Origin of the sequence: Qipengyuania sp. (assembly GCF_964227205.1) — a bacterium.
Classification (GTDB): domain Bacteria; phylum Pseudomonadota; class Alphaproteobacteria; order Sphingomonadales; family Sphingomonadaceae; genus Qipengyuania.
Genome location: NZ_CAXQVB010000002.1, coordinates 447,401 through 504,949, shown reverse-complemented (window position 1 = coordinate 504,949; position 57,549 = coordinate 447,401). Strand labels below are relative to the sequence as shown.

Here is a 57,549-nt window from a genome sequence, read left to right as displayed (position 1 = left end):
CCCGCCCGGCAAGCATCATGGCGGGTTGTGGGAATTTCCCGGCGGCAAGGTCGAAGCGGGCGAAAAGCCGCGCAATGCGTTGGTTCGCGAGATTCGCGAAGAGCTGGGCATCGCGCTATCGGGCGATACGCTTGTGCCGGCCGGCTTCGCGGAAGAGGCGCAGGCCGAGGGGCGCGCGCCGATTGTCATAATGCTTTACAGATCGGTGTGGGACGGCAGCGCCCTTGCGGCGCTCGAGGGCGGTGCGATCGGCTGGTTCACCCAAGGGGAGATCGCGCGGCTCGACAAGCCGCCGCTCGATGTCGCGCTGGCGAGAGGCTTGTTCGAAAAAGTGTGATTTAGGGATTGCCAAGCCCATGGCACCTGCCTATTGGGCGCCCTCCAAGCGCGCCCGTAGCTCAGCTGGATAGAGCACCAGACTACGAATCTGGGGGCCGGAGGTTCGAATCCTTCCGGGCGCGCCATTTTCTCTCTTATTTTCACTCACTTAACTTTGTCCGACGGGGCGGGCGGTGCAGCGCAGTTTGCGGCAAAAAAGCAAACTTCTGTAAACTCAGTTCGTGTGGCGAGCGCAAGTGTCTGAAAATTCAGTCGAAACGCTCCAGTTCCAAAAATGTCCCTCTGGTGCTCTGTGGAGGAGGGGTGAACGGGATTTTCGGTGCTTCGGATCTTATCTCGTTTTGCGAGTGACTGCAGGTTTCAGAATGGTCACGCGCTCGAGCCCTAACTTCCTTCTGGCCTTGCATTCGTTTCGCGTCTCCAGATCAGGATCTGTGGGATTTGTGACCGAGTTGACGAATTGGTCCGGACTTAGACATCACGCAATAACCGCCACGCCTGCCATATAGGGCGACAAACCTTCGGGGTGATATCGCATCACTCGCGTAAGGTTTGCCTCGACGATTGGATCATTCCGATTGGCTTCGAACCAAACTTCGGCAGCAGCGGAGAGGTTTCTGCAAAATTCGACCACGCCATAGACATAGGCGTCATTCATCATGCAGTTGGTGAATGACATTGGACCGGGGAGGGTGAAAATGACTCTCGCTACGTTATGTTTCAAGTCGCCAAATCTGCCTTGGTGAAGGACACCGCCGCGAATGGAATACATATCTTCCGGCGTAAGGAAGGCAAATTCCGAACCACTCAGATTGGCCTCGCACCAAGCTTTGTATCTTTTTGCGTTAGTTCGGCCGTCTTCGGACGCAAGCGAGGCGCAAATGTCTGGCAAGGCAGATGCCATGCCGATCGCTACCAGGTGAAGTCCGCTAGTAGCAGCGCCGTTTATTTGGTTCAGGAGTTGATGAAAAGGGTCAGGCATGAGTGGAGAACCTGGTGCTGGTTTCAGTTTGTGAGCTGAGTCTTTGCCCGTTTCCGCACACTAATCAAGCTGGGCCATGCATTCGATATAGTCAGAGGCTCCAGAGTAGAAGTCGTTAACTTCACGCGAGTATCGCTTCAATTGCTCGAAGTGACGATTAACGTCATTTCGATAGCTATCGACTTCGAATTGACTGCAACTTTTTGACCAGGCGCAATATGGCTTCATCGGTTTTACTAAAAAGGTAGTCGGAGCCATCGGCTGGGAGCAATAGCTAGAGGCGTGCGCTTCGGGCGCCGCGACTTGGGATCCCAGCATTGCGGTGCCGGCTAATAGTGTTGTAATTCCCCAAATCCGCATCAGTATGCCTTTCGTTCAAAGCGTTGGTGAATAGATTTTTGATATCTGGGACGGTCTACCAAAATAGATATCTCTGGGAACCCTTCTAATTTGCGTACTTTACCCCTTGCGCGTTGCTTCTTCCATCTGCCAGAGATCGTATGGAGTTAACTGGTCGGGAGCGGCTTGGTTTGTAGTGTAAATTCTTATTCGCGCTGGTTCGATCTCAATGGTGCCGATGGGTACACCGGCCTTTTGGACAGCCGCAATTAGGCGTTTAAGATCGGGAGTCGGCGGATAAAGGTTTGCTCTAGTCACGAGATTCTTCCTGGAAACGCGGTTTACAAAGATAGGGTGGAAATAGGGGTTCTTAGGGCTGCCATGGGGCGAGGGTTTACAAAAAAAGCCAATAAAAACAGCGTCAAACTCGGACTACGAATCTGGGGGTCAGAGGTTCGAATCCTTTCGGGCGCGCCATAAAAGGCCATCCTTCGCAAGAGGGGTGGCCTTTTGTGGTTTCGGGGCCGGTTGCCGCCTTGGGCGAAACCGCTGCGAACCTAGTCCGCCTCGTCCTCGAGCCAGTGCATGTCGTCGTCGCTGAAGCCGAAATGGTGCCCTGCTTCATGCACCACCACATGCCGCACGAGGTCGTCCATCCGCACCCCGGTCTCGCGCCATTCGGCGATCAGCGGTTCGCGGAACAGCCAGATACGCGGCGGCATCCTTCCGCTTTCCCAGATCGACCGATCGGGCAGCGGTTCGCCTTCGTAGAGGCCGGACAGGTGCCAGCGATCGTCGATCCCGACCGATTCGAGCTGTTCGGGCGTGGCGAAATCCTCGACCCGCAGGACGATATCGCCAAGCTGCTCGCGGAACGGCTCGGGCAATCCGGCGAGCGCCGCCTCGGCGAGCGCTTGCATCTGCGCTTGGGTGGGAGGTTGTCGGGCGTGCATGGTCCGGCTGACATGGGGCCAGGGGCAGACAGGCACAAGCCCGGAACCGCGCCGCCTGTGGCCGGTTCATTGGTCGAAGGAGACCAATTGCATCATGACCGACGCCACAGCCATCTTCGACCGCCTCAAGCAGGATCACGACAGGCACCGCGAACTATTGGACAAGCTGATGCAGACGAGTGGTGACAGCGACGAGCGCGAAAGCCTGTTCGAGGAGCTGACCAAGGAGCTGAAGGCGCATGCCGCGGCCGAGGAACAGGCGCTCTATTCGACCATGCTGCGCAAGCCCCCGACGACCGGTGAGACGCGCCATTCGGTGGCCGAACACCATGAGATCGAGGAAGCGCTCAACGACCTCGCTGCGACCGACATGTCGAGCGGCGGCTGGCTGACCAAATTCAAGAGTTTCGATCACCAGTACCGCCATCATATCGACGAGGAGGAAGAGGAGCACTTCCCCGACTTCGAGAAATATCTCGACGACGATGACATGCGGCACATGGAAAGGGTTTTCGAGCGCCGCAAGCAGGATGAGAAGGAAGAGGCCGAGATCACGCCCGAAAAGAAGGAAGACGCTAAGGAGTAATTCGTCCGGGGAGGGGCAAGTGAGTAACAAGCAGGATTGCGACCCGAGCCGCGTATCGCGGCTCGCACCCTCGGTCGAACCGGGGGTGTGGCGCTATGCCAAGGCATCGCGGGCCAGCGTCGTCATCGACGCGGCCGACTATTTCGCTTTCATGCAGGAGGCGATGCTCGAATCGCGTAGCCGCATCCTGCTCATCGGTTGGGACTTCGACACGCGCATTCATCTCGACCGCGGGCGTCGCTGGTGGCAGCGTCCCTGGAAGCGCGGCTACCCCTCGCGGCTCGGCAGCTTCATCGCCTGGCTTGCCCGCCACCGGAAAAAGCTCGACATCCGCATTCTCAAATGGAGTGTGGGGGCGTTGTCGACGATCGGTCGGGCTTCGATGTGGTGGGACCTCCTGCGGTGGCTGCGTCATCGCCGGATCACCTTCAAATTCGATACGGCGCATCCGGTTGGCTGCACGCATCACCAGAAGATTGCCGTGCTCGACAACCGGGTCGCCGTATGCGGCGGGATCGACATGACCGATGAGCGTTGGGATACGCGCGAGCACAAGGCCCACGATCCGCGCCGCAAAACGCCTTGGGGGCGCCCCTATGGTCCGTGGCACGACGCCGCGATGATAATGGAGGGGGAGATTGCCCCGGCGCTCGCCGAACTGGGCGAAGATCGCTGGATATGTGCCGGAGGCGCGGCCCTGCCCGAATGCGGCGAGCGAGCGGGCTCGCCTTGGCCCGATGCCCTGAAAGCCCAGTTCGAAGACGTCGAGATCGGTATCGCCCGCACGCGAGCGGCCTATCGCGACTGGGATGCGGTGGACGAGATCAAGCAACTTTACCTGCGCCAGATCGCGGCCGCCAAGCGCTTCATCTATGCCGAGAGCCAGTATTTCGCCTCACGCGCGGTTGCCGAGGCGATCATCGCGCGGCTGCAGGAAGACGAGCCCCCCGAAATCGTGATCGTCCACCCGCGTCATGCAGAAGGCTGGCTCGAGCAGCAGGCGATGGATCACGCGCGGGCGGAGCTGGTGCGGGCGATCGAGGTGGCCGACGACAAGGGGCGCTTCTCGCTCTGGTCGCCGCTGGTCGACGACACGCCGATCTATGTGCATGCGAAGATCATGATCGTCGACGACGAGGTGCTCCGCATCGGCTCTGCCAATCTCAACAACCGGTCGATGGGGCTCGACAGCGAATGCGACGTGTTCATCGACGCGGCGCGGCCTGGTAATGGCCACGCGGCGGCGGGTATTGCCGCGCTGCGCCACTCGCTCCTGGCCGAACATTGCGGGCTCGAGGAGCGCGAAGTGGCCGAGCAGCTGTCGCGTCATGGCTCGATGGCGGATCTGATCGTCGGGTCGCAGGGCACAGGGCCGCGCAATCTGCAGCGTTACCATCCGCCCGAACTCAACGGTGTCGAAGAAAAACTCGCGGATAGTGCAGTGCTCGATCCGGAGGATCCCGACGATATGTTCGAGCCGTTTGCAAAGGGCGGCCTTTTCCGCAAGGGGAGCAAGCTCGCACGCTTTCGCGAGCAGTTCAGGAGGATCAGGAAGACGTGAGCAGCCTAGTTGGACCCGACGAGGACGATCCGCGCGGCAAGCCGCCGGTGCCCGAGCATGTCCAGGAGGCGATTCGCACGCTCATCGAATGGGCGGGCGACGATCCCTCGCGCGAAGGGCTGCTCGACACGCCCGCACGCGTCGCACGTGCGTGGAAGGAATACTGCGTCGGTTATGAAGAGGAACCAGCCTACCACCTGAGCCGCGTGTTCGAGGAAGTCGGCGGCTACAACGAAATCGTGCTGCTCAAGGACATTCCTTTCCAGTCGCATTGCGAACATCACATGGCGCCGATCATCGGCAAGGCGGCGATCGCCTATCTGCCCAACGACCGGGTGGTCGGGATATCCAAGCTGGCGCGGGTGCTGCACGGCTTCGCCCGTCGCCTTCAGGTGCAGGAGCGACTGACTGCCGAGGTTGCGGACTGCATCTGGGAAAACCTCCAGCCGCAGGGCGTCGCCGTGGTGATCGAGGCCGCGCATAGCTGCATGACCGCGCGTGGCGTGCGAACGCCCGGTGTGAGCATGGTCACGAGCCGCATGATGGGCACCTTCCTCGACGATCAGCGCAGCCGAGAGGAAGTGCTCAAGCTCATGGGGTATGGCTAAAAGATCTCATTTCCCCTGGTGCGACCCGAAGGGAGTACGGGCCTTTCAGGCAGCGAGCGAGGAGGAGCTCCGGTCGGGCGCCTGGGACCGGGTATAGGAGGATTGCGGCTCGTCCAGCTTGCGATTGATCAGCACGCGATACAACTCCACCGTCCTCACGCTGAGGCCGAGGCTGACGCCGATTTCCCGGCTGGTGAAGCCGGCGATCAGGAGGTGCAGGATCTGGCTTTCCCGTTTCGAAAACCGTTCTTCGAGACCCTCCAGGGGAGCTGATCCCGCGTGCGGCCGCGCGAACGCAACCGCATCGCCGACAATGGTTCGAAATCGTGCCGGCATTGACCTGACCCTTGAAGTTGAAGCCTTGAAATACTTGTCGAACCTGGTCGTGTCGAAGTTCTTTTTCTCCACAATGGTGTAAGCGCTGCAGCCAAATATTCGGCCATACCCCCATCCGGGGCAAGCTGGCCGGTTCTACGGTCCGGACTATTCGCCGATTTGGCGAACCAGCGCCTCGGTATAGAGCTTCGGGGGGTCGGAGTTCTGCAGATAGGTGCACATCGCATCCATCGCATTGTCGGTCAGGAGCAGCTGGACGTTCCGCGACTCGGCCCGTTGCCGGGTGCGGATAAGATAGCCTTCCTTTTCCATCACCGAGATTGCCCGGAGCGCCGTGGTCGGGGGAACGTGGGCGGCATAGCTCGCCTTGGTGATCGACACCGGGGTTTCGGTTGCCGTGCGTTCGAACAGATGGAGGAGCAAGTCCCAGATCGGTTCGCCGAGGAACTTCTGCGGCAGAACCTTCTCGCGCTTGCGCCTGAGGGAAAACATCGCCTGGGCAACCGGAGCAAGTTCCGCGGGCGATACCGGGCGTGGAGGAACCGGTTTGGAGACCGGTGAAGCGAGGCCGAGATCCTGTTCGAGAGTATCGGCCAGCTCGTTCAGCTGTGAAGCCTGTCGGCGCAGCGTTTCGACGTAATCTCGTGATTTTTCTATCATTTGCCTCCGTCCATGTATCTCCTCCGTGGGCGGCACGGCGAACGCGCATGCCCCGCGCAGATACCTTGCCGGAGGTGGCGGTCGGGTGTCCCCGGTCCGCGGCGAAGGGAAAACCCCGATCTATACAAAGAATTTTCGCCCTTCTTTGTATTCCTCGCACGGCATCGGATTTTATCGAGACATCGCCCAGACAAGGTGTCAAGGCCGGGCGGCGATATTCTTGAAGGCCGGGGAAGTAGCCAGCGCGGTGGGCGGCGGACTGCGCAAATGCGGCTCGGCGCACGAAAAACGCCCCGCGCGGCATAGAAGCCGGACGGGGCGTTCCTGGTAGTTTGCTAAGCCGAAGCCTAGAGCTGGCCGAGCATATGCTCCGCACTCGACACCGAGAAATCGCCCGGGGCTTCGACGTTGAGCTGGGTGACCACGCCGTCTTCGACGACCATCGAATATCGCTGGCCGCGCTTGCCCATGCCGAAACCGGAACCGTCCATCGTCAGTCCGACCGCCTCGGCGAAGTCGCCATTGCCATCGGCCAGCATGGTGATGTCGTCGGACCCGGCGGAGCTCTTCCAGGCACCCATCACGAATGCATCGTTGACCGCGGTCGCGACGATTTCGTCGACGCCCTTGGCCTTCAGTTCGCCGGCCTTTTCGACATAGCCGGGCAAATGGCGCGCCGAGCAGGTCGGCGTGAAGGCGCCGGGCACCGAAAAGAGTGCCACCTTCTTGCCTTTGAAATAGTCGGCCGAGCTGACCTGTTCGGGGCCGTTCTCGGTCGCCTTGACCAGTGTCACATCGGGCAGCTTGTCACCCACCGAAATCGTCATGCTGGAAACTCCGTCTTTCCCGTCCGTGGTGTGAGGTAGGCGGCCGGGACAGGCTTCGCAACCTCCTGGCAATGGTTAAATTCGCTTTACCGCGCCGCTTCAACTTCCCGTAAATTCTTGGCGCGATGCTGGATTCCAGCGGGCCTCGGGATCGGCCCGCCAGGGAGACCAGGGACATGCACTTCGCCAAGATTTTCGCCGCCGCGGCCAGCGCCGCGGCACTCCTCTTCACGCCCGTGTCGGCCAGTGCCTCGGGTGCGAGCGACGCGGAGAACATCCGCCGGCTCGATATCATGCTGATGGTGACATCGCTGCGCTGCCGCATGGGGGCGGACAATTTCCAGCCGCAATATCGCCAGTTTTCGGCCAATCATCTCGCGACGCTGAACGGGGCCGCCCGGCAGCTCGAGGCGGGTCTCGTGAACCGGCACGGGGTCCTGGGAGCCAAGCGCGCGCTCGACCGGATCAGTGTAGGCATGGCCAATGAATACGGCCAGGGCCATCCTTGGCTGGGGTGCGGGGAACTCAAGCAGATTACCACGGATCTCGCCGCCTCGCACGATCCCGCCGACCTGCGCATCGCGGCAGTCGAACTGCTCGCGTCCGGGCCCAGGCGCGGCGGGCGCTTCGCCGCCTATTGAGGCGCCTGCCGGAGCGGCGAAAGCGGGGGCCGTTGCCCTCACATCGATGACGGGCTAGGGGCGGCGCCAACACGGCGGCCGCCCCTTTTCCCTGCGCGGCTTCCATCCCGCAAGCCGAGGACTTTATTTCGTGACCGAATTTACCGATTACGTCGTCAAGGACATTGCGCTGGCCGAATACGGTCGCGCCGAGATCGCCATCGCCGAAACCGAAATGCCGGGCCTGATGGCACTGCGCGAGGAGTACGCCACCAAGCCGCTCAAGGGCGCGCGCATCACCGGCTCGCTGCACATGACCATCCAGACCGCGGTGCTTATCGAGACGCTCGTGGCGCTGGGGGCCGACGTGCGCTGGGCGACCTGCAACATCTATTCGACCCAGGACCACGCCGCCGCCGCCATCGCCGCGCAGGACATCCCGGTCTTCGCGATCAAGGGCGAAAGCCTCGCCGATTACTGGGACTATGTCGGCAAGATCTTCGACTGGTCGACCGATGAGAACCCCGACCAGACCGCCAATATCATCCTCGACGATGGGGGCGACGCGACCATGTTCGCGCTGTGGGGCGCGCGCATCGAAGCAGGCGAGGAACTGCCCGAACCGCAGAATGCCGAGGAAATCGAATTCCAGCGCGCGCTGAAGGCCTTCGTAGCCGCCAAGCCGGGCTACCTTACCAAGTCGGTCAAGAACATCGTCGGCGTCTCGGAAGAAACCACCACCGGCGTCCACCGCCTCTATCACCTTGCCAAGCAGGGCAAGCTGCCGTTCCCGGCGATCAACGTGAACGACAGCGTCACCAAGTCGAAGTTCGACAACCTTTATGGCTGCCGCGAATCGCTGGTCGATGCGATCCGCCGCGCCACCGATGTCATGCTCTCGGGCAAGGTCGCCTGCGTCGCCGGCTTCGGCGATGTCGGCAAGGGCAGCGCCCAGTCGCTCCGCAATGGCGGTGCGCGCGTGCTGGTTACCGAAATCGACCCGATCTGCGCGTTGCAGGCGGCGATGGACGGTTTCGAGGTGGTGACCATGGAAGAGGCCGCCAAGGTGGCCGACATCTTCGTCACCGCGACCGGCAACGAACACGTCATCACTGCCGAACACATGGACGCGATGAAGGACAAGGCGATCGTCTGCAACATCGGCCACTTCGACAGCGAGATCCAGATCTCGGCGATCGACAATTACGAGTGGAACGAGCTGAAGCCCGGCACCGACGTGGTGAAGTTCCCCGATGGCAAGGAACTCATCATCCTTGGCAAGGGTCGCCTGGTGAACCTGGCCTGTGCCACCGGCCACCCGAGCTTTGTGATGAGCTTTTCCTTCACCAACCAGACGCTGGCGCAGATCGAGCTGTGGACCAAGGGCGACGAATACGACAACGACGTCTACGTCCTGCCCAAGCATCTCGACGAAAAGGTCGCGGCGCTGCATCTCGACAAGCTCGGCGTGAAGCTGACAAAGCTCAGCCAGAAGCAGGCCGATTACATCGGCGTGCCCGTAGAAGGGCCGTTCAAGCCCGAGCATTACCGCTACTGATTGCCGCATTCGGCGGAAATTCAATCGCATGAACGCGCGCGCGGGCATTGCACTCGCGCGCGCGTCCGCATAGCTGGCGGGTAATGGAAAACTCACCCGCACTGATGGCCGTGCTCGGTCTCCTGCTGGCCTTGTGGACTGCGGGGGCGGTATGGGTGATGCTGCGCGCCAGCACGCGCGAACAGAAATCGCTCTCTGCGCGCAAGACCGCGCAGCGCCTCTCGCGACTGATCGAGGAGGGGCCGGCGATCCCCCTGCTGGTCCGCGCCGACGGGCGGATCGAGGCGCCCGACCGCCTGGCCCGCTGGATCGGGCTCGACCGCGTCCCCGAATATCTCAGCGAGCTGGCCGGGGCGGGGGGGCGCGGCCTGTCGGAGCAGCAGATCGACAATCTGACCCGCGCCGTGCGCCGAACGCAGAAGACCGCCAAGCCCTTCCGCATGGCGATTACCCTGTCGCCGGGAACTGGCAAGTCGCTGGCGCTCCACGGGACGCTGGCCGATCCTGCGGTATCGCCCGGCGGTGCGGCGTTGATCTGGGTGTTCGATTTCAGCGAAAGCGAAGCGGAACTGACGCTGCTGCGCGAAGAGGCCGCCCGCGCGCGCGAGGATTTCGGCGCGCTGGTCGGGCTGATCGAGGCGGCACCCATGCCGATGTGGTTCCGCGGCGGCGACATGCAGTTGCGGCTCGTCAACCAGGCCTATGTCGCGGCGGTGGGAGCGGAAAGCGCCGACCAGGTGGTCGCCGACCAGGTCGAACTGGTCGAGACGGTCAATGGGCGCACCGCGGCGCAGGTCGCCCAGCAGGCGGCCGATCGCCGTCAGCCGATCGAGCGCATCGTCAGCGCTACCATCGACCGCGCGCGGCGCACCATCCGCGTCACCGACCTGCCGCTGATGGGCGAGGGCATCGCCGGCTACGCGGTGGATATCGAGGAGATGGAGGAACAGGCGCGCGAATTCCGCGCCTTCCGCGAGGCGCAGCGCTCGATGCTCGACCAGCTGTCGATCGGCGTGGCGCAGTTCGACGCCGGGCATCGCATGACCTTTGCCAACCAGCCGTTCCACCGCGTGTTCGCGCTCCCGCCCGGCGTGGTCAATGATCGCACCACTTTCGAGCAGATGCTGCTCATCGCGCGTGAAAACGGCCGGATTCCCGAAGTGCGTGATTTCCCCGCCTGGCGGAGCGAACTGGCCGAATGGTTCCTGCGCGATGAACCGCACGAAGAGCCATGGCCGCTTTCGGACGGTACGCATCTACGCATCATCGCGCAGCCGCTGCCCGATGGCGGCCTGGTGATGATCGCCGAAGATCGCACCGAGCAGCTCGCCCTATCGGCGACCCGCGACACGCTGCTGCGGACCCGCACCGCCACTTTCGACAATCTGTTCGAGGCGCTGGCGGTATTCGCGCCCGACGGCCATCTCGAGCTGTGGAACCGCGGTTTTCCCGGCGCTTGGGGGATCGATCCCGAAGTGCTCGATGGCCATCCGCAGGCCGAGGACCTGCTGGCCGCCATTGCCGCCAATCTCGCCGACCCGGCGGGCATCGCACGGATCAACCAGGTCATCCGCGCGGCCACGCTCGATCGCAAGAAGAGCGATGGCCGCATCGAGCTTGCCGATGGCCGGACGCTCGATTTCGCCGGGGTGCCCCTGCCCGACGGTAACGGCATGCTGACCGTCCTCGACGTCACCGCCTCGCGCCAGGCCGAAGAGGCGCTGCGCGAACGCAACCGGGCGCTCGAGGAAGCCGATGCGGTAATGACGCGCTTCCTCGCCAACATGAGCTATGAATTCCGCACCCCGCTGACCTCGATCGGCGGGTTCGCGGAGTTGCTCACCAGCGGCATCGCGGGCGAACTGACGCCGCAGGCGAAGGAATATGCGCAGGCGATCTCGCTTTCGGTCGGCAAGTTGACCGAGCAGGTCGAAAACGTCCTCGATCTCTCACAATCGGAGGCCGGTCTGATGCCGCTGCGCAAGACGAGACTGGAGCTGCTGCCCTTCGTCACGCAGATCGTCCGCCAGCAGGAGCGGCGGATCCTCGACAGCGGCCTGACGCTCGACCTCAAGGGCAATCCCGACAAATCGGTCAAGGCCGATCCGCACCAGCTGCGCCGGGCGATTTCGCAACTGCTCGACAATGCCATCAACGGCACTCCGCGCGGGGGGCGGATCGTGGTCGAAATCGGGCGCAAGCGCGAAGAGACCCGGATCGTCATCTCCGACAACGGTCGCGGGATGAGCCAGCATGAACTCGCCCGCGCGCTCGAAGGCATCCGTATGTCGCCCGACGGCAAGGGAATCGAACGCCGCCAGGGGCTCGGCATCCCGCTCGCCCGCCAATTGATCGAGGCGCATGGCGGTACGCTAGAAATCCATAGCCGCAAGAATGCCGGCACTGTTGCCACGATCATCTTGCCGTGAAGGTTCCGCTGCCCGATCTTGCCGCAATGGAGGCATTCGGCCGGCGGATCGCCGAGCGGCTCCTTCCCGGCGATGTGGTCGCGCTGTCGGGCACGCTCGGGACGGGCAAGACCACGCTTGCCCGCGCTATTCTCGCTGCTCTGGGGCACGAAGGCGAGGTGCCGTCGCCGACCTACACCATCGTCGAGACCTACGATGCACTTCGGCTGCCCGTGGTGCATGCCGATTTTTATCGCCTCGAGGACCCGGGCGAAGTCGAGGAATTGGGGCTCGACGATTACCGCGAGGGCGCGGTCCTGCTTGCCGAATGGCCCGATCATGCGGGTGGCTTTGCGCATGAAGCGGCCTGCCTGGCGATCGATCTCGAAAAAGTGGGAGACGGGCGCGAAGCCGTTGTAACCCCCGGCGCATCTTGGCAAAGCCGCTGGCCATGAGCGACGCGCTAATCGACGATATCCATCACTTCCTGGGCGAGACCGATTGGGAGGGCGCGGAGATCGCCCCGCTGGTAGGCGATGCCAGTTTCCGCCGCTATTTTCGTATCAGGCTGGGCGGCAAGAGCGCGATGCTGATGCATGCGCCGCCCCCGCACGAGGACCCCGGACCGTTCCTTCAGGTGGCGCACTGGCTTGAAACAAACGGGCTGCGCGCACCGCATATCCTGATCGAGGATGCCGCTGCGGGCTGGGTGCTGACCGAGGATTTCGGCGACCAGCGCATGCGCGAGTGGATCGACGAGCACCCCGATGGCGAGCGCGCGATCTATGCCAAGGCGATCGACACGCTGGTGCAGCTCCATCGCCTGCCGCCCGGCCCCTTCGAGCCCTACGACTTGGCGACATATCTGCGCGAGGCGCAGCTGCTGACCGAATGGTATTGCCCGGCGATGGCGCTGACAGTCGACGAGCAAGGCTATCGCGTGGCCTGGACCGCGGCGCTCGAACCGCTGCTGGCACGCCAGAAACCCGGCGTCACCGTGCTGCGCGACTACCATGCCGAGAACATCATGCTGCTCGAACCAGGCAAGCTGGCGGGCGAACAGGGGCTGATCGATTTTCAGGACGCGCTGGTTGGCCATCCGGCCTACGACATCGTCAGCCTGCTGCAGGATGCGCGGCGCGACGTCTCGCCCGACCTCGAACGCGAAATGCTCGGTCGCTACCGCGCCGCCGCCGACCCCGGCGAGCACTTCGAGGCCGATTACGCCCGGCTCGGCGCACAGCGCAACGCCAAGATCGTCGGCATCTTCACGCGCCTGTGGAAGCGCGACGGCAAGGACCGCTACCTGGCAATGATCCCGCGCGTTTGGGAGGCAATGGAACGCGATCTGGCGCATCCGGCGCTGCAGCCGGTGGCCGACTGGTTCGCCGCGAATATACCGCAGCAGATTCGCGACACATCCGGTGGGGAAATCCAGTGACCGACCTCATTTCCGATACCGCCATGGTGATGGCTGCGGGGCTGGGCAAGCGCATGCGCCCGCTGACCGCGGCAACGCCCAAGCCGCTGGTGCGGGTCGGGGGCAGGCCGCTTATCGACCGTACGCTCGACCGGCTCGAGGAAGCCGGGGTCGCCAGGGCAGTGGTCAATGTCCACTATCTCGCCGACGCGATCGAGGCGCATATCGCCGCGCGGGCGGTGCCGAAGGTCGCCTTCTCGGACGAACGCGACCATTTGCTCGAAACGGGTGGCGGCATGGCCAAGGCGCAGGCCGCGGGGCAGCTTCCCGATCCCTTCTTCGCCTGCAATGCCGACAGCATCTGGCTCGACGGCCCGCGCAATGCCTTTGCCGATCTCTCGGCGCGGTGGGACCCCGAGCGGATGGATGCGCTATTGCTGGTGGTCACGCATGCACGGGCGTTCAATTTCGACGGGACCGGCGATTTCTACATGGATCCGGCGGGGCGGCTCAGCCGCAAGAAGCCGGGGCGGATAGCCCCCTTCATCTACACCGGTATCCAACTCGTCTCGCACCGACTGCTGCGCGATGCGCCCGACGGTCCTTTCTCGACCAATGTCCTGTGGGATCGCGCGATCGAAGAAGGGCGCCTCTACGGCGTGGCCTTCACCGGGCAGTGGTACGAGGTCGGTACGCCGGAACACATCCGGCCGACCGAGCAGGCCCTGACGGGTGGCTGAGCGGGCTGGGCCCAGGCTCTATTCGATTGCCGCGCATCGCGGTTTCGCGGATGCGCTCGTGGCCGGGCTCGTTCCGCGCTATGCCGATCCCGAATTCGGGCTCGCCCGACTGACACTGCTGGTTCCCAGCAGCCGCGCCCGGCGGACGATTTCCGAAGCCTTCATCCGCCATGCGGGCGAGACGGGCTCTCCCGGCCTGCTGATGCCGCGGATGGCTGTGGTCGGGGACCTCGACCTCGACGAAACGCTGGGCCCGCTGCTCGACCCGCTCGGTGCGGCCGACATCCCGCCTGCAGTCGATCCCCAACGCCGCCTGTTCACGCTTGCCGGGCTGATTGCCGACACTATGGGCGACGAAGCGCCCGGCGGGGCGACGCTGCTCCGCCTCGCACGCGAAACCGGGGCCACGATGGACCGCCTGCTGGTCGAGGGCGTGGGGCCCGAGGAGCTTGTGGGCGATGCGGTGCTCGATCTCTTCGGATCGCTGTCGGATCACTGGCAGCGAAGCCTCCACCTCTTCGCAACTGTCCAGTCCAAGTGGCTGGCGCAATTGCAGGAATGCAATGCACTCGACGCGGCGGCGCGGCGCAATCGCCTGTTCGATTGGGCGGCACGGCAATGGAAGGAAAATCCTCCCGCCACGCCGATCGTTGCCGCGGGCGTAACCAGCGCGGCGCCTGCCTTGGCAAAGCTGCTGCGCGTGATAGCCGATCTCGAAAACGGGGCGGTGATCCTGCCCGATTTCGACCTGACCATGCCGCCCGCCGTGTGGGACGAACTCGGCCGCGCGGGGGCGGCGCCCGGACCAGGCGAAACGCCTTTCGCGCGCGAGGATGCGGTCACTCACCCGCAATATCACCTCAAGCTGCTGCTCAATCGCATGGGCGTGGCGCGCGAGGAGGTGCAGCCCTGGCATCGCAAGGGCCTTGCAGCCGCAGCGCCCGCGCGAAGCCATGCCATCGGTTCGCTCTTCCTCCCGCCCGAGGCGAGCAAGAACTGGGTAACGCTGCCGCCCGAGAAGCGCCGCCTGTCGGGCGTGCGGATCATGACCGCGGCCAATCCGGAAGAGGAAGCGCAGGCGATCGCGCTGCTGGTACGCGAGGCGGTGGAGCAACCCGAGAAGCGCGTGGCGCTGGTCACACCCGACCGCGCGCTGGCGCGGCGCGTGGTGCATCACCTCGATCGCTGGAACATCGCCACAGATGATTCTGCGGGGCGACCGCTGTCGCAGACCGCCGCGGGACGGCTGCTGTTGCTGCTCGCCGAAGTCATGGCCGATGGTGCCGCGCCGGTGCCGTTGATGGGGCTGCTCGGCCATCCGTTGGTCGATGGCGGAATGGAGCGCGGCGCCTGGCTACGCCAGCTGCGCCGGGTCGAACGCGCGTTGCGCGGTCCGAGAAAGGCGGGCGGGCTAGCACCGGTGGCAGTGATCGCGGCAAAGCTGGAAGAGCGCCATCCAAGCGTGGCCGAATGGTATGCGGCGGTCGAGGCGGCACTCGCCCCGCTGCTGGCGCTCGCAATGAAGGAGGGCATGGCGTTCGCCGACCTGCTCGATGCGCTCGTCGCAAGCGGCGAAGCGCTGTGCGGCGAGGCGCTGTGGAGCCGGGAGGACGGGCGCTCGCTCGCCACCTTCGTCGAGGCACTGCGCCTTCACGCGCGCGATGCCGGTTTCACGCTCGCACCGGGGGAAGCGGCCATCGCGCTGCGCGATGCGATGGAGCAGGTCGCGGTGCGCCCGCCCTATGGCGGCCACGCGCGCGTCCAGGTGCTCGGCCTGCTTGAAAGCCGGATGAACCGCGCCGAACTGGTCATCTGCGCGGGGCTCACCGAGGGCGTCTGGCCTACCCGCGGCGGGGTCGACGCCTTGCTCGCCCCGCCGGTATTGCGCGCGCTCGGCGTGCCTGGCGCCGACTTCCGCATCGGCCTCTCGGCGCACGATCTCGCCGGTGCGATGGGCGCCCCCGAAGTGGTGCTCTCCCATGCGCAGCGCGACGAGGCGGGGCCGGCGATCCCCTCGCGATTCCTGCTCCGCGTCCAGGCGTTGCTGGGCGAACAGCTGGGGGATCACGAGGAAACCGCTGCGATCGAACTCGCGCGCGCCATGACGCGTGCGCCCGCCGCCCCGCGCTATATGCGACCGGCGCCCGATCCCGCGCCCGAGCAGCGCGACGTCGACATTTCCGCCACCGCGCTCGACCGGCTGCTGGGCGATCCCTACCAGTTCTACGCCGACCGGATCATGGGATTGAAGGATCTCGACGCGCTCGATGCGGAGCCCTCGGCGCCGTGGCAGGGCACGGTCGCGCACGCGATTCTGCAACGCTGGCACGAGGCGCGCGAGAAGGATGACGGCGCAAGGCTCGCGCCGATCATGGAGGCGGTGCTCGACGAGGAAAACGCCGATCCGCTGATGCGCGGGTTGTGGCGGCCGCGTCTCGAGGCGGCACTGCGCTGGATCGAGGATAGGGTCACGCATGCCGAGGACCGCACCGTGCTCGCAGTCGAGAAAAAGGGCGCAATGACTTTCGAGGGCGTACATGTCCATGGCCGCGCCGACCGGATCGACCGGCTCGCCGACGGCAGCCTCGCCATCGTCGACTACAAGACCGGGACGCCGCCGAGCGCGGCGAAGGTCGAGGCGGGCTTCGCGCTCCAGCTGGGCATTCTTGGCCTCATCGCCGAGCGCGGCGGGTTCGAGGGGCTGTCCGGCGATCCCTCAACCTATGAATACTGGTCGCTGGGCAAGGCGAAACCCGAGAATCCTTACGGCTTCGGCTATGTCGAGGTGCCGCTCAAGGTGGGCAACAAGCGATCGGGAGTGGCGCCCGAGGATTTCCTGCCGCTGACCGCCGACAAGCTGACGCTTGCCATTGCGCGTTTCATCAAGGGCGGCGACGCCTTCACCGCGCGTGAGAACCCCAATTACGAAGGCTACGACACCTATGACCAGCTGATGCGACTCGACGAGTGGATCGCGCACCAGGACGGGGGCGAGGCGGCATGAGCGGGGCGGTCTACGAACTGCAGGACAAGCAACGGCTCGCGGTCGATCCGCTCGGCAGCGTCTGGCTTTCGGCGAGCGCGGGGACCGGCAAGACGCAGGTGCTTTCGGCGCGCGTGTTACGGCTGCTGCTCGAACCCGGAGCCGATCCGTCGCAGGTGTTGTGCCTTACTTTCACCAAGGCCGGCGCGGCGGAAATGGCTGTGCGCGTCAACGCCGTCCTCGCGCGCTGGGTGCGGATGGACGATGCGCAGCTGGGCAAGGAGCTGGGCTATCTCGGCGCGCCTGCCGATCCCGAGACACGCTCGCGCGCCCGAGCGCTGTTCGCCCGCGTGCTCGATTGCCCGGGCGGGGGCCTCAGGATCGATACGATCCATGCATTCGCGCAATACCTCCTCGCCGCCTTCCCGGGCGAGGCGGGGATATTGCCCGGAACACGCCCGATGGAAGATCGCGAGCGCGACCTGCTGAGCCGCGAAGTTCTCGCCGACTTGCTGTCCGACGGCGACCCGCGTGTCACCGAAGCAATCGCCGAAATGAGCAAGCGCAAGGGGCCCGATGCGGTGCGCAGCTGGCTGATGCGCTGTGCAAGGTATGGCGACCTGTGGCACGGACCGGGAAGCTGGCAGCCGCCGATGCGCCCACGCGTCCATCGCCTGCTCGGCACTCCTGCCGATGCCGATGGGGCTTGGGTGGCCGAGGCGTGTTCGGACGAGGCTTTCCCGGTTGCATCCCTGCGCGCCTGTATCGCGGCGACACGCGGCTGGTCGGCGAAGACCGGCCAGCAATGTGCCGATTTCCTCGAAAGCTGGCTCGCAAGCGACGTCGCGACACGGCTTGATCGGCTCGACGAATTTCTCGACACGCTTCTCAAAAAGGACGGGACGCCTCGCAAGATGGCAGGCGCCGAGAAGATCGATCCCGCCCTGCCTGCCAATCAGGTGCGGGTGGCCGATGCCGTCGCGGCGGTGCGCGAGCGCGCCGCGCTGCTCGACCTCGCCGGTTTCCTCGCGCCGCAGCTCGAGGCGGGGCGCGCCTTCGCGCTTGCCTGGGACAAGGCCAAGGAGCGCGAGGGACTGGTCGATTTCGACGATCTCATCGCCCGGGCGGCCACGCTGCTGTCCGACAGCGCGATGTCGGAGTGGATCCGCTACAAGCTCGATCGCAGCTTCGACCATATCCTCGTCGACGAGGCGCAGGATACCAATGAAGCGCAATGGGCGATCGTGAAGGCGCTCACGAGCGATTATTTCGACGGCGAGGGCGCGCGCGGGGATGCTGTGCGCACGATCTTCGCGGTGGGCGACTACAAGCAGGCGATCTTCGGCTTCCAGGGTACCAGTCCGGAAAATTTCCGCGAAGCGCGCGACTATTTCCGCGAGCGGATGAATGCGGCAGCAGCCTCTGCGCGCGAGCTGCGCGGCGGCCCCGACATGCGCGGGCTGGCGGAATACGGTCTCGGACGTAGCTATCGCACCAACCAGGAAGTGCTCGGCTTCGTCGACCGGGCGATCGGGGCCATCGGCTACAAGGGATTCGGCCTCGATACGCCCGCCGATCCGCACAGTGGCAGCGGTGAACCGGGGCTGGTCGGGCTGTGGCAGGTTGTCCGCGTAGCAGAAGCGGAGGACGACGAAGGGGAGGGCGAGACCGAAGGCTGGCTGGCGCGCCACGACCGCCTGCTGGCCGACCGTATAGCGCAGCAGGTCGCCGCGTGGCTCGATCCCGCGGGCGATGGCCTTACCCTGTCCAAGGGCGGTCAGCGCCGCGCCACGGCGGGCGATGTCATGGTTCTCGTCCAGAAGCGGCGCGAACTCGCCTCGCTGATAGTCGCGCGACTCTATCGCCACGGCGTGCCAGTGGCCGGGGTCGACCGGCTGCGGCTGGGCAACCCGCTGGCGGTAAAGGATCTCATGGCAGCGCTGCGTTTCGCCGCGCAGCCGCTCGACGATCTGACGCTCGCCAGCCTGCTGGTCTCGCCTTTGCTCGGTTGGAGCCAGGAAGATTTGCTGGAGCACGGCCATCGCCCGCGCGGCATGCGGCTGTGGGAGCACCTGCGCGCAAGCGACGATCCTGTGGTCCTCGCCACCGTCGCGTCGCTGCTCGAAATCCTGCGTCGCGCCGATTTCGACAGCCCGCAACAATTGCTCCACTGGATATTGCTCGGCCCGCTCGACGGCCGCCGGCGGCTCGTCGCGCGGCTGGGCCGCGAGGCGAACGATCCGATCGACGAGCTGCTTAACGCCGCCAACGCCTATTCCAGCGCGCATACCGCCAGCCTGCAGGGCTTCATCCGCTGGTTCGACGCGGGCGATGGCGAGCTGAAGCGCGAGGCGGGCGCGGGCGGCGATCAGGTTCGTGTGATGACCGTCCACGGCTCGAAGGGGCTGGAGGCGCCGATCGTTATTCTCGCCGATGCCGCTATCCGCCCCGACGGCGCTGGCGAGCTGGTCTTGCGCGAGGACTTGCCCGGCACCGAGCGGCGTCGCGAAATTCCGCTGCCTGCGCTCGGCAAGGACGAAAAGGTCGGCCCGGTTGCGCGCGCCGACGAGGTCGAGGCGGCAAAGGCGATGCAGGAACATTGGCGCCTGCTGTATGTGGCGTTGACCCGCGCGCAGGAGGCGCTGTTCATTACCGGCTCGCTTGGGCCCCGGGACGCGCGCAACGGCCCGCATGATGACAGCTGGTACGCGCGCCTCAAGCCGCTATTCGGCGAGGACGAGGGACTGGCCGATCCGATCTGGGGCGCCCGCTGGGAACTGGGCGAACACGCCCCGTCGGTCCCGGCAACCAAGCACGCCCCCGCAGCAGAAGAGCTGCCGCCGCTGCCCGGCTGGGCGACGCGTCCGGTCGGGCCCGAGCCGCGCCCTCCGCGTCCGCTGGCGCCCTCGGGGCTGGGCGAGGTCGAAGGCAGCGACCCGCCGCTTCCGCCCGGCAGCGCAAGCGCGGCCGCGCGGCGCGGGACACTGATCCATGCGCTGCTCGAGCGTCTCCCTCTGGTCTCCCCTGCCGAGCGGGCCGCCAAGGCAGACTCCTGGCTGGCGCGTCAGGCGCCCGATCTGGGCGCTACCGAGCGCGAGGAAATGCTCGCCAGCGCCATGGCGGTGCTCGACGATCCCGGATTTGCAGCGGTCTTCGGGCCTGATGCGCTGGCCGAAGTTCCGCTGGCCGCCACCGTCGAGGGGCAAGTGGTGATGGGCACCGCCGACCGCCTGCTGGTCACGCCCGAGACGGTCCGCGTGGTCGACTTCAAGACCGCGCGCCGCCCGCCCGCCACGCTCGACGCCGTTCCCGACGCCACGATGAAGCAGATGGCGGCCTATGTCGCTGCGCTGGAGGTCATCTATCCCGGGCGCCGGATCGAGGCGGCGGTGCTCTATACCCAGACGCCGCGGCTCTTCGTCTTGCCGCCCGCGCGAATGGCTGCCTACAAGAGCGCGTTTGCGGCGCCGCAGGAAAGTTTTGCCCTGCCGCCCGTTGTGTAATCGAACCGGCGGCCCACATCGGCAGCCGAAGGAACTTCAGGAGATACCCCATGGCCACCACCGCCGTCACCGACGCCAGCTTCAAGTCCGACGTGCTCGAAAGCGACAAGCCCGTGCTGGTCGATTTCTGGGCCGACTGGTGCGGTCCGTGCAAGATGATCGCCCCCGCGCTCGAAGAGCTGAGCGACGAGTTGGGCGACAAGGTCACCATCGCCAAGATGGACATCATGGAAAATCCCGACGTGCCCGGCGCAATGGGCGTGCAGTCGATCCCCTTCCTCGTGCTTTTCAAGAATGGTGAACCGGCAGCGCAGATGCGTGGCGCGGCTCCGAAAGGCCAGCTTAAGCAGTGGCTTGAAGGCGCGCTTTAATCCATTTTCGCATATAGCGCGGCAAGCTCGTCCCACAGGGCGGGGCTTGCCGCACCGAGCAGGCCCGGCCGGTCCCATTCGTCGACGCGATAGGGGGATCCGTCGGGCCTTGCCGCTTTTCCACCCGCCTCGTTGAGCCACAATACACCGGCGGCATGGTCCCAGGCGAGCGTGCGCTCGAAGATCGACACGTCGTTCACGCCCAGTGCCAGACGCGGATATTGCTCAGCCGCGCAGAAGGGGATGTCGACCAGCTCGTAATTGGGAGAGATATGGCGCCGCGTCGCTTCGCGGCGCTCCTCTTTCATGAATATCAGCGAAATGGCGCCGATCGGCGGCGTCCTGCCCGTCGGCGCCGAAACGATGGCTTCGCCGTCGACACTCGCTCCGTGGCCTTCGTGCGCGACGCAGAACCGCCCCGAGAGGCAATCGAAGATCCAGCCCGAACGGGCCACGCCGCCATCGGCGCGGGCGACGATGATGCCGAAAGGCGGTTTTCCGTGCGCGAAATTGCGTGTGCCGTCGATCGGGTCGACGATCCAGCAGGGCCGGTCGAGCCTATCGAGGATCGAAGGATCGGCGTGTGCCGCCTCCTCACCGACGAATGCGAGCGAGCCGTCAATGGCTGCAAGCCCTTCGCGCAGCAGTGCCTCGCTTTCCCTGTCGGCGATGGTGACGGGATCGTTGCCGCCCTTGTCCTCGACCTCGCCTGCCGAGAGGTTGCGGTAGCGCGGCAGGATCGCCTGCTCGGTTACCCGCTTCATCAGCGCAAGCATATCGGCGTCGAGCGCCCGATCATCCTGAGCTTGCCGAAGGGTCAAGAACGGTAGTCCGCGTTGATCGCGATATAGCCGTGGGTCAGATCGCAGGTCCACACGGTGCCGCGGCCCGAACCGATGCCGAGATCGACATCGATACGGATATCCTCGCCCTCGAGATGCTGCGCGACCGGTGCCTCGTCGTAATCGGGCAATGGCTGCCCGTCCCTGGCCGCCCAAGTGCCGCCGAAGCCGATCGACAGGCGGTCGCGGTCGGCGGGTTCGCCGGCCTTGCCCACTGCCATGACCACGCGACCCCAGTTCGCGTCGCCGCCGGCGATCGCTGTCTTGACCAGCGGCGAATTGGCGATGGCAAGCCCGACGCGGCGCGCGCTCGCGTCGCTGTCTGCACCCGTCACTGCGATCTCGATGAACTTCTGCGCACCCTCGCCATCGCGCACGACGAGCTGCGCAAGCTCGCGGCAGACCTCGAGAAGCGCGGCGTAGAAGGCATCGGCCCCCGCATCGTCCCACGAGGCGAGCGGCGCATTGCCTGCCTTGCCGGTGGCGAAGGCGAGCACGGTGTCGCTGGTCGAGGTATCGCCGTCGACCGTGATGCAGGAAAAGGTGGCGGCATTCGCCGTTGCGAGCATTTCCTGGAGGAATGCGGCTTCGACCGCCGCTTCGGTGAAGACATAGCCGAGCATGGTCGCCATGTCGGGCGCGATCATGCCGCTGCCCTTGATGATGCCGACAAGTTCGACACGCGCCTCTCCGAGCATCGCCGCCGCTCTGGCGCCCTTGGTAAAGGTATCGGTCGTGCCGATCGCGCGCGCGGCATCTTCCCAATCGCATGGCGCGGCGTCGAGCGCGGCCGCGATACCCGCCCTGGCCTTGTCCTTGGGCAGCGGGACGCCGATCACTCCGGTGGAAGAAACGAAGACTTCCTCGCCGCTACAGCCGAGCGCATCGGACACCTGCGCGACGATCTGCTCGACCGCCTCGCGCCCGCGATATCCGGTGAAGGCGTTGGAATTGCCGGCATTGACTATGAGCGCACGTGCGTAGCCCTGCTTCACTTGCTCGCGCCCCATCTCGACCTCGCTCGAGGCGCAGGCGCTGGTGGTGAAAACGCCGGCCACCGCTGTGCCTTCGGCGAGCTCTATGAAGGTCAGGTCGGCGCGGTCCCAGGTCTTGTAGCCCGCCCGCGCTACGCGCACCGTCACGCCGTCTATCTGCGGCAAGTCGGGAAAGGGACGGGCTAGTCGGGAGCGTTCGAGATCCATCTCCGCGCGCTAGCCCTCCCGCGCGCGGCAGACAAGCGTCAGGCCATGCGCGCTGCGCCCTTCGGCACCAGCAGGAAGGCCACGAGATAGAGCAGGCCGGTCAGGATCAGCAGATTGTTGTACCCGGTGAACAGCGCGGCGTATTCGAGGCACCCGCCGACGATAGTGCCGAGCAGGTTGATGGCGAAGGCCGATTGCGAATCGCCGCTTTCGCGGAAGCGTTTCGCGAAGGCTATATTGGCAAGATAGATCGGCAGGAAGGCGAGCACGGTTGCCGCCACGAGACGGGGCCAGAATGCCAGCGACAGCAGCCATTCGGGTTTGACGATCCACGCGGCTGCCAGCGAGACGGCCATCGCCAGGAAGACAACCTTCAGCGGCGGCGTCTTGACGCGTCTCTCGGTCTCCACGGCAGCGAGCACGATCACCAGCACGCCGGCAAATACCAGCGCGTTGACGAACCAGGTCGTGCCGAACAACAGCGCAAAGGTGGCGATGTTCTTCGTTTCGAGCAGCAGGAAGGCCGCCCCCATGAAGAACAGGTCGGCATAGGGCCGCATCGTGCCGAGCGGCCCGCCGAGCACGCGCACGGTGACGAGCGATGCGAGCAGGATAGCGGCGATGGTAATGGCGTAGACCGGCGGGAAGCGGGTGCCGCGGAAGTAGAGGAAGGGCGCGTCATCCTTCACGGTGGTGACCTCTGACGTCGGAACCCAGCGATCGTCGCAGCTTTGCGATCCCTGCTTCATGGCCACGCTGACGACGGCCTGCGCATCGGCCCATGTGTCGACGCAGGGCTCGTGTCCGAAAACCTTTTGCGCGGTCCCCGCGAGGCGGTCGATCAGCCAGGGTTCGCGGTAGTAATTGTACATCGCGAAGGCGCCGTCGGGCTTCAGCACGCGCCGCACGGAGGCCATGGCTTCTTCGGTGAACAGGAAGGTCTCGAGCCGGATTTGCGACGCTCCGCTGACCAGTGTGAGCGAGTCGGGCAAGGCGAACAGGACCAGGTCATACTTGCGGTCGGTGTTCTGGAGGAAGGCGCGCCCATCGTTGACATGGCGCACCACGCCGGGATTGGCGTAGGGCCGGTCGATGTTGCGGTCCACGCCGATTTGCATGATCTGCGGGTCGATATCGACGGCATCGACGTGTTTCGCCCCCTTGCTCAGGGCGATCGCGACATCGGATCCGGACCCTGCACCGACGATCAGGACATCGTCGAGCTTGTGCGGCAGACGCAGATAGGGCGTTTCGTAGATCCGCTCGCCCTGTTCGAGCTTCCAATCGGCCGGGGCCATCAACTGATGCGTGACGCCATTGGCACTGATCATGACGAAACCAGCATCCGCCCGTTCCATCTCCTCGGTATGGATCTTGTAGTAGGGCGACCAGGTCACGCCGGGAGTGAAGGTTTCCATGGCCAGCCCTGCCAGGAGTATGACTGCCCACCCGGCGCTGGCCAGTCGCCTCGCCGGACGGGTTAGCACCATGATCGGCACCATGGCGACGAGGCCCCAGACCAGCGATGGGGCGTGAAGAAAACTGAGCGCGGTGAACCCGAGTATTCCCGCGAGCGACCCGATCAGGTCATAGCGGTAGGCCGAAAGCGGGCGCAGCTCGGCGAAGCAGCGCCCGACCAGTTCGGCAGGCCCGGCGAGGATGACCGCCACCAGTACGAAGATGATCGGAAGTGCCAGCCAGGCCGGCGGACCTTCGATCTCGAGCGCGGTGAAATAGATGAGGTCCGATCCCTGGCGTTCGATCGAAACGGGAAAATTGATCACGCCGATCACGAGGATCGCGAGCAGCGGCAGCGCGATCGGCCAGATCGACCATTCGCGGCGACTGATCAGGAATCCGGCGCCGATACCGAGAAACGAGCCCAGCAGGACGAAGTTCGAAAAGTAGGACAGGTGGACGATATTCGATCCGAGCCAACGGATCAGGGCGAGTTCGAGGAACAGCATCAACCCGCTTGCCCACAGCAGGCGGACGACCACCGCCCGGTCGTCGGTCTCGTCGGCCGGAAGATTGGTGGTGCTTGCCATGGTCTCCATGGTCGCTTCGACCGAATTCATTTCTTTCCCCCGAGATCCCGTTTCGGCGGGCAAGGCTAGGCATTTGTGGTTTCCATAACGCTAACGGAGAGGGAATTGCGCGGGATTGCGCAAATGCGGTTTGCAGAGATGTGCGCTGCGAGGGCTTTGGGCTGGACGATCCACTCACCGGGCACTATCTCGGCCCGCAGGATGCTCAAACGCCTGATTACCCTGCTCGCGCTCCTGACCGGCCTCGCCGCCGCGGGTGCGCCTGCGCAGGCGATGGTCTACGACGCCGGGGCGGGGGTCGAACTCGCCGCAGGCGCGGAAGGGCCGTGCAAGAGCGATGCCTGTGAATGTCCCGGCGCCGTACGCCTGTCGCTTGCAAGCCCGCCCACCGCGAAGGCCTGCAAGCCGACCCCCGTGGTCACGGTCGTCATCCCGACCGTGCAGCTGGGCGTAGACCGCGCCTACGAATAGCGCCTGCTTCCGAAAAGCACCCGTTTCTGCCCGGCACGGCCAGCGTGCGCGGGCGTTCACACCATAGAACTCATCAGGAAGGCTCGAAGGCCCCCACATGCTCAATTCCATCATGAAAGCCGTGTTCGGCTCGTCGAACGATCGCTACGTCAAGTCGCTCGGCAAGATCGTCAACCAGATCAACGCGCTCGAACCGCAGCTTCAGGCGCTCACCGACGAGGAACTCGCAGCGCAGACCGACAAGTTTCGTGCCCAGCTTGCCGACGGCAAGACGCTCGACGACATCCTCCCCGAAGCCTTCGCCACGGTCCGCGAAGCCTCGGTCCGCGTGCTCGGTATGCGCCATTTCGACGTGCAGATGGTCGGTGGCATCGTACTCCACCGCGGTGAAATCGCTGAAATGCGTACTGGCGAAGGCAAGACCTTGGTCGCCACGCTGGCGACCTATCTCAACGCGATCGAGGGCAAGGGTGTCCACGTCGTCACGGTCAACGATTACCTCGCCGCGCGCGACGCTGAATGGATGGGGCGCCTGCACCGCTTCCTCGGCCTGACGATCGGCGTGATCGTGCCCAATCTGTCGGAGCACGAGCGGCGCGAGGCCTATAACGCCGACATCACCTATTCGACCAACAACGAGCTCGGCTTCGATTACCTGCGCGACAATATGAAGCACGAGCGCGGCCAGATGGTGCAGCGCCCGTTCAACTTCGCGATCGTCGACGAAGTCGACTCGATCCTGATCGACGAGGCGCGCACCCCGCTGATCATCTCGGGGCCGACCGAGGACAAGTCCGACCTCTACATCGCCATCGACGAAGTGGTGAAAACCTTCCCCGACGACTGGTACGAGAAGGACGAGAAGCAGCGCAGCATCCAGCTGACCGAGGAAGGCACCGAGGAAGTCGAGAAGCTGCTGATCGAAAAGGGGCTGCTCGAGACCGAGAACCTCTATGACGTCGAAAACACGCAGGTCGTCCACCATCTCGACCAGGCATTGCGCGCGGTGCACATGTTCAAGCGCGACATCGATTACATCGTCAAGGACGACAAGGTCGTGATCATCGACGAGTTTACCGGTCGCATGATGGATGGCCGCCGCTGGTCGAACGGCTTGCACCAGGCGGTCGAGGCGAAGGAAGGGGTAAAGATCGAGCCCGAAAACCAGACGCTCGCCTCGATCACCTTCCAGAACTACTTCCGCATGTATCCCAAGCTGTCGGGCATGACCGGCACCGCCGCCACCGAAGCGGCCGAATTCTGGGACATCTACAAGATGAACGTGGTCGAGATCCCGACCAACGTTCCCGTCGCGCGGATCGACGAGGACGACGAGTTCTACAAGAACACACAGGACAAGTTCAAAGCCATCGCCAAGGCGATCGCCGAAAAGGCGAAGGTCGGCCAGCCGGTGCTGGTCGGCACGGTATCGATCGAGAAGAGCGAGATGTTGAGCGCCTTCCTCGAACAGGAAGGGGTCAAGCACGAGGTCCTCAACGCTCGCCAGCACGAGCGCGAAGCGCATATCGTGGCGCAGGCCGGTCGCATCGGCGCGGTCACCATCGCCACCAACATGGCCGGCCGCGGCACCGACATCCAGCTCGGCGGCAATGTCGACTTCCGCATCGAGGACGAGCTCGGCGACATGGAAGAGGGCGCCAAGAAGGACCTCGAGATCGAACGCATCAAGGCCGAAGTCGCGGCCGAGCGGCAGAAGGTGCTCGAGGCGGGCGGCCTCTTCGTGTTGGGTACCGAACGGCACGAAAGCCGTCGCATCGACAACCAGCTGCGCGGACGCTCGGGCCGCCAGGGCGACCCCGGCCTGTCGCGCTTCTACCTCTGTCTCGAAGACGATCTGCTGCGCATCTTCGGACCCGACACGCTGTTCGCCAAGATGATGAACTCGAATCTCGAGGACGGCGAGGCGATCGGCTCGAAATGGCTGTCGAAGGCGATCGAGACCGCGCAGAAGAAGGTCGAAGCGCGAAATTACGAGATCCGCAAACAGGTCGTCCAGTACGACGACGTGATGAACGACCAGCGCAAGGTGATCTACGAACAGCGCGCCGAGATCATGGATTCCGAGGCGGTCGACGACGTGGTCGTCGCGATGCGCCACGATGCGATCAATTCGCTGGTCGGGGAAGCATGCCCGCCGGGGTCCTATCCCGAGCAATGGGACATTGCGGGCCTCAAGACCCGGGTTGCCGAAATGCTGGGGATCGACGCTCCGATCGAACAGTGGATCGAGGAAGACCAGGTCGAACCCGAGATCATCGAGGAACGCCTCGTCGAACAGGCCGACGCGATCATGGAAAAGAAGATCGCCGCGACCGATCCCTCGCTGTGGCGCCGGATCGAGAAGAGTATCCTGCTGCAGGAGCTCGACGGCCAGTGGAAGGATCACCTCGCCACGCTCGATGCGCTGCGCCAGGTCGTGGGGCTGCGTGCCCATGCGCAGAAGCAGCCGCTCAACGAGTACAAGCAGGAAGCCTTCAGCCTTTTCGAGACCATGCTCGACAAGCTGCGTGAGGAGGTGACCAGCAAGCTCATCCGTCTCGAACTGGTCGAACCCGCACCACTGCCGCCCGTCGACCTGCCCGAACTGCCCGATTTCCTCACCGGACACATCGATCCGTTGACCGGCCTCGAGGATTCGAACGACGAAGACGGCTCCGCAGCGCGCGCGGCGCTGTTCGGCGCGCTCGCCGGCAGCCCGCGTGCCGCGGTCGGTCCGGGCGGCTCGGTGGGCGAGAATCCCTACGCCGGAATGGATATCAGCCGCAATGCGCCGTGTCCCTGCGGCTCGGGCAACAAGTACAAGCACTGCCACGGCGCTATCGGCAGCTGAGCCGAACCGGCGGCTCCGTCGCTAACTGCGGCGGGGCTGCCGCACCATCGGTTGCAGGGGCGGGCTGTCCGGTTCCGGATGGATAGGCTCGCCCAGAGGTTCGAATCCGCATGAGCGGTAGAATCCGGTATTCGCCGGGTTGGAATTCTCGAGATAGGCGGGGAGCACTGCGCGGTCGCAGGCGTCGAGCATGGGCTGGATCAGCTTGCGGCCAAGCCCCTTTCCCTGCGCCGCCGGACGGACGCCGATGCTGAAGAGATAGGCGTGCTCGAAGGCGGGATGGCGGCGTTCCATCGCCTCGCCGGTACGGATTCCGCGACGCACTGCGCCGGGACCGCAGGTGAACAGTGTGGGGAGGGCGAAGGCGGCATAATCGCCCAGCGAGAAATTCGCGTCGCCGCCGGGCAGCATCCACATGCAGGCTCCCTCGTCGCCGACCAGATAGCAGTAGCCGCGGGGCACGTAGATGCGCCGGGCCTGCAGCCGGAACAGGTTGCGGATGCCCGCGAACCGGCCGAAGAGCCACAGGTTGAAGGGATCGTCGCGGAAGGCATCGGCGGTGATCTCGCCGAGCCGGGCGGCATCGCTTTTGCCGGCCTGCCGAAGATCGCTCCCCAGGTCGATATCCGCTGTCTGCATTGTCGTTGACCCTCTGCCCTGCCGTAACGCTAGCCGCCGCCGCGCGGCCGGTCTAGGCAGACTGCATGGCCATGCTCGCAGTCGCATTCTTCGTCGCCGCCCTGCTTTATGCCAGCGTCGGCTTCGGGGGAGGATCGACCTATACGGCGCTCTTGGCACTGGGCGAGGTCGACTATCGCCTTCTTCCGCTGGTCTCGCTCTCCTGCAATATCGTAGTCGTTGCGGGAAGCACCATCCGCTTCGCCCGCGCGCGGGTGACGCCATGGCGCGACGCGGTGCTGGTCACTGCCGCGGCGGCACCGGCGGCCTTCTTCGGCGGGCTTACCCCGATCGACGAGACGACCTTCCTCGGCATCCTCGGCGCGTGCCTCGTGCTCACCGGCTTGAGCCTTCTTCTTCCCCTGCGCGAGGAGAGCGTCGTCGCGCCGGCTCGCTGGGCGCGGGCAATGCCTCTCGTCGCAATGCCGCTCGGTTACCTCGCCGGTCTGGTCGGCATTGGCGGGGGGATCTTCCTCGCTCCGGTGCTGCACCTCGCGCGGTGGCACGGCGCACGCGCCATCGCCGCGACCGCTAGCCTGTTCATCCTCGTGAATTCGCTCTCCGGCCTTGGCGGACAGGTGCTCAAGGGCGGGGCTGGGCGACTGGGTGCGGCTGTAGATTTCGGCCTGCCGCTGCTCGTCGCGGTTGCCGTCGGCGGCCAGATCGGTAACCTGCTGGCGCTCAAATACCTGCCGCAGCGCTGGATTCGCCTCGGTACGGCCGCGCTCACTGCCTGGGTAGGCATGCGCTTGCTCCTGGCCTTGTGACAAAAGCTGCGTGAGTGGCCGGCGCAGCGATCACGACCGAGCGAACCGTCCCCTGCCGTGGATTGAAGCAGGCGCTGCTAGGGCGATGCGGCACGACCAAGAAGCGTGACGATGCCGCATCTTCGACCACCGCACTTGACGTCGAAGACGACGAACATGCCTGGATCTGGGTCGGTGGCTGGGCGAGGGGGGCTATGCGGCTTCGAGCGCCAGTAACGCAGAGGCTGTACCAAACATCCCCGGTCAACACGAAGGATCCGGGGTGCTTCTGAACCAAATCAGCCGGTGATTAGCCGACAACCGCAGGACCTTGATCCGCACCGGGTGGCTCAAGATCCTCGGTAACGAACTGCTGATTCGTCTCAAACAGATTGGCAAAGGACAAGGAGAAGCGGTGAGAACGCAGCCAAGGAAACGCCGCCCATGCGAGCGGGGGCGTCCGGAGCGCTAACGAAGGCTGATTTGGGTCACTTCGTCGAAGTGAATGGCTCCCCGAGTTGGATTCGAACCAACGACCAAGTGATTAACAGTCACCTACTCTACCGCTGAGCTATCGGGGAGCAGCCCGCTGGGCAGGGGTGCGCCTATATGGGCGCGATTCTGGTTTGGCAAGCGGGCAAATCGCAAAAATTGTGCGACATCTCGCACAGCGAGGGTTCAGACCACGAATTGCTCGGCGACGATGCGTTCATCGAGCGCGTGGCCCGGGTCGAACAGCAAGGTCAGTTCGCTGTCGCGCGCGATTTCGAGGTCGACCTGCGCGACATCGCGCAACTCGCGCTGGTCGGCCACGACCGAGACCGGGCGCTTGTCCTCTTCGAGCACGCGCAGCGAGATACGGCTTCGATCGGGCAGGATTGCACCATGCCAGCGACGCGGGCGGAACGGACTGATCGGGGTCAGCGCAAGAAGGTTCGAATCGAGCGGCAGGATCGGGCCGTCGGCCGAGAGGTTGTAGGCCGTCGAGCCCGCCGGCGTCGCCAGCAGCACGCCGTCGCAGACCAACTCGGGAATGCGCACCTTGTCGTCGACCGTGACTTCGAGCTTGGCAGTCTGGCGGGTTTCACGCAGCAGGCTGACCTCGTTGATCGCACAGAAGGTGTGTTCCTGGCCGTCCTGGGTCACCGCGTGCATGCGCAATGGCGCGATATGGTGCGGCTTGGCCTTGCCGATCCGCTTGACCAGCGTTTCGGGATTGCGGTTGCGGTTCATGAGGAAGCCGACGGTCCCGAGATTGAGCCCGTAGGCGGGAATGATCCGTCCGCTGTCGAGCATGGCGTGGAGCGTCTGGAGCATGAAGCCGTCCCCGCCCAGCACGACGACAGCGTCAGCGCGATCGAGCGGAACCCAGTCGGCAATGTCGGCGAAATCGCGGGCGGCGGCTTCCTGTGCACGCGGGGCATCGGATACCAGCAGGGCCAGGCGGCTGAATTCGGTCATGAACTCTCTGCATCCCTCCGTCCCGGCCGGGCGCCGGGCAACGCGCTACCTATGGATGCGCGTCCCATTTGGCAACATGATGGAAAAACTGGTAACCCTTTGCATCCAGCGCGATAAGGACCGTCCTATGGCGAGCATGCCCGACGAACCATTCGACGAAACGCGCGATGCGCTGACCGGCCTGGCCGACCAGGCACTGGCGCGAGAGACGATCGCACGCTGGCAGCAGGACTGGCCGGCCGATACGATTGCGTGTCCGATTCAGGCGATGCTTATCACGCTGGGCCGGATCGATACGGTCAACGTCGCCTTCGGGGAATCGGCCGGCGATGTCGCGCTGGTCGAAGTGGCCCAGCGGATCAAGCATTTCGCGGGCGACGAGCTGGAAAGCAGCAATGCCTGGCTGGCCGCCCGCCTCAATGGTGGCAATTTCCTCCTCGTCGCTCGGCAGCAATGCAGCCGCGAACGCTGGCAATGGCTGGCCGAGGCGCTGGCCGATGCCATCGCCGTGCCGATCGCCAATCCCGAGGGCGGGGCAAGCCTGCGCCTGTGGCCGCGCATTGCGTTGCTGCGGATGACGCCGGCCGACGATCCCGACAGCGTGCTGGACCGGCTTTCCGATCTCGCCACCCGCATGCGCGAAAGCAACCGGCGGAGGATCGACTGGTCGACCGGCGAACAGGCACGTTCCGGCCGTTCGAACCAGCAGCTCGAGGCCGACCTGCTTGCAGCCATGGATCGCAACGAGATCGAGATCCTGTTCCAGCCGCAATATGCGCTCGACGACGATCGCCTCATCGGTGCCGAAGCGCTGGCGCGATGGCATCATCCGGTGATCGGGCGGATCGGCGGGGGCACGTTGTTCCAGATTGCCGAACGTGCCGATCAGGTGGCGCACCTGTCGCGCCACATCGTCACGCGCGCGATCGAACAGGCGGTTCACTGGCCGGGCGCATTGCGCCTGTCGGTCAATATCACCCCGGCGGATCTTGCAGCGGAGAATTTCGCAACCGAATTCGCCCAGATGGCCAAGGCGGCAGGCTTTCCCCTCAATCGGATCACGCTGGAGATCATCGAACAGGTGCTCCTAGCCGATCTCGATCGTGTCAGCCGCGTGCTCGACCAGCTCAAGCTGTTCGGCATCCGCATCGCGCTTGACGATTTCGGCGCCGGGTTCTGCAATTTCCGCTATCTCAAGGTCCTCCCGATCGATTGCATCAAGCTCGACCGCTCGATGCTCGAGGGGGTGATCGAGGATGATCGCGACCTCGCGGTCATCCGCGCGATCGTCGCCATGGCCGAAGCGCTCGGACTCAAGGTGGTAGCCGAGGGTGTGGAAACGGAGGCGCAACGCGAACTGCTCCGCAGCGAGGGCTGCGAGTATTACCAAGGCTTTCTGCGCGCGCAGCCCATGACGCCGGAGGATTTCCTTGAGCTCGTGAAGCGTTAGGCTGCTGCCTTCGCGCCCTTGCGCGCCTTGCGGACGATCCCCGACAACCCCTTGGTCAGCTGGAACAGGCCGTTGAGGCGGCTCTCGGGCGAATTCCACGCGCGCGAAATCACCAGTTTCATGTCGGGGCGGAGCTTGGCGGTGCCCTGCAGCCGGTCGACATAGGCGAGCAGGCCCGGCCCATCGGGGAAGTCGTCCTGATGGAACGTCACCAGCGTACCTTGCGCGCCGACGTCGATCTTGGCGATGTTCGCCTCGATCGCCTGGTGCTTGATTTCGATCAGGCGGACGAGGTTGGCGGTAGCGGGGGGCAGTTCACCGAAGCGGTCGATCATTTCGGCGGCCAGTGCCTCGATCTCGGCCTTGTCGGCGGCATCGTTGAGGCGGCGATAGAGCGCCATGCGCACGGCAAGGTCGGGGACGTAATCCTCGGGGATCATGATCGGCGCATCGACGGTAATCTGCGGACTGACCGTCTCGCGCTTCGGCTCGAGCCCCAGCTCGCCGGCCTTTGCGGCGAGGATCGCGTCCTCGAGCATCGACTGGTAGAGTTCGAAGCCGACCTCGCGGATATGGCCCGACTGCTCGTCGCCCAGCAGGTTGCCCGCGCCGCGAATGTCGAGATCGTGGCTGGCGAGCTGGAAGCCGGCACCGAGGCTGTCGAGATCGCCGAGCACCTTGAGGCGCTTCTCCGCGACTTCGGAAAGCTGCGTGTCGGCGGCGTAGGTCAGATAGGCATAGGCACGCAATTTCGAGCGGCCCACCCGTCCGCGCAGCTGGTAGAGCTGGGCGAGGCCGAAGATGTCGGCGCGGTGGATGATGATCGTGTTCGCGCTCGGCAGGTCGAGCCCGCTCTCGACAATCGTCGTGGCGAGCAGCACCTCGTACTTGCCTTCGTAGAAGGCGCTCATCCGCTCCTCGATTTCGCCCGCGCTCATCTGGCCATGTGCGGCGACGAATTTCACCTCGGGCACGTTTTCGTAAAGCCAGTCCGAAATCTGTTCCATGTCGGAGATGCGCGGCACGACGATGAAGCTCTGCCCGCCGCGATGGTGTTCGCGCAGCAGCGCCTCGCGCATCACCATGTCGTCCCATTCCATGACGTAGGTGCGCACCGCGAGCCGGTCGACCGGCGGAGTCTGGATGGTCGAGAGTTCGCGGAGCCCTGTCATCGCCATTTGCAGCGTCCGCGGGATCGGCGTCGCGGTAAGGGTCAGCATGTGTACGTCGGCGCGCAACTGCTTGAGCTTTTCCTTATGCGTGACGCCGAAGCGCTGTTCCTCGTCGACGATGACGAGGCCGAGATTCTTGAACTTGGTCTGCTTCGACAGGATCGCATGCGTGCCGACCACGATATCGACCTGCCCGTTTTCCAGACCCTCGCGCGTCTCCTTCAGTTCGCGCGCCGGAACGAGACGCGAGAGCCTGCCAACTTTGAGCGGAAAGCCTTTGAAACGATTTGCGAAGTTTTCGAAGTGTTGTCTGGCGAGCAGGGTCGTGGGCGCGACCACAGCCACCTGCTGGCCATTCATCGCCGCGACGAATGCGGCGCGCAGCGCGACCTCGGTCTTGCCGAAGCCGACATCGCCGCAGACCAGCCGGTCCATCGGCTTGCCGCTCTCCAGATCGCGCAGTACGTCCTCGATCGCGCGTTCCTGGTCGTCGGTTTCCTCGTACTGGAAGCGGTCGAGGAACTGATTGTAGGCCCCGTCCTCGACCTCTAGCACCGGCGCCTTGCGGAGCGCGCGCTGCGCGGCGACCTTGAGCAGCTCTCCGGCGATCTCGCGGATGCGTTCCTTGAGCCGTGCCCGACGCTTCTGCCAGGCCTCGCCCCCGAGCTTGTCGAGCTGGACGGCTTCCTCGCTGCTGCCATAGCGACTGAGAACGTCGATGTTCTCGACCGGGATGAACAGCTTGTCACCGCCACGATATTCGAGCTGGACGCAGTCGTGCTTCGACTTGCCCACCGGGATCGCCTCGAGACCGAGATAGCGGCCGATTCCGTGCTCGGTGTGGACGATCAGGTCGCCGACCGAGAGCGCCTGCAATTCGGCGAGGAATGCGTCGGCATCGCGGCGCTTCTTCTTTCGCCGCACGAGGCGGTCGCCGAGCACATCCTGCTCGGTGAGCAGCTCCATCTCGTCATTGGCGAAGCTTGCCTCGATCGGCAACACCATCGCGACCGGCTTGCCCTTGGCGGAGAGACCCAGCGCTTCTTGCCAGGTCTCGGCCAGCTGCACGGGCGTGCCTGCTTCCCCGAGTATCGAGGCGATGCGCGAGCGACTGCCGGCCGAGTAGGCGGCAAGCAGCGGGCGTTTTCCGGCCTTGCCGAGCGCCTTCAGGTGTTCTGCCAGCACCGGATAGACACTGTCCCCGCGCGCACGCTCGGGAGCGAAATCGCGGCCCGAGCGGAAGCCGAAATCGACCACGCTTTCGCTCTCCGGCTCGTCGAAAGGCGTGGCGCGATGTGCGGGTGCGGCGGCAAGCTCAGCCTTGAATTCCTCGCCCGTCAGATAGAGCGCGTCGGGCTTCAGCGGGCGGTAATTGCCCTTCGCCTGCCCGGTGATCGCGGTGCGCTGCTCGTAATAGTCGGTGACGTCTTTCACGCGCTCGTCGGCGGCGGCGAGCGCGGCCTGGTCGACCACCACCAGATCGTCCGTGCCGAAATGGTCGAACAGGGTGGTGAGCTTGTCCTCGAACAGCGGCAGCCAGTGTTCCATCCCCGCCAGACGTCGACCTTCGCTGACGGCCTCGTAGAGCGGGTCCTGCGTCGCATGCGCGCCGAACATTTCGCGGTACCGGCTGCGGAAGCGCTTGATGCTGCCTTCGTCGAGCAGCGCTTCGCTCGCGGGAAGCAGCAGGTGCGAGTCGAGCCGCCCGGTGCTCATCTGCGTATTCGGGTCGAAGCTGCGCAGGCTCTCCAACTCGTCGCCGAAGAAATCCAGCCGTAGCGCCTCGTCCATTCCGCTGGGGAAGATGTCGACGATCGAGCCGCGCACGGCATATTCGCCCTTGTCGATCACCGTATCGGTGCGGCTGTAGCCCTGCTTCTGCAGCAGCAGCGACAGGCTCTCGCGGCCGATCTCGATCCCGGGCTTGAACTCGCGCACGCTCTCGCGGATGCGGAAGGGTGTGAGCACGCGCTGGAGCACGGCATTGGCGGTAGTGACGACCAGCTGTGCCCTCGCCTTACCCGCCTGCAACCGGTGGAGCGCGGCAAGCCGTCGCGCGCTGATAGAGAGCGCAGGGCTGGCGCGATCGTAGGGCAGCGAGTCCCAAGCGGGAAACTCGATCACCTCGAGTTCGGGCGCGAAGAAGGCGGCGGCATCGACCACTCCGCGCATCGCAGCATCGTCGGGCGCAATGAACACCGCACGCCCGCTGCTGGCCCGCGCGAGGTCGGCCATGACCAGCGGCTGCGCACCGCGCGCAACCTGCGCCAGCGTGAGCGGATCCTTGGCTTTCAGGATACGGGAGAGGTCGGGCATGGTGTTCCTAGCGTTCGAGGGTGCGCCGCGTTCCGCACACACGGCATTGCCCCCTGCCCGAATGGGAAGGGGGGTGCGATCTGCTGTGTGATCGAAATAGGCGTTAGCGTCCGAGCGTCAACGCGGAATATCGACGTAGTCGAGTTGCTGCATGGCGTCGAGCAGATGGCCCTGGAAGCGGCGCGGGGCGGCCTGCGTCTTGAGCGCCCAGGCCATGACGTCGACGTCGTCCTCCTCGAGCAGCGCCTCGAACCAGGCGAGTTCCGTCTCGTCCCAATCGGCGTGATAGCGATCGAAGAAGCCGCCGATCATGTAATCGGCCTCGCGCGTGCCGCGGTGCCAGGCGCGGAACTTGGCGCGCTGCTTACGGCCTTCGATGGTGAGCAGATCGGGCATGGGGCGCGGGTAGTGCAGGCGCGCGCACCTTTCAACAGTCATTGCGAGGAGCCGCAGGCTCCGCGGCAATCCACAGCTCGGCTATCTGGATGGCCTCGCTGCGCTCGCAATGGCACTTGAGATTGGGCATAGCCTCGCCATGCGCCCCGAGATCCTCAACCCGTTGTTTGCCGAGACCGAGACGCTCGACGGAGTCGGGCCCAAGCTGAGGAAGCCGCTCGACCGGCTCGGGCTGACGCGGCTGCGCGATCTGGTCTACCACCTGCCCGAACGCTTCGTCACGCGCCGCGCGGTGGAAAATGTCGATGAAGCGGGCGAGGGCGAGCAGATCATGGTCAAGCTCACCGTGACCGAGCACCGCTCGGGCCGTAGCCCACGCGCGCCTTACCGCGTGCTGGCGCAAGATGCGGTGGGCAACGTGATTGCGCTGACCTATTTTGGGCGCGCCTCCTACTCCGCGAAGAAACAGCTTCCGCAAGGCGAGACGCGCTGGGTGGCGGGCAAGCTCGAGCGGTTCGGCGACATGCTCCAGATCGTTCATCCCGACCACGTGGTCGAGGAAGGCGGTGAGACGCTGCAACGCCTGTGCGAGCCGGTCTATCGCCTGTCCGAAGGACTGACCCAACCCAAGGTGGCGGGGCTGGTCGATCAGGCGCTTTCGCGGTCTCCCGTATTGCCTGAATGGATCGAGCCGGGCCAGCTCGACAAGACGGGCTGGCCCAGCTGGCGCGACGCGCTGGTGCTGTCGCACAAGGGTGAGAATTCCCAGGCGCGCGACAGGCTGGCCTATGACGAGCTCCTCGCCAACAGCCTCGCGCTGATGCTGGTGCGGGCCGACAACCGAAAGCGCAAGGGCCAGCCGCTCAAAGGCGATGGCAGCTATCGCGGCAAGCTCGAGCTGCCGTTCCCGCTGACCGGCGCGCAGACCCGCTCGATTGCCGAGATCGAGGGCGACATGGCGCAGGAAGCGCCCATGCTGCGCCTGCTGCAGGGCGATGTCGGCGCGGGCAAGACGGTAGTTGCGCTGGAAGCCATGCTGATCGCGGTGGAGGCGGGGGCGCAGGCTGCGTTGCTCGCCCCGACCGAACTGCTCGCGCGACAGCATTACGAAACGCTGCGCCGCATGGCTGCGCCTACCGGGGCGGAGGTCGTGCTGTTTACCGGCCGCGACAAGGGCAAGGCGCGCGAGAGCATCCTGATGGGCCTGCTCGACGGGAGCATCGACATCGTCGTCGGCACGCATGCGATCTTCCAGGACAAGGTCGCCTATCGCAATCTCGCCATGGTGGTGATCGACGAGCAGCATCGCTTCGGCGTCGGCCAGCGGCTGATGCTGGCGAGCAAGGGCAGGCGCGCGCCGCATGTGCTTGCCATGACCGCCACCCCGATCCCGCGCACGCTGACGCTGGCGCAATATGGCGAGCTCGACGTAAGCAAGCTCGACGAACTGCCCCCGGGCCGGCAGGCGATCGACACGGTGGTGATGGGGCAGGGCAAGCTCGGTGCGCTGGTCGACCGGCTCGCCGCGCAGATCGCCGAGGGGCGCCAGGCATATTGGGTGTGCCCCATGGTTCGCGAGATGGACGGGCCGGAGGAGATCGCGGCAGCCGAAGCGCGCTTTGCGGCCTTGAAGGAGCGGTTCGGCGAGGATGTCGTGATGGTTCATGGACAACTCGCGCCCGAAGCGAAGGACGCTGCGATGGAGCGGTTCGCGCGCAGTGAAGCCAAGCTTCTCGTCGCAACCACGGTGATCGAGGTCGGGGTCGACGTACCCAATGCAACGCTGATGGTGATCGAACAGGCCGAACGGTTCGGTCTCGCGCAATTGCACCAGTTGCGTGGCCGCGTGGGACGGGGCAGTGACAAGAGCTTCTGCGTCCTCCTTCACGGCGAGACGCTTTCCGAAACCGCACAGAAGCGGCTCGCCTTGATGCGTGAATCGCAGGATGGTTTTTTCCTCGCCGAAGAGGATCTGCGGCTGCGCGGCGGGGGCGAACTGCTCGGCACGCGGCAGTCGGGCGATACGCCGTTCAGCGTCGCGAGCCTCGACCAGATAACCGAGCTGCTGCCCATGGCGTATGACGATGCCCGCCTGCTGATGGAGCGTGACGGCGGGCTGGAGGGCACGCGCGGCGAGGCGGCGCGGGTCTTGCTCTATCTCTTCGAGCGCGATTTCGGCGTGAAGACGCTGCGGGGAGGCTAGCGCAGGAGCTTTACCAGTGCCGCGGCCCCGGCGCTCACGTCTTCCCAGGTGTCGCGGAAACCGTCCTCGTCCCCGTACCAGGGGTCGGCTAGGTCGGCGCCTTCGCGGCCCGGCACGAGGTCGAGCAGCATCTCCACGCGGGCCTTGCCGTTGCCCGGATCAAGGCGGGCGATGTTGGCCATGTTCGACGTGTCCATGCCGAGAATCCAGTCGAAACGATGGAAGTCATCGACCACCAATTGTCGGCCACGGTAGTGGCCGATCTCGATCCCGTGTCTTGCCGCTTCGGCGATCGAGCGCGGGTCGGGCGGTTCGCCGACGTGATAATCGGCAGTACCGGCGCTGTCGGCCTCGATATCGAGCCCGGCTTCGGTGGCGGCATGACGAAAGGCGGCTTCGGCGAGCGGCGAGCGGCAGATGTTGCCGAGGCAGACGAACAGGATGCGATGCGTGGCCATGCCGTTCGCTAGCCTCACGTCGGCGTGGTGCACAAGCCTCAGGCGGCGCGGCGCACCTGGTTGCGACCGCCGGTCTTGGCTTCGTACAGGGCGGCATCGGCGCGTGCCATTAGGTGGTCGAGGTCGTCACCGGGCTGGAAGTCGGCGACGCCGACGCTGGCGGTGAAGGGTATGATCGCATCGCCATGGACGACCGGGCTATGGGCGATGCCCAGGCGCAGGCGCTCGCAAACCATGGCCGCCGTTTCGAGATCGGCCTGCGGAAAGATGACCGCGAATTCCTCGCCTCCGATTCTTCCTACGAGATCGCGCTTGCGCAGGCTTTCGCTTGCCCGCCGGGCAACCTCCCGGATAACTTCGTCGCCTGCCGGATGACCGAAGCGGTCGTTGATCTGCTTGAAATGATCGATGTCGAAGATGGCGAGGCTGAGCGGACGAGCGGGGTCCGAGGCGGCGCGATCTAGCGAGCGCCCGAGAGCGTCGATGAAGCTCCTGCGATTGGGCAGTCCGGTAAGCGCATCGGTCGAGGCGCTGCGCTGCAGTTCGCGCCGCGCATCGGCTTCGGCATCGAGCGCCTGGCGGACATAGATCGTCGCCAGTATCGTCAGCACCAAAAGCAGGAAGCCGATCGCCGTCAGGGCATATTGATAACGCTCGTTCGCAACCGCAAGGCGCTTCGCCTTCAACGATCGTTCGGCCAGTAACCCCCGCTCGCTGTGCTCGATCGCGTCGAGCGTGAGGAGTATCCGGTCGAGCGAGGTCTTGCCGTCGCCTCTCCTGGTCCGAGCGATCGCCTCGTCCTTTCGGCCGCCACGCTGGAGGGCAATCATCTCCTCCATCGTCGCGTCGAACTCCGCGAGGTCGCGCTTGAGTGTGGCGATGCGCTGCTGCTGCTGAGAATTTTGGCTGGGCAGCGCGCTCAGCCTTGCAAGGCTCTCGGCGCCTTGCTCCATCCCCTGGTAGTAGGGTTCGAGAAAACGCCGGTCGTCGGTAATGAGGAAACCGCGTTCGCCGCGCAGTTTGGCAAGCGACGCAGAACGCAGGCGATCGGTCTCGATGAGGACTTCGAGCGTGCGGATCTGCCAGCGTTCGGCGAGGTCGCGTTCCTTGGCGGAGCGCATCGCGCTGACACTGGCCCCGGCGAGGAGTACGGCCATCAATGCGACACAGGCGATAAGGAAATAGCTTCGCCAGTCCGAACGCCGCGAGCGCCGTGCAACCTGCTTTGCGAGCCACATCAGAGGAGATTCCCGGGCATTCGATCATCCTGCGCCCGGCGTGGTTAAAGTCCCGCTAACGACGTGGTCGGAGGATCGGAATGGCGCGCGCTCAGCGGTTCAGCCGACCCTCGATCAGGGCCTCGACGACACCGGGATCGGCCAGCGTCGAGGTGTCGCCCAGCGAGCCGAATTCGTTCTCGGCGATCTTGCGCAGGATACGGCGCATGATCTTGCCGCTGCGGGTCTTGGGCAGCGCCGGCGTGAAGTGGAGGTGATCGGGGGTCGCAATCGGGCCGATTTCGCTGCGTACATGCGCGCGCAATTCGGCGGTGAGGTCGTCGTTGTCCTCCTCCCCGGCGTTGAGCGTCACGTAGCAGTAGATGCCCTGGCCCTTGATATCGTGCGGGAAGCCCACCACCGCCGCTTCGCTGACCTTTGGGTGCAGCACCAGCGCGCTTTCGACTTCGGCGGTGCCCATGCGGTGGCCCGAGACATTGATGACGTCATCGACGCGGCCCGTGATCCAGTAATATCCGTCCACGTCGCGGCGGCAGCCGTCGCCGGTGAAATACTTGCCCTTGTAGGTGCTGAAATAGGTCTGCACGAAGCGATCGTGATCGCCATAGACGGTGCGCGCCTGGCCGGGCCAGCTACGGGTGATGCACAGGTTCCCCTCGGTCGCGCCGTCGAGGACCTCGCCATCGTTGTCGACCAGTTGCGGGCAGACACCGAAGAAGGGGCGGCCTGCGCTGCCCGGCTTCATGTCGTGCGCGCCGGGCAGGGTGGTGATCATGACCCCGCCGGTCTCGGTCTGCCACCAGGTGTCGATCACCGGCAGCCGACCCTTGCCGACGGTCTCGTGATACCAGCGCCAGGCCTCGGGGTTGATCGGCTCGCCCACGCTGCCGAGCAGGCGCAGGGTGGATAGATCGTGCTTCGTCACATGGCTGTCGCCCTCGCGCATCAGTGCACGGATGGCGGTGGGGGCAGTGTAGAAGATGTTGACCTTGTGCTTCTCGCACACCGCCCAGAAGCGGTCATGGTCGGGATAGTTGGGTACGCCTTCGAACATCAGCGCGGTGGCACCATTCTGCAGCGGGCCGTAGACGATATAGCTGTGCCCGGTGACCCAGCCGATATCGGCAGTGCACCAGAAGACCTCGCCCTCGCGATAGTCGAAGACGTAGCGGAAGGTGGTTTCGGTCCACACGGCATAGCCGCCGGTGGTGTGGAGTACGCCCTTGGGCTTGCCGGTCGATCCGGAAGTGTAGAGGATGAACAGCGGATCCTCTGCGTTCATCGGTTCGCAAGGACATTCGCCGGAAACACCGGTCGAGAGCTCGTGATACCAGTGGTCGCGGCCCTCGGTCATCGACACCTCGCCGCCGGTGTGGCGCAGGACGAGCACGGCTTTGGCGGAGACTTTCTCCAGCGCTGCGTCGACATTGGCTTTCAAGGGTATCCGCTTGCCGCCACGCAGGCCTTCGTCGGCAGTGACGATCCAGTCGCTCGCGCAGTCCTCGACCCGGCCGGCGATGGCCTCGGGGCTGAAGCCTCCGAAGATCACCGAATGGATCGCGCCGATCCGCGCGCAGGCTAGCATGGCGGAGGCACCCTCGGGCACCATCGGCATGTAGATGGTGACGCGGTCGCCCTTGGCGACGCCCATTGCCTTCAGCGTATTGGCCATGCGGATCACTTCGGACTGCAGTTCGGCGTAGCTGATCCGGCGGACCTCGCCTTGCGGATCGTCGGGCTCGAAGATCAACGCGAGGCGGTCGCCATGGCCCGCAGCGACGTGCCGGTCGACGGCATTGTGGCAGATGTTGAGGACGCCATCCTCGAACCACTTGATCGAAACGGGGTCATAGGACCAGTCGGCAATGGTCGTCGGCGGGGTGAACCAGTCGAGCCGCTCGGCCTGCCCGGCCCAGAAAGCGTCGCTGTCCTCGATGCTGCGGGCGTAAAGCGCCTGATAGTCCTCGAGCGTGCAATGGGTACCCTCGATCGCCGCCTGGGGACGCCGTTCCCACTCCGAACGATCCGTTGCCTCGGTCATGCCGTGTTTCTCCTCTTCCGGAGATCATCTCTAGGCATTCGGGGCCGCGGTGCAAACGCCTAGCTTTGCCTCGCAATCTGCAAATCGACCCGTTAGGCATGCGCCATGTCCGATTTCCGAACGATTGCCCCGACCGCCATATTCCTCTTGGCGATGAGCCAGCCCGCGCTTGCACAGAATGACGATCCGGTGATCGTGGTGACGGGGGAGGGGCTGGACGAAACCCCGGCGCTTCCCGCCTACGACGGCCAGACCATCGACCGCGAGCAATTGCTCAGCGTCCCTTCGGGCCGGATCGAGGACGTGCTGTCGTCGGTCGCGGGTTTCCAGCAATTCCGCCGTTCCGACAGCCGCAGCGCCAATGCCTCGGCGCAAGGGGCGACCCTGCGCGCGCTGGGCGGGAATGCCACCAGCCGGGCCTTGGTCCTGCTCGACGGCGTGCCGATGAGCGATCCCTTCTTTGGCTATGTGCCATTCAGCGCGCTGGCACCCGAACGCCTCTCGCAAATCCGTGTGACGCGCGGTGGAGGCTCGGGGCCTTTCGGAGCGGGCGCGCTGGCCGGGACGATCGAAATGGAGAGTGCCGGTATCGCCGCGCTTTCGGGTTTCAAAGGCCAGCTTTTGGCCAATGACCGCGGCGAGACCGAGGCTTCGAGCAGTTATGGCGCACGCCTCGGCAGCGGTTTCGTCGTCGCCTCGGGCCGCTGGGATCGCGGCAAGGGTTTCTTCACCACGCCCGAAGCCGACCGCGTAGCGTCGAGCGCGCGGGCCGCCTTCGATGGATGGTCGGCACAGCTGCGCGGTGTCGCTCCTCTGGCGCAGGACATCGAGCTGCAGGTGAGGGGGCTTGCCTATCGCGACGAGCGAACGCTGCGATTCAAGGCGGCTGACAGCAGCATCGAGGGGCAGGATGCCAGCCTGCGCCTCCTCGGGCGCGGGGCCTGGGCGTTCGATGCGCTGGCCTATGTCCAGGCCCGCAATTTCACCAATATCGTGATATCGTCGTCTCGCTTCGTGCCCGTGCTCGACCAGCGCAACACCCCCGCGACGGGCCTTGGCGGCAAGTTCGAACTGCGCCCTCCCGTCGGCGAGGACCACGTGCTGCGACTGGGGATCGATTACCGGCGTGCGGGCGGCGAGTTGTTCGAGACGGCGATCAGCGCCTTCTCGGGCCAGGTTACGGCGCGCCGCCATGCGGGCGGGACCAATACCGATCTCGGCTTCTTCGTCGAGGACGACTGGAGCCTCGGCGCGGTCACGCTGACCGCCGGGGCCCGGCTCGACCGCTGGACGGTTCGCGACGGCTTCTACGCCGAGCGCGATGCCGGCGGCTTGCCGGTCGCGACGGAGATATACCCTGACAGGGCCGGGTGGGAGGCCTCTTTCCGCGGCGGGCTGCTCTATCGCGCCAGCGATGTGCTCGCCCTGCGTGCCGCCGCCTATACGGGCCTGCGCCTGCCCACGCTCAACGAGCTGTACCGCCCCTTCGTCGTCTTTCCCGTGGTGACGCAGGCCAATGCGTCGTTGCGCAATGAACGGCTCGAGGGGGTCGAGGCGGGGATCGAGCTGACGCCCACCGGGCAGGTCACGTTCTCGCTCACCGGTTTCGACAACCGCGTGAAGGGTGCGATTGCCAATGTCACCATCGCCACCAATTTGCGCCAACGGCAGAATATCGATGCGATCCATGCCCGCGGGGTCGAGGCAGGGCTGCAGGCCGAATTCGGCAGACTCGGGCTGAACGCCTCGGTCGCCTGGACCGATGCCGAGGCGCGGGGATCGGGACTCGCCGCGGCGCTTGACGGAAATCGTCCCGCGCAAACGCCCCGCTTCACGGGCGGGGCGACGCTATCCTATCGCCCGGCCGAAAACTGGCTGGTCTCGGCGACCTTGCGGCATGTCGGGGCGCAGTTCGAGGACGATCTCGAAACCGATGTCCTGCCCGCGGCGACCACCTTCGATGCCTATGCGCAAGTTCCCCTGGGGAGGAAGCTCGCACTGGTGTTGCGCGGCGAAAACCTGACCGACGAGGATGTCGTCACGCGTAACCAGGGCGGCTCGATCGACCTTGGTGTTCCGCGCACGCTGTGGGCCGGATTGAAAGTCGGGCTCTAGTTGCCGATGGCTGCGCTCCCCGGCGATCGGGCCGGGGAGCGCATCGGGCCCCCACAGCCCGATCAGAAGCGGTAGGAGACGCCGGCGCTGAGCACCCAGGGATCGAGCTTGTGCTTGGTTTCGATGGCCAGCGTATCGCCGGCATACCAGCGCGCGGTCGTATCGACGAAATAGCGTTTCGCATCCACCGTGAAGCCCAGGCCGCTGTCGCCGATGGCGATATCTGCGCCGCCCTGGAGCACCAGTCCGAACTCGTCGGAAAGCGTCGTCCGCGTCACGCCGAGCGGGATGGTGGCAGCCCCCGGTTCGACGTCGATCCACCAGAAATAGGTCGCACCTGCGCCGAGATAGGGTTTCACACCGCCCAGATCGAAGTGGTATTTCGCAGTGAAGGTGGCCGGAATGACCTTGGCATCCGAAACCAGCTCGGCGCCAGCCGGCAGCCCCGCCACGGCATCGACATCATGCTGCGTCACACAGCAAATCGTCTCGATCGAGAAATTGGGGCTGACGAAATACTCGATGGCCAGTGTCGGCACGAAGTTGTCGTTGGCTTCGGTCTGCTTTCCCGCGGGAAGCCCGACGATATCGGTTTTCAGATCGGTGATCTTGCCGTCGGGTACGACATAGGTTCCGAGCAGCTTGACCTGCACACTGCCGTCATTGTCCTGCGCCATCGCCTGAGCGGGGAGGGCGAGCATTGCGCTTCCGGCCAATGCAGCCGCGAGCACCTTGTTCATTTCCTTCTTCCTTCGCGCCGCAGTGGTCGCCCGATGCGACCCAGGGTTCTTGCAGCGTCGAAAGACCGGCTAGTGCCGTCGATTTCGCGCCGCATTGATCTGGATCAAGGAGTCCGCTGGAGCAAAGGCCGAAAGGAGAGCGCATGGACATGTTCTCCCACGCCTTCGATCCCTTTGCCGAGCGAGTGCTGCCGCCGCATCTGGGCCGGGAAGTGCGGTGCGGTTTCAAGGCACTGGCGCGGTTCTGCCCGCTCGGCAAGGAGGACTCGCTCGAATTCGCGGGCGGCGGCGAGCACATCGTCTTCGTCGCTCGCGGCGCAACGAAGCTGGTGGCGCATGCCTCCGAAGCACGCGACCAGGTCGTGGCGTTCCACTTCGCCGGTGAACTCTACACCGTGCCCGAGCCCGACAATTATTCCTATTCGGTCTGTGCCCTGCGCGATTGTGAACTCCTCGCTTTCGCCTCGTCCGAGTTTCTCCGGCTTGCGGCAGGGGAGACTGAAATCGTGCGGCAATTGCTCGACAGCACGCGGCTCTCGCTCCAGCGCTGCCGCGAAAAGGCCATTGCGCTAGGGCGCAAGACCGCCGGAGAGCGCATCGCGGTCTTCCTTCTCGGCATGGCCGACCGGATCGGTGTCGAGCAGGACGGAAGGATTTCGCTCGAGCTTCCCATGTCGCGCCGGGACATATCGGAAAGCCTCGGCCTGACGATCGAGACTGTCAGTCGGCAATTGAGCAGGCTCAAGGACGATGCCGTGATCGAGACGGTCGGGCGCGCAGGCATCGTGCTGCGCGATCGCACCGATCTCAAACGACGGGCGGGGTTTCTGAGGGGCGCTGCCTGACTCTTTTCCAAGAATTGATCTGGATCAATGCGAGCCCTGGCGGGCCCGCCTAACCCGCGGGAAACGGACGGAGATTTTTCATGCAAGCGGAAGCTGCTCTGGGCCGCATCGGCCTGTGGTTCCTGATCATGCTGGCTGCCATCGCTGCGGCGGTGGCGGCCGCCGACGGCGGATTTGCCGCGCATGCCACGATCGTTGCCCTCATTGCATTCGCGATGATCTGGATTAGCGCCTCGCGGTTCGATCCGCTGGGTAAGGCGCAGGGCTTCTTCAGGATGCCCGAAGGCCCCTCGCGCTACGACGACGACGTCATTCGCTGGGGCGTAATCGCAACCATGTTCTGGGGCCTTGCGGGCCTGCTTGCAGGGGTCTTCATCGCGGCGCAGCTCGCTTTCCCGCAGCTCAATTTCGAACCCTATCTGAATTTCGGCCGGTTGCGCCCGCTGCACACCAGTGCGGTGATCTTCGCCTTCGGCGGCAATGCCCTGCTCGCGACCAGTTTCTACGTCGTCCAGCGCACCTGCCGCACGCAGCTGGCCTTCCCCGGCCTCGCGCGCTTCGTGTTCTGGGGATACCAGCTGTTCATCGTGCTGGCGGCAACCGGCTACCTCCTCGGCGTCACCCAGTCGAAGGAATATGCCGAACCCGAATGGTATGTCGATCTGTGGCTGACGATCGTCTGGGTCGCCTATTTCATCGTCTTCGTCGGGACGCTGGCCAGGCGCAACGAACCGCACATCTACGTCGCCAACTGGTTCTACCTCGCCTTCATCGTGACCATCGCGATGCTGCACATCGTCAACAACCTGGCGATGCCGGTGAGCCTGCTCGGCGCGAAGAGCTATTCGGTCTTCGCCGGCGTGCAGGATGCGCTGACGCAGTGGTGGTATGGCCACAATGCGGTCGGCTTCTTCCTGACCGCAGGCTTCCTGGCGATGATGTATTACTTCGTCCCCAAGCAGGCCGAGCGGCCGGTCTATTCCTACCGCCTGTCGATCATCCACTTCTGGTCGCTGATCTTCCTCTATATCTGGGCGGGTCCGCACCACCTGCATTACACGGCGTTGCCCGATTGGGCGCAGACGCTGGGCATGGTGTTCTCGATCATGCTGTGGATGCCCAGCTGGGGCGGCATGATCAACGGGCTGATGACCCTGAACGGTGCCTGGGACAAGGTCCGCACCGATCCGATCATCCGTATGATGGTGATGGCGCTGGCCTTCTACGGCATGAGCACCTTCGAGGGGCCGATGCTGTCGATCAAGAGCGTCAACAGCCTGTCGCACTATACCGACTGGACCATCGGCCACGTCCATTCCGGCGCGCTGGGATGGAACGGGCTGATCACCTTCGCCTGCGTCTATTTCCTCGTGCCCCGCCTGTGGAAGCGCGAGCGGATGTATTCGCTGCGGATGATCAACTGGCACTTCTGGCTCGCGACGCTAGGCATCGTCTTCTACGCCGCCAGCATGTGGGTCGCGGGCATCCAGCAAGGGCTGATGTGGCGCGAATACGGGCCCGACGGGTACCTTGTCTGGTCCTTCGCAGACAGCGTCGCCGCGATGTTCCCGATGTACGTCATGCGCGCGGTCGGCGGGCTGATGTACCTCTCCGGCGCGATCGTCATGTCCTACAACATCTGGATGACGCTGGCCGGCAAGCTGCGTGAGGAAGCTCCGCTGCGCGATGCTGCCTACGATCCGCAGGCCGACCGCCCGATCGTCGCCACCCAGCCCAGCGCCGTTCCGGCCGAATGAGAGGCAAGCCATGAGCGATACCACCAAGGAACCCCTGTCCGGCCACAAGAAACTGGAACGGAACATCACGCTGCTGGCGGTGGCGACCTTCGTCACCGTGGCGATCGGCGGGCTGGTCCAGATCACCCCGCTGTTCTACCTCGAAAACACCATCGAGAAGGTCGAAGGGGTGCGTCCCTATACGCCGCTCGAACAGGCGGGGCGCGACATCTATATCCGTGAAGGCTGCTATGTCTGCCACAGCCAGATGATCCGGCCCTTCCGCGACGAGGTCGAACGCTACGGCCATTACAGCCTCGCGGCGGAGAGCATGTACGACCACCCCTTCCAGTGGGGTTCGAAGCGCACCGGGCCCGATCTGGCGCGCGTGGGTGGGCGCTATTCGGACGAATGGCACGTCCAGCACCTGACCGATCCGCAGAGCGTGGTGCCCGAAAGCGTGATGCCGCAATACGGCTTCCTCAAGGATACCGAGCTGCATATCGGCGACCCCAAGGCGACGCTCACCGCGCTGCGGCGGGTCGGCGTGCCCTACAGCGACGAGGATCTCGACAAGGCCTATGCCGACATGCTCGCGCAGGCCGATCCCGACGCCGATGCGGGCGATCTCGCAGCCCGCTACCCCAATGCTCAGATCCGCGATTTCGACGGCGATCCCGAGCGGTTGACCGAAATGGATGCGCTGATCGCCTATCTCCAGATGCTCGGCACGCTGGTCGATTTCGACAGCGCCGCACCGATGGAGGAACTCGCACAGGAGAAGGGCCGATGAGCCTCTACGACACGCTCCGCCACTTCGCCGACAGCCATGCCCTGGTGTTCATGTTGCTGCTGTTCGTCGGACTGTGCGCCTGGCCCTTCCGGCCCGGCGCGGGAAAACGCAATCACGAGGCGGCAACACTCATTTTCGAAGGGCAAGATGATGGCGAATGAGCACCCCGGGAAACGGATAGACCAGCCGACCGGTACCGAAACCGTCGGCCATGAATGGGACGGTATCGAGGAGCTCAACACCCCGCTGCCGCGCTGGTGGCTCTATACCTTCTATCTGACCATCGTTTTCGCGGTGGGCTATGTGATCGCATATCCCGCCTGGCCGATGTTCGACCGCGCGACCGCGGGCATGCTCGGCTGGACCAGCCGCGGGCAGCTGGCGAAGGAAATGAAGGGGGCCGAAGAGGCGCACGCCGGTGTGCGCGAGCAATTGGCGCGCATCCCGATCGAGCGGCTGGGCGAGGACAGTGCGCTGATGCAGCAGGCCGTTGCCGGTGGCGCGGCCGCCTTCCGCGTCAATTGCGTTCAGTGCCATGGCTCGGGCGCGGCTGGCAGCCAGGAGCTCGGCTATCCCAACCTCAATGACGACGACTGGTTGTGGGGCGGCGATCTCAAGGCGATCCACTATACGCTGACCCATGGCATCCGCCAGGCGGGCGACGACGCCACGCGCACCAGCGTGATGCCCGCTTTCCAAGGCGCCTTCGATGCCGCGCAGCTCGATGGGCTAGTCGATCATACCCTGTCGCTCAGCGGCAAGGCGGCCGGCAATGCCACAGGTGCGCAGCTGTTCGCCGACAATTGCGCCGCCTGCCATGGTGCGCAGGGCGGGGGTAATCGCCAGTTGGGGGCGCCGGCACTCGACGATGCCATCTGGCTGCGCGGCAGCAGTCGCGATGCGATCAAGCACCAGATCCTCAACCCGCGCATGGGGATGATGCCCAAATGGGAGGGACGCCTCGATCCGGTGACGATCAAGATGCTGGCAGCCTATGTCCATTCGCTCGGGGGAGGCGAAGACTTCGTGGAGATCGCGGAGAGCCCCGAGGTCGAGGTCGATGAGCAACCCTGAAACCCGTGACTGGTCGGCCGTCGTCGAAGACGGTGCGACCAAGACCAACGAACCCGTGTCGAGCGCGGTCGCCGATCCCGAGGCGGCGACCCGCCGACACGAACCGCACGAGCCCCCGCGCGAGCATCTGCCCGAGCGGCTCTACGAAAAGCGCGAATTCGTACACAACAAGCGTATCGACGGGCCATTCCGGCGCTTCAAGTGGTTCGTGATGGTCGTCACTTTGGCGATCTACTACGTCACGCCGTGGATCCGCTGGGACCGCGGCCCCTATGCCCCCGACCAGGCGGTGCTGGTCGATCTCGCGCACCGGCGCTTCTACATGTTCGGCATCGAGATCTGGCCGCACGAATTCTATTTCGTCGCCGGCCTTCTGATCATGGCGGGGATCGGCCTGTTCCTCGTCACCAGTGCGGTCGGTCGCGCCTGGTGCGGCTATGCCTGCCCGCAGACGGTGTGGACCGACCTGTTCCAGCATGTCGATCGCTTCGTCGACGGCGACCGCAATGCGCGCAGGCGGCTCGACAATGCCCCCTGGACCTGGGGCAAAATCTTCCGGCGCGCCTTCAAGTGGACGATCTATCTGCTCATCGGCCTCGTCACCGGCGGCGCCTGGATACTCTATTTCGCCGACGCGCCGACGCTGCTGCGTGATTTCTTCTCCGGCGAGGCGGCGCCGATCGCTTATATCACCGTCGCGGTGCTGACTCTGACCACGGTCACGCTGGGCGGCTTCATGCGCGAGCAGGTGTGCATCTACATGTGCCCCTGGCCGCGCATCCAGACTGCGATGCTCGACGAAAAATCGCTGATCGTCACTTACAAGGACTGGCGCGGCGAACCGCGCGGCAGCGTGAAGAAGGCCCGGCGCAATCCCGGCCAGTTCGGCGATTGCATCGATTGTACCCAATGTGTTCAGGTCTGTCCGACGGGAATCGACATTCGCGAGGGCCCGCAGATCGGCTGCATCACTTGCGCGCTGTGCATCGATGCTTGCGACCGGGTGATGAAGGATATCGGTCGTCCGCGCGGGTTGATCGACTATGCCACGCTCGAGGATTGCGAACGCGAGGCGGCGGGCGAAGCGCCCCGATCGCCCTGGCGCACGCTGCTGCGCCCGCGAACCGTGGCCTATTTCCTCATCTGGGGCGGCATCGGCGGCGCGCTGCTTTTCGCGCTCGGCGTGCGCAGCCATACCGAGCTCACCGTCGCGCCCGATCGCAATCCACACTACATGCTTCTGTCGGACGGGTCGGTGCGCAATTCCTACACCCTCAAGCTGCGCAATATGGAAAGCCGCCCGCGGCGGATGGAGATCGCCCTCGAAGGGCTGCCGGGCGCGGTGATGTGGACCGACGCCATCGGCAAGAATGATGCGGCGGCGAGCCAGACGGTGACGGTGCCGGCCGATCTGGTGCGCCAGGTGCGGGCCTATGTCGCGCTTCCTGCCGGTACGAAAGCGCAGGCGTTCACCTTCCGCCTCACTTCGCTCGACGAACAGAACGAGAGCGACGAAGTCACCACCCGTTTCGACGCCCCGGAGGAGCAATGATGCAGCGTGAATTTACCGGAAAGCACATGGCGCTCGTACTGGTCGCCGGGTTCGGCATCGTCATCGCGGTCAATTTCTACATGGCTTCGCTTGCCATCGGCGGCTTCGGCGGGGTGGTGGTCGAGAACTCCTACGTCGCCAGCCAGAAGTTCAACGGCTGGCTCGACCAGGCCCGCGCGTCCGATCGGCTCGGCTACCGCGCAACGCTCGCGCGCGGCGAGGGGGGACGCCTGCGCGTGACCACCGCCGATGTGCCCGATGGGGCGCTGTTGTCCGCCGAACTCCGGCGGCCGCTGGGCAGGGCCCAGGCCTCCGCCTTGCATTTCGAACAGGTCGGTCCGGGCGACTATGTCTCGACCCGGGCGCTGCCTGCTGGCCGGTGGATCGCCCGGATCGCCATCGACGCCGGAAACGGTCGCTGGGTGAGTGAAACCGAGGTGCCATGAACGCCCCGGTTCCTCTCGCCAATCTCAACGGCGCGCGGCTCGAGGACAGTCGCTTCACCGTGCCCGGCATGCGCTGCGCAGGCTGTATCGCCAAGATCGAGCGGGGCCTCTGCGAACTCGACGGCGTAGAGGCGGCGCGGGTCAACTTCTCGGCCAAGCGGGTTGCAGTCCGCCATGCCGCCTCGCTGAACACGCGGGACATCGTCGACGCGCTAGCGCGGATCGGCTTCGAGGCGCAGGCGGTGGCCGACAACCCGCTGGCACAGGACGATCGCGAGGCGAGGGCGCTGCTCCGCGCGCTGGCGGTGGCGGGCTTCGGCATGATGAACATCATGCTGCTGTCGGTCAGTGTATGGTCGGGAGCCGCCGGGGTGACGCGCGAGTTGTTCCATTGGCTCTCCGCCCTGATCGCCATCCCCGTGATCGCCTATGCCGGGCGTCCCTTTTTCGCCAGCGCGACGATGGCGCTGCGCTATCGGCGGGCCAATATGGACGTACCGATTTCGATCGGAGTGCTGCTGGCTACCGCACTGAGCCTTTACGAGACGGCGACCGGCGGCGCGCATGCCTATTTCGACGGAGCGGTCATGCTGCTGTTCTTCCTCCTTGCGGGGCGCGCGCTCGATGCGACCATGCGCAACAAGACGCGGGCCGGCATCGGGGCTCTCCTCTCGCGCATGGGCAAGAGCGCAACCGTGCTCGACGCGTCCGGTACAAGCCGTACGGTGACCGCCGAAGAGCTCGAGCCGGGCATGCTGATGCTGGTCGCGGCAGGCGAGGCGCTGGCGGCCGACGGGATTATCGAACACGGATCGACCGCGCTCGACAATGCCATGCTGACCGGCGAGAGCACGCCGCAATTCGCCGGGCAGGGCGATACGGTCTATGCCGGGGCGATCAATCTCGGCAATGCGGTGCGCATTCGCGTGACCGCGACGGCTTCGGACACGGCGCTGGCCGAAATCGCCCGGCTGATGGACGAAGCAGGGCAGTCGCGCAGCACCTATGTGCGGATCGCCGACCGCGCCTCGCGCCTTTACGCGCCGGCGGTGCATTCGCTCGCATTGTTGGCCTTCGTGGGCTGGATGGTCGCGGGGGCGGGCTGGTACCAGGCGCTGGTGATAGCCATCGCCGTGCTGATCATCACCTGCCCCTGCGCGATGGGCCTCGCCGTGCCGGCGGCGCAGGTCGTGGCTTCGGGCGCGCTCGCCCGGCACGGCCTGCTGGTCAAGGATGGCAGCGCGCTCGAGCGGCTCGCCGAAGTCGATGTCGCGCTGATCGACAAGACCGGCACACTGACGCTCGGCGAGCCGGTACCGCAACTGGACCACCTTACGGAACTGCAAGCCTCGATTGCACTGGCACTTGCACAGACCAGTCGCCATCCGCTGAGCAGGGGAATCACCCAAGCGCTGGTACAGCAGGGCATAGCGGCCGCAGCGATCGAGAAGGTGGAGGAGCAACCGGGGCAGGGAGTTACTGGCTGGTTCGGCGATGTGCCGGTCGCACTGCAAAGGCCCGAAACGGCCGGAGCCGCGCTCTCGACGAGCCTGCAAATCGGCGCTGACGCGGTGGCGATCGCCTTCTCCGACCCGATCCGGGCAGACGCGGGCGAGGCACTCCGCGCTCTCGAAGCCGAGGGGATCGAGGCGAGCATCGTGTCGGGCGATCGCGCCGCTCCGGTCGCCGAGGTGGCTCACAAGCTCGGCATCGGATGGCAGGCCGAACTTCTGCCCGACGCCAAGCTGAAACTGCTAGAAGACCACATGGTCGCGGGACATCGCCCGCTGATGGTCGGCGACGGGATCAACGATGGGCCCGCGCTCGCTGCGGCGCATGCGTCGATCGCTCCGGGAACCGCCAGCGACGCCAGCCAGCAGGCGGCCGATGCGGTCTTCCTGGGAGGCTCGCTGATGCCCGTGGCGCTTGCGGTGCGCGTTGCTCGCAGGACGATGGTGATCGTACGACAGAACTTCGCTTTCGCCGTGCTCTACAACGTTCTCGCCGTCCCGCTCGCGCTGGCGGGGTTGGTTACCCCGCTGATCGCGGCGGTGGCGATGTCGCTCAGCTCGCTGGTGGTCGTGGCCAATTCGCTGCGACTGGCGAGGGCAGCACGATGAGCGGTCTCGCATTCCTCATCCCGATTGCGCTGGGCATGGGGCTGCTCGGCCTCGGGGGCTTCTTCTGGGCGATGCGCAAGGGCCAGTTCGAGGACCTCGATGGCGCTGCGCAGCGCATCCTCATCGAGGACGAGGAGGATATGGAGTGATTCCCTCTCCAACACTCGGGCTGATGGCTCTGCTGCCGCTGGCGATCGGACCCTTGCCGGCGACCGCGATGAGCATCTCCGCGAAATTCTGCGGCGGGGGCACGGTCGACATTCCGATCAAGCGCGATGGCGAGCCGGCCTTGCCGTGCACGACGAAGGGGTGCCATGCGGGATCGTGCCGCAAAAGAATTGATCTGCGTCAATGACCATCGGTGCTGCATGCCCGAACAGGGGCGCATGTGGACCTATCACCCCGAGCTGCTCGCAACACCCGTTCCCCGTTACACGAGCTATCCCACCGCGGCCGAATTCGCACCGATCGATGTCGATCTCTACCGCAGCGCATTGCAGCGGACGCAGGGAAAGGTGTCGCTTTACGTCCATATCCCTTTCTGCGAGCAGATTTGTTTCTATTGCGGCTGCAATACCGGGCGCGGCAATCGTCGGCAGCGGCTCAAATCCTATCTTGCATCGCTGCAAGGCGAGATCGAGAGCGTCGCGTGCGAATTGCCCGCCGGCGTCCGCGTAACCTCCATTGCCTTCGGCGGCGGTAGCCCCAACGCCGTAAGCCCCGACGATTTTCGTAGGCTTTTCGGAGCGATCGAGCGGACATTCCCGCTCGATGACCCGACTCTCTCGATCGAGCTTGATCCGCGCACGCTGACCAAAGAATGGATCGCGCTCGTCGGCGAACTGGGCTTCGCGCGCGCGAGCCTCGGGGTCCAGACCTTCGCGTCTCATTGCCAACGCGCGATCGGCCGGGTTCAGCCCGAAGAGTGCATCGTCCGCGCGGTGGACGGCCTGCGCGAAGCGGGAGTGACTTCGCTCAACTTCGACCTGATGTATGGGCTGCCGGGGCAGACCATGCACGATCTGGAGGATACGCTGCAACGCACCCGTGTGCTCGATGCGGACAGGGTCGCCTTGTTTGGCTATGCCCATGTCCCGCATATGGTTCCGCGCCAGCGCGCCATCGACTCCTCGGCCCTTCCGGGTCAGGCGCAGCGCTTTGCCATGGCCGAGATGGGCTACGCGTATTTCGCCACGCATGGCTACCTGCCGATCGGCTTCGACCATTTCGCCAAACCGGGAGGGGACCCACTGGCAAAGGCGGCGTTGGAAGGGACGCTGAAGCGCAATTTCCAGGGCTTCACGGACGACGGTAACGAAGTCCTCATCGGCCTGGGGGCCTCTTCCATCAGCAATTTTCCGCATCTGCTGGCGCAGAACGAGAAGAACAGCGGGCGCTATCGCATGATGAGTTCGCAAGGCCGGCTCACCGCCAACCGCGGTGTAACCCGCAGCGCCGAGGATCGTTATCGCGGGGCGGTTATCGAACGGCTGCTGTGTCATGGACGCGCCCGCCTTGGTGCCGGGCTGATGCGCGGGGTTCGTTTGCAGCTCGACCCCTTCATCGCACGCGGGCTCGCCTCGATCGATCGCGAGTGGCTGACCATCCTCCCCGAGGGGTTACCCTACGCGCGCTCGATCGCGGCGCTGTTCGACGGCTACCGCCCTGCGTCCGCGCGAGGTTTCAGCTCGGCCGTCTAGCTCGCTTGCCCCGGCCAGCGTTGTCCCGACGAATGATGCCTCCGGCTTGCGACATGAGCTGCAGCATGTCACGCCCGCTTTCGGTTTGCATTTACGCATGCCGCCGATCCGGCAGCGGGCGAGCGCAGGTTTAGGTTTCGTTAACCATGATCATGCGACTGCCTGGCGGGACGGACAGGCAGGGGGAGAGGTATGAGCGGCTTTGTGCGGCGCGATCTGGCGCCGATCCTGATCGTGGCCGCGCTGTTTGCCGCGACGGCTTATGCAGGCATCGTACTGACGCGCGAGAACAGCCGGATCGCCTTGCTTTGGCTGCCCAATGCAATCGTTGCAGCGTGGCTTCTACGCAACGATGGTCGATGGATAGTTCTCACCTTGGCGGTGTGCGCGCTCGGAAATATCGCGGTCAACCGCATCATTGGCGATCCTTGGCCGACGGCCCTGACCCTGAGTTTCGCCAATGCGGTCGAGATCCTGGCCTTCGTCTCACTGATGCGCCGCGCCTGCGGCCCCCGCCCCGACATGGCCGAGATCACCAGCCTCGGTTGGCTGTTCGTCGCGGCCATTGCCGCCTCTTCGCTGTCCGGCACGATCGCTACCCTGGCGCTTTCTCCCGAAGGCGAGGTCTTCCATCTGGCGAGCTGGCAAAGATGGGTTCTTGCCGATGGCCTTTCATTGCTGATCGTACTGCCGATCGTGCTCATCGCGACCGACGCTATCCGCGCGTACCGGGTGCCCACGCGCCGGAGATTGGTCGAATGGGTCGGTATGGTTGGATTGGTTGCCGCGGGAACCGGCCTCGTTTTCATCCAGTCGCGCTTCCCGTTTCTTTTCCTTGTCGCGCCGCTGATCATTTACGCCGCCTTTCGCACTGGTGTTACCGGTACGGCCGCGGCGGTGTTGATCGTGACGACTGTGGCGACTGTCGCAACCGCTCTCGATCACGGGCCGATCACTCTGGTCGGGGGCGGTACCGAAGAGATGCTGATCGCGTTCCAGGTGTTTTTGGCCTCGAACTTCATGATCGGGCTCCCCGTTGCGGCAATGCTGGCCGAACGAGTCAAGGATCGCGAGGCGCTGAAGGAGAGCCGCGACGAGACAAGGGAAATCCTCGATAACATTCGCGAGATCATCTTCCGGGCCGATGCGCAAGGTCGATGGACCTCGCTCAATCCGGCGTGGGAGGAGCTGACCGGCTATCGCGTCGATGAAAGTCTCGGCTGGCCGACGACACGTTTGCTGCACCCCGAGGACTACGCCGAAACTCGCAATGTCTACCCGAAGATCGTCTCTGGCGAGATCCAGGAAGTGGACCTGGTTCAGAGGTTTGTGCGCAAGACGGGCGAATTGCGCACGATCGAGGTGGGCATAAGGCGCTTGGCCGATGCCGAGGGCCGGTTTGCCGGGACGATCGGCAACATCCGCGACGTGACCGAGCAAAAGGCGCAGGAGCAAGCGCTCGCAGCGAGCGAGTCCCGTTTCCGCATGATCGGCGAAACCGCTCCGGTGGGCATATTCCTCGCCAGTGCCGATGGTGAGCTGACCTATATCAATCCGTGGTGGGCGGAAAAGGTCGGGCGCACCGTCGAGCAGATGCTCGGACGCGGCTGGCTGGATTCTGTCGCAGACCTCGAAAGCTTCGTCGAAGATCCGCCGTTCCGGAATTTCAAGCCCGGGATGATTCGATGCCGCCAAATTCATTTCCGGGCCACCGACGGGTCCGATCTTTGGATGGAAACCTACAATGCGGCCGAATTCGATGAAAAGGGCCAGATAAAGGGTTTCGCGGGTGCTGGCGTAGATATTACCGCACAGCGCAAGATGAGCCAGGAACTCGCCGAACGCGACCGGCAACTTGTCGAACTGGCGGACAATGTAACCGACGCCATCATTCGCCTCGGGGCCGACGGCACTTGCCTCTATGCCTCTCCCTCGACCAGGCAGGTCTTCGGGCAGCCGATCGAGCAGGTCGTCGGGAGCCATCTGGGCGACATGATCGATCCGGAAGATCAGCCCCGTGTCTTCGGCATGTTCGACCGGCTGGTGGCCGGACGACAGGAG

46 protein-coding genes and 2 tRNA genes (2 of these 48 only partly in view) are annotated in these 57,549 nt (G+C 64.8%); 31 read left to right on the top strand and 17 right to left on the bottom strand.

Translation table 11 applies throughout. The features are described 5' to 3' along the window. A protein-coding gene (locus ACEQZ0_RS04355) for an NUDIX domain-containing protein (RefSeq protein ID WP_370188746.1) crosses the window boundary here: on the top strand, positions 1–337 show its 3' portion. 80 nt of this gene lie to the left of the window's left edge; 337 of the gene's 417 nt are visible here — the last part of the coding sequence; its start codon lies beyond the left edge, outside the window; the stop codon is at positions 335–337. Between the two features lie 50 nt (positions 338–387). Beyond that, positions 388–464, top strand: a tRNA-Arg gene (locus tag ACEQZ0_RS04350). 353 nt (positions 465–817) lie between these two features. On the opposite strand, the gene ACEQZ0_RS04345 is transcribed toward ACEQZ0_RS04350, so the two are convergent. Beyond that, positions 818–1,321, bottom strand: a complete 504-nt coding sequence (locus ACEQZ0_RS04345) for a hypothetical protein (RefSeq protein WP_370188744.1) — start codon at positions 1,319–1,321, stop codon at positions 818–820. An 896-nt stretch (positions 1,322–2,217) separates the two neighbouring features. After that, positions 2,218–2,613: a metallopeptidase family protein gene (locus ACEQZ0_RS04340; protein WP_370188742.1), complete on the bottom strand. Its 396-nt coding sequence runs from the start codon at positions 2,611–2,613 to the stop codon at positions 2,218–2,220. A gap of 94 nt (positions 2,614–2,707) precedes the next feature. Between ACEQZ0_RS04340 and ACEQZ0_RS04335 the strand changes: the two genes are divergently transcribed. The 3 genes from ACEQZ0_RS04335 to folE are packed head-to-tail and all read left to right on the top strand — an operon-like array spanning position 2,708 to position 5,368. Further along, positions 2,708–3,199, top strand: coding sequence for a hemerythrin domain-containing protein (locus ACEQZ0_RS04335; RefSeq protein ID WP_370188740.1), 492 nt, complete (start codon positions 2,708–2,710; stop codon positions 3,197–3,199). A 19-nt stretch (positions 3,200–3,218) separates the two neighbouring features. Continuing rightward, positions 3,219–4,760 (top strand): phospholipase D-like domain-containing protein, encoded by a 1,542-nt coding sequence (locus tag ACEQZ0_RS04330; protein ID WP_370188738.1) that lies wholly within the window; start codon positions 3,219–3,221, stop codon positions 4,758–4,760. Next, positions 4,757–5,368 carry a GTP cyclohydrolase I FolE gene (folE, locus tag ACEQZ0_RS04325; RefSeq protein WP_370188736.1) on the top strand — a complete coding sequence of 204 codons (612 nt, stop codon included), beginning with the start codon at positions 4,757–4,759 and terminating at the stop codon, positions 5,366–5,368. Before ACEQZ0_RS04330 ends, folE begins: the two co-directional genes overlap by 4 nt. A 45-nt stretch (positions 5,369–5,413) precedes the next feature. Here folE and ACEQZ0_RS04320 read toward each other — a convergent pair whose 3' ends face one another. From ACEQZ0_RS04320 to ACEQZ0_RS04310, 3 genes are all read right to left on the bottom strand, one after another. Continuing rightward, positions 5,414–5,776: a response regulator transcription factor gene (locus ACEQZ0_RS04320; protein WP_370188733.1), complete on the bottom strand. Its 363-nt coding sequence runs from the start codon at positions 5,774–5,776 to the stop codon at positions 5,414–5,416. A 75-nt stretch (positions 5,777–5,851) separates the two neighbouring features. Then, positions 5,852–6,364, bottom strand: coding sequence for a hypothetical protein (locus ACEQZ0_RS04315; protein WP_370188731.1), 513 nt, complete (start codon positions 6,362–6,364; stop codon positions 5,852–5,854). 347 nt (positions 6,365–6,711) lie between these two features. Further along, entirely contained in the window at positions 6,712–7,191 is a 480-nt protein-coding gene (locus ACEQZ0_RS04310) for a peroxiredoxin (RefSeq protein WP_370188729.1), read from the bottom strand. A 176-nt stretch (positions 7,192–7,367) separates the two neighbouring features. Here ACEQZ0_RS04310 and ACEQZ0_RS04305 point away from each other — a divergent pair, with 176 nt between their 5' ends. The 9 genes from ACEQZ0_RS04305 (at position 7,368) to trxA (ending at position 20,794) form a co-directional block, all read left to right on the top strand. Continuing rightward, positions 7,368–7,832 (top strand): S-adenosyl-L-homocysteine hydrolase, encoded by a 465-nt coding sequence (locus ACEQZ0_RS04305; RefSeq protein WP_370188728.1) that lies wholly within the window; start codon positions 7,368–7,370, stop codon positions 7,830–7,832. Positions 7,833–7,962: 130 nt separating this feature from the next. Further along, entirely contained in the window at positions 7,963–9,369 is a 1,407-nt protein-coding gene (gene ahcY, locus ACEQZ0_RS04300) for an adenosylhomocysteinase (RefSeq protein WP_370188726.1), read from the top strand. Between the two features lie 83 nt (positions 9,370–9,452). Beyond that, positions 9,453–11,798: a PAS-domain containing protein gene (locus ACEQZ0_RS04295; RefSeq protein WP_370188724.1), complete on the top strand. Its 2,346-nt coding sequence runs from the start codon at positions 9,453–9,455 to the stop codon at positions 11,796–11,798. Continuing rightward, positions 11,795–12,232: a tRNA (adenosine(37)-N6)-threonylcarbamoyltransferase complex ATPase subunit type 1 TsaE gene (gene tsaE, locus ACEQZ0_RS04290; RefSeq protein WP_370188721.1), complete on the top strand. Its 438-nt coding sequence runs from the start codon at positions 11,795–11,797 to the stop codon at positions 12,230–12,232. Before ACEQZ0_RS04295 ends, tsaE begins: the two co-directional genes overlap by 4 nt. After that, positions 12,229–13,218, top strand: coding sequence for an aminoglycoside phosphotransferase family protein (locus ACEQZ0_RS04285; RefSeq protein ID WP_370188719.1), 990 nt, complete (start codon positions 12,229–12,231; stop codon positions 13,216–13,218). Before tsaE ends, ACEQZ0_RS04285 begins: the two co-directional genes overlap by 4 nt. Beyond that, positions 13,215–13,937, top strand: coding sequence for a nucleotidyltransferase family protein (locus tag ACEQZ0_RS04280; protein ID WP_370188717.1), 723 nt, complete (start codon positions 13,215–13,217; stop codon positions 13,935–13,937). Before ACEQZ0_RS04285 ends, ACEQZ0_RS04280 begins: the two co-directional genes overlap by 4 nt. Next, positions 13,930–16,941, top strand: coding sequence for a double-strand break repair protein AddB (addB, locus tag ACEQZ0_RS04275; RefSeq protein ID WP_370188715.1), 3,012 nt, complete (start codon positions 13,930–13,932; stop codon positions 16,939–16,941). The genes ACEQZ0_RS04280 and addB overlap by 8 nt, the downstream gene beginning before the upstream one ends. Further along, positions 16,938–20,423 (top strand): double-strand break repair helicase AddA, encoded by a 3,486-nt coding sequence (gene addA / locus ACEQZ0_RS04270; protein WP_370188712.1) that lies wholly within the window; start codon positions 16,938–16,940, stop codon positions 20,421–20,423. The genes addB and addA overlap by 4 nt, the downstream gene beginning before the upstream one ends. 50 nt (positions 20,424–20,473) lie before the next feature. After that, positions 20,474–20,794 (top strand): thioredoxin, encoded by a 321-nt coding sequence (gene trxA / locus ACEQZ0_RS04265; RefSeq protein ID WP_221603678.1) that lies wholly within the window; start codon positions 20,474–20,476, stop codon positions 20,792–20,794. On the opposite strand, the gene ACEQZ0_RS04260 is transcribed toward trxA, so the two are convergent. The 3 genes from ACEQZ0_RS04260 to ACEQZ0_RS04250 are packed head-to-tail and all read right to left on the bottom strand — an operon-like array spanning position 20,791 to position 24,916. Continuing rightward, positions 20,791–21,570: an inositol monophosphatase gene (locus tag ACEQZ0_RS04260; protein ID WP_370189933.1), complete on the bottom strand. Its 780-nt coding sequence runs from the start codon at positions 21,568–21,570 to the stop codon at positions 20,791–20,793. The genes trxA and ACEQZ0_RS04260 overlap by 4 nt on opposite strands. Before the next feature lie 41 nt (positions 21,571–21,611). Next, entirely contained in the window at positions 21,612–22,838 is a 1,227-nt protein-coding gene (gene argJ, locus ACEQZ0_RS04255) for a bifunctional glutamate N-acetyltransferase/amino-acid acetyltransferase ArgJ (RefSeq protein WP_370188710.1), read from the bottom strand. A gap of 38 nt (positions 22,839–22,876) precedes the next feature. Further along, on the bottom strand, positions 22,877–24,916 hold the full coding sequence (locus ACEQZ0_RS04250) for a spermidine synthase (RefSeq protein ID WP_370188708.1): 2,040 nt from the start codon (positions 24,914–24,916) through the stop codon (positions 22,877–22,879). 171 nt (positions 24,917–25,087) lie between these two features. On the opposite strand from ACEQZ0_RS04250, the gene ACEQZ0_RS04245 reads away from it, so the two are divergent. Together ACEQZ0_RS04245 and secA are read left to right on the top strand one after the other, a co-directional pair. Then, positions 25,088–25,357: a hypothetical protein gene (locus ACEQZ0_RS04245; protein WP_370188706.1), complete on the top strand. Its 270-nt coding sequence runs from the start codon at positions 25,088–25,090 to the stop codon at positions 25,355–25,357. A gap of 97 nt (positions 25,358–25,454) precedes the next feature. Further along, complete coding sequence (secA, locus tag ACEQZ0_RS04240) at positions 25,455–28,208, top strand: preprotein translocase subunit SecA (protein WP_370188704.1); 2,754 nt, start codon at positions 25,455–25,457, stop codon at positions 28,206–28,208. A 21-nt stretch (positions 28,209–28,229) separates the two neighbouring features. On the opposite strand, the gene ACEQZ0_RS04235 is transcribed toward secA, so the two are convergent. Next, a complete protein-coding gene (locus ACEQZ0_RS04235) occupies positions 28,230–28,847 on the bottom strand; it encodes an N-acetyltransferase family protein (protein WP_370188702.1) in 618 nt (205 codons plus the stop codon). Positions 28,848–28,912: 65 nt separating this feature from the next. Here ACEQZ0_RS04235 and ACEQZ0_RS04230 point away from each other — a divergent pair, with 65 nt between their 5' ends. Then, complete coding sequence (locus ACEQZ0_RS04230; RefSeq protein ID WP_370188700.1) at positions 28,913–29,653, top strand: sulfite exporter TauE/SafE family protein; 741 nt, start codon at positions 28,913–28,915, stop codon at positions 29,651–29,653. A 485-nt stretch (positions 29,654–30,138) separates the two neighbouring features. Here the strand turns inward: ACEQZ0_RS04230 and ACEQZ0_RS04225 are convergent. Beyond that, a tRNA-Asn gene (locus ACEQZ0_RS04225) sits at positions 30,139–30,213 on the bottom strand. Between the two features lie 97 nt (positions 30,214–30,310). After that, a complete protein-coding gene (locus ACEQZ0_RS04220) occupies positions 30,311–31,093 on the bottom strand; it encodes an NAD kinase (RefSeq protein ID WP_370188698.1) in 783 nt (260 codons plus the stop codon). 136 nt (positions 31,094–31,229) lie between these two features. Here ACEQZ0_RS04220 and ACEQZ0_RS04215 point away from each other — a divergent pair, with 136 nt between their 5' ends. After that, positions 31,230–32,543, top strand: coding sequence for an EAL domain-containing protein (locus ACEQZ0_RS04215; protein ID WP_370188696.1), 1,314 nt, complete (start codon positions 31,230–31,232; stop codon positions 32,541–32,543). Here the strand turns inward: ACEQZ0_RS04215 and mfd are convergent. Together mfd and ACEQZ0_RS04205 are read right to left on the bottom strand one after the other, a co-directional pair. Continuing rightward, complete coding sequence (gene mfd, locus ACEQZ0_RS04210; RefSeq protein ID WP_370188694.1) at positions 32,540–36,031, bottom strand: transcription-repair coupling factor; 3,492 nt, start codon at positions 36,029–36,031, stop codon at positions 32,540–32,542. The two genes, ACEQZ0_RS04215 and mfd, sit on opposite strands and share 4 nt — an antisense overlap. A 117-nt stretch (positions 36,032–36,148) precedes the next feature. Next, positions 36,149–36,427 carry a succinate dehydrogenase assembly factor 2 gene (locus ACEQZ0_RS04205; RefSeq protein WP_370188692.1) on the bottom strand — a complete coding sequence of 93 codons (279 nt, stop codon included), beginning with the start codon at positions 36,425–36,427 and terminating at the stop codon, positions 36,149–36,151. Between the two features lie 139 nt (positions 36,428–36,566). Between ACEQZ0_RS04205 and recG the strand changes: the two genes are divergently transcribed. After that, entirely contained in the window at positions 36,567–38,630 is a 2,064-nt protein-coding gene (gene recG / locus ACEQZ0_RS04200) for an ATP-dependent DNA helicase RecG (protein WP_370188690.1), read from the top strand. Here recG and ACEQZ0_RS04195 read toward each other — a convergent pair. The 3 genes from ACEQZ0_RS04195 to acs all read right to left on the bottom strand — a co-directional run bounded on the left by ACEQZ0_RS04195 (position 38,627) and on the right by acs (position 42,367). Next, complete coding sequence (locus ACEQZ0_RS04195) at positions 38,627–39,088, bottom strand: low molecular weight protein-tyrosine-phosphatase (protein WP_370188688.1); 462 nt, start codon at positions 39,086–39,088, stop codon at positions 38,627–38,629. The two genes, recG and ACEQZ0_RS04195, sit on opposite strands and share 4 nt — an antisense overlap. 38 nt (positions 39,089–39,126) lie before the next feature. After that, positions 39,127–40,326, bottom strand: a complete 1,200-nt coding sequence (locus ACEQZ0_RS04190; protein ID WP_370188686.1) for a diguanylate cyclase — start codon at positions 40,324–40,326, stop codon at positions 39,127–39,129. Between the two features lie 91 nt (positions 40,327–40,417). After that, on the bottom strand, positions 40,418–42,367 hold the full coding sequence (gene acs, locus ACEQZ0_RS04185; protein ID WP_370188684.1) for an acetate--CoA ligase: 1,950 nt from the start codon (positions 42,365–42,367) through the stop codon (positions 40,418–40,420). A gap of 105 nt (positions 42,368–42,472) precedes the next feature. On the opposite strand from acs, the gene ACEQZ0_RS04180 reads away from it, so the two are divergent. Then, entirely contained in the window at positions 42,473–44,482 is a 2,010-nt protein-coding gene (locus tag ACEQZ0_RS04180; protein ID WP_370188682.1) for a TonB-dependent receptor, read from the top strand. Between the two features lie 62 nt (positions 44,483–44,544). Here the strand turns inward: ACEQZ0_RS04180 and ACEQZ0_RS04175 are convergent, their stop codons facing one another. Further along, positions 44,545–45,222 (bottom strand): OmpW family protein, encoded by a 678-nt coding sequence (locus ACEQZ0_RS04175; RefSeq protein WP_370188680.1) that lies wholly within the window; start codon positions 45,220–45,222, stop codon positions 44,545–44,547. Between the two features lie 143 nt (positions 45,223–45,365). Here ACEQZ0_RS04175 and ACEQZ0_RS04170 point away from each other — a divergent pair, with 143 nt between their 5' ends. The 11 genes from ACEQZ0_RS04170 to ACEQZ0_RS04120 all read left to right on the top strand — a co-directional run. After that, positions 45,366–46,067, top strand: a complete 702-nt coding sequence (locus ACEQZ0_RS04170) for a helix-turn-helix domain-containing protein (protein ID WP_370188678.1) — start codon at positions 45,366–45,368, stop codon at positions 46,065–46,067. An 80-nt stretch (positions 46,068–46,147) separates the two neighbouring features. Continuing rightward, complete coding sequence (gene ccoN / locus ACEQZ0_RS04165) at positions 46,148–47,824, top strand: cytochrome-c oxidase, cbb3-type subunit I (protein ID WP_370188676.1); 1,677 nt, start codon at positions 46,148–46,150, stop codon at positions 47,822–47,824. 10 nt (positions 47,825–47,834) lie between these two features. Next, positions 47,835–48,596, top strand: coding sequence for a cytochrome-c oxidase, cbb3-type subunit II (ccoO, locus tag ACEQZ0_RS04160; protein ID WP_370188674.1), 762 nt, complete (start codon positions 47,835–47,837; stop codon positions 48,594–48,596). Next, entirely contained in the window at positions 48,593–48,757 is a 165-nt protein-coding gene (locus tag ACEQZ0_RS04155) for a cbb3-type cytochrome c oxidase subunit 3 (protein ID WP_370188672.1), read from the top strand. Before ccoO ends, ACEQZ0_RS04155 begins: the two co-directional genes overlap by 4 nt. After that, entirely contained in the window at positions 48,747–49,670 is a 924-nt protein-coding gene (gene ccoP / locus ACEQZ0_RS04150; protein WP_370189931.1) for a cytochrome-c oxidase, cbb3-type subunit III, read from the top strand. Before ACEQZ0_RS04155 ends, ccoP begins: the two co-directional genes overlap by 11 nt. After that, positions 49,657–51,222 (top strand): cytochrome c oxidase accessory protein CcoG, encoded by a 1,566-nt coding sequence (gene ccoG, locus ACEQZ0_RS04145; RefSeq protein WP_370188670.1) that lies wholly within the window; start codon positions 49,657–49,659, stop codon positions 51,220–51,222. Before ccoP ends, ccoG begins: the two co-directional genes overlap by 14 nt. Next, positions 51,219–51,668 carry a FixH family protein gene (locus ACEQZ0_RS04140; protein WP_370188668.1) on the top strand — a complete coding sequence of 150 codons (450 nt, stop codon included), beginning with the start codon at positions 51,219–51,221 and terminating at the stop codon, positions 51,666–51,668. The genes ccoG and ACEQZ0_RS04140 overlap by 4 nt, the downstream gene beginning before the upstream one ends. Next, a complete protein-coding gene (locus ACEQZ0_RS04135) occupies positions 51,665–53,788 on the top strand; it encodes a heavy metal translocating P-type ATPase (RefSeq protein ID WP_370188666.1) in 2,124 nt (707 codons plus the stop codon). Before ACEQZ0_RS04140 ends, ACEQZ0_RS04135 begins: the two co-directional genes overlap by 4 nt. Continuing rightward, entirely contained in the window at positions 53,785–53,937 is a 153-nt protein-coding gene (gene ccoS / locus ACEQZ0_RS04130; protein WP_370188664.1) for a cbb3-type cytochrome oxidase assembly protein CcoS, read from the top strand. The genes ACEQZ0_RS04135 and ccoS overlap by 4 nt, the downstream gene beginning before the upstream one ends. Before the next feature lie 237 nt (positions 53,938–54,174). Beyond that, a complete protein-coding gene (hemN, locus tag ACEQZ0_RS04125; protein ID WP_370189929.1) occupies positions 54,175–55,488 on the top strand; it encodes an oxygen-independent coproporphyrinogen III oxidase in 1,314 nt (437 codons plus the stop codon). 192 nt (positions 55,489–55,680) lie between these two features. Beyond that, positions 55,681–57,549: the 5' portion of a PAS domain S-box protein gene (locus tag ACEQZ0_RS04120; protein ID WP_370188662.1), read on the top strand. 1,647 nt of this gene lie beyond the right edge of the window; only the first 1,869 of its 3,516 coding nucleotides appear in the window; the start codon lies at positions 55,681–55,683; its stop codon lies off the right edge, out of view.

Excerpts from the sequence above, each read along its gene's own strand:
- ccoN (WP_370188676.1), top strand. The coding sequence starts at position 46,148 with ATGCAAGCGGAAGCTGCTCTGGGCCGCATCGGCCTGTGGTTCCTGATC.
- ACEQZ0_RS04180 (WP_370188682.1), top strand. The coding sequence starts at position 42,473 with ATGTCCGATTTCCGAACGATTGCCCCGACCGCCATATTCCTCTTGGCG.
- addA (WP_370188712.1), top strand. The coding sequence starts at position 16,938 with ATGAGCGGGGCGGTCTACGAACTGCAGGACAAGCAACGGCTCGCGGTC.
- secA (WP_370188704.1), top strand. The coding sequence starts at position 25,455 with ATGCTCAATTCCATCATGAAAGCCGTGTTCGGCTCGTCGAACGATCGC.
- ACEQZ0_RS04305 (WP_370188728.1), top strand. The coding sequence starts at position 7,368 with ATGCACTTCGCCAAGATTTTCGCCGCCGCGGCCAGCGCCGCGGCACTC.
- ACEQZ0_RS04140 (WP_370188668.1), top strand. The coding sequence starts at position 51,219 with ATGATGCAGCGTGAATTTACCGGAAAGCACATGGCGCTCGTACTGGTC.
- ccoS (WP_370188664.1), top strand. The coding sequence starts at position 53,785 with ATGAGCGGTCTCGCATTCCTCATCCCGATTGCGCTGGGCATGGGGCTG.
- ACEQZ0_RS04315 (WP_370188731.1), bottom strand. The coding sequence starts at position 6,364 with ATGATAGAAAAATCACGAGATTACGTCGAAACGCTGCGCCGACAGGCT.
- ACEQZ0_RS04245 (WP_370188706.1), top strand. The coding sequence starts at position 25,088 with ATGCTCAAACGCCTGATTACCCTGCTCGCGCTCCTGACCGGCCTCGCC.
- ACEQZ0_RS04170 (WP_370188678.1), top strand. The coding sequence starts at position 45,366 with ATGGACATGTTCTCCCACGCCTTCGATCCCTTTGCCGAGCGAGTGCTG.
- ACEQZ0_RS04335 (WP_370188740.1), top strand. The coding sequence starts at position 2,708 with ATGACCGACGCCACAGCCATCTTCGACCGCCTCAAGCAGGATCACGAC.
- ACEQZ0_RS04195 (WP_370188688.1), bottom strand. The coding sequence starts at position 39,088 with ATGGCCACGCATCGCATCCTGTTCGTCTGCCTCGGCAACATCTGCCGC.
- ACEQZ0_RS04235 (WP_370188702.1), bottom strand. The coding sequence starts at position 28,847 with ATGCAGACAGCGGATATCGACCTGGGGAGCGATCTTCGGCAGGCCGGC.
- ACEQZ0_RS04155 (WP_370188672.1), top strand. The coding sequence starts at position 48,593 with ATGAGCCTCTACGACACGCTCCGCCACTTCGCCGACAGCCATGCCCTG.
- ACEQZ0_RS04295 (WP_370188724.1), top strand. The coding sequence starts at position 9,453 with ATGGAAAACTCACCCGCACTGATGGCCGTGCTCGGTCTCCTGCTGGCC.
- ACEQZ0_RS04310 (WP_370188729.1), bottom strand. The coding sequence starts at position 7,191 with ATGACGATTTCGGTGGGTGACAAGCTGCCCGATGTGACACTGGTCAAG.
- ACEQZ0_RS04135 (WP_370188666.1), top strand. The coding sequence starts at position 51,665 with ATGAACGCCCCGGTTCCTCTCGCCAATCTCAACGGCGCGCGGCTCGAG.
- ccoP (WP_370189931.1), top strand. The coding sequence starts at position 48,747 with ATGGCGAATGAGCACCCCGGGAAACGGATAGACCAGCCGACCGGTACC.
- ACEQZ0_RS04345 (WP_370188744.1), bottom strand. The coding sequence starts at position 1,321 with ATGCCTGACCCTTTTCATCAACTCCTGAACCAAATAAACGGCGCTGCT.
- ACEQZ0_RS04205 (WP_370188692.1), bottom strand. The coding sequence starts at position 36,427 with ATGCCCGATCTGCTCACCATCGAAGGCCGTAAGCAGCGCGCCAAGTTC.
- ACEQZ0_RS04215 (WP_370188696.1), top strand. The coding sequence starts at position 31,230 with ATGCCCGACGAACCATTCGACGAAACGCGCGATGCGCTGACCGGCCTG.
- mfd (WP_370188694.1), bottom strand. The coding sequence starts at position 36,031 with ATGCCCGACCTCTCCCGTATCCTGAAAGCCAAGGATCCGCTCACGCTG.
- ACEQZ0_RS04220 (WP_370188698.1), bottom strand. The coding sequence starts at position 31,093 with ATGACCGAATTCAGCCGCCTGGCCCTGCTGGTATCCGATGCCCCGCGT.
- ACEQZ0_RS04250 (WP_370188708.1), bottom strand. The coding sequence starts at position 24,916 with ATGAATTCGGTCGAAGCGACCATGGAGACCATGGCAAGCACCACCAAT.
- ccoO (WP_370188674.1), top strand. The coding sequence starts at position 47,835 with ATGAGCGATACCACCAAGGAACCCCTGTCCGGCCACAAGAAACTGGAA.
- ACEQZ0_RS04340 (WP_370188742.1), bottom strand. The coding sequence starts at position 2,613 with ATGCACGCCCGACAACCTCCCACCCAAGCGCAGATGCAAGCGCTCGCC.
- ACEQZ0_RS04285 (WP_370188719.1), top strand. The coding sequence starts at position 12,229 with ATGAGCGACGCGCTAATCGACGATATCCATCACTTCCTGGGCGAGACC.
- trxA (WP_221603678.1), top strand. The coding sequence starts at position 20,474 with ATGGCCACCACCGCCGTCACCGACGCCAGCTTCAAGTCCGACGTGCTC.
- ACEQZ0_RS04175 (WP_370188680.1), bottom strand. The coding sequence starts at position 45,222 with ATGAACAAGGTGCTCGCGGCTGCATTGGCCGGAAGCGCAATGCTCGCC.
- argJ (WP_370188710.1), bottom strand. The coding sequence starts at position 22,838 with ATGGATCTCGAACGCTCCCGACTAGCCCGTCCCTTTCCCGACTTGCCG.
- ACEQZ0_RS04190 (WP_370188686.1), bottom strand. The coding sequence starts at position 40,326 with ATGTGGCTCGCAAAGCAGGTTGCACGGCGCTCGCGGCGTTCGGACTGG.
- recG (WP_370188690.1), top strand. The coding sequence starts at position 36,567 with ATGCGCCCCGAGATCCTCAACCCGTTGTTTGCCGAGACCGAGACGCTC.
- ACEQZ0_RS04230 (WP_370188700.1), top strand. The coding sequence starts at position 28,913 with ATGGCCATGCTCGCAGTCGCATTCTTCGTCGCCGCCCTGCTTTATGCC.
- ccoG (WP_370188670.1), top strand. The coding sequence starts at position 49,657 with ATGAGCAACCCTGAAACCCGTGACTGGTCGGCCGTCGTCGAAGACGGT.
- ACEQZ0_RS04260 (WP_370189933.1), bottom strand. The coding sequence starts at position 21,570 with ATGCTTGCGCTGATGAAGCGGGTAACCGAGCAGGCGATCCTGCCGCGC.
- hemN (WP_370189929.1), top strand. The coding sequence starts at position 54,175 with ATGTGGACCTATCACCCCGAGCTGCTCGCAACACCCGTTCCCCGTTAC.
- acs (WP_370188684.1), bottom strand. The coding sequence starts at position 42,367 with ATGACCGAGGCAACGGATCGTTCGGAGTGGGAACGGCGTCCCCAGGCG.